This is a genomic window from Microbacterium sp. GXF6406 (assembly GCF_054798215.1).
In genome coordinates this window covers 1-42,909 of the sequence record NZ_JBSJZH010000010.1, presented here as the reverse complement: position 1 = coordinate 42,909, position 42,909 = coordinate 1, and the positions used below count along the sequence as shown (strand labels likewise).

The 42,909-nt window shown below is 68.1% G+C and carries 45 protein-coding genes and 1 pseudogene; 20 read left to right on the top strand and 26 right to left on the bottom strand.

Annotation, left to right across the window (positions count from 1 at the left end):
* The 7 genes and pseudogenes from ACWAUG_RS07655 to ACWAUG_RS07625 form a co-directional block, all read right to left on the bottom strand.
* Nucleotides 1–213, bottom strand: a pseudogene (locus tag ACWAUG_RS07655) (30S ribosomal protein S12); the annotation flags it as partial.
* Between the two features lie 204 nt (nt 214–417).
* Nucleotides 418–1,065, bottom strand: coding sequence for a spermidine/putrescine ABC transporter substrate-binding protein (locus ACWAUG_RS07650; RefSeq protein ID WP_298039660.1), 648 nt, complete (start codon nt 1,063–1,065; stop codon nt 418–420).
* A gap of 27 nt (nt 1,066–1,092) precedes the next feature.
* The gene (locus ACWAUG_RS07645; RefSeq protein WP_298039663.1) at nt 1,093–1,626 is read right to left on the bottom strand and encodes a hypothetical protein; all 534 of its coding nucleotides are present in this window, start codon (nt 1,624–1,626) and stop codon (nt 1,093–1,095) included.
* On the bottom strand, nt 1,623–2,747 hold the full coding sequence (locus ACWAUG_RS07640) for an ABC transporter (protein ID WP_298039665.1): 1,125 nt from the start codon (nt 2,745–2,747) through the stop codon (nt 1,623–1,625). Before ACWAUG_RS07640 ends, ACWAUG_RS07645 begins: the two co-directional genes overlap by 4 nt.
* 97 nt (nt 2,748–2,844) lie before the next feature.
* On the bottom strand, nt 2,845–3,009 hold the full coding sequence (locus ACWAUG_RS07635; protein WP_298039667.1) for a hypothetical protein: 165 nt from the start codon (nt 3,007–3,009) through the stop codon (nt 2,845–2,847).
* 62 nt (nt 3,010–3,071) lie between these two features.
* Nucleotides 3,072–3,710: a DUF1700 domain-containing protein gene (locus ACWAUG_RS07630; RefSeq protein WP_460802061.1), complete on the bottom strand. Its 639-nt coding sequence runs from the start codon at nt 3,708–3,710 to the stop codon at nt 3,072–3,074.
* A complete protein-coding gene (locus ACWAUG_RS07625; RefSeq protein ID WP_298039673.1) occupies nt 3,707–4,039 on the bottom strand; it encodes a PadR family transcriptional regulator in 333 nt (110 codons plus the stop codon). The genes ACWAUG_RS07630 and ACWAUG_RS07625 overlap by 4 nt, the downstream gene beginning before the upstream one ends.
* Nucleotides 4,040–4,141: 102 nt before the next feature.
* On the opposite strand from ACWAUG_RS07625, the gene ACWAUG_RS07620 reads away from it, so the two are divergent.
* The gene (locus ACWAUG_RS07620; RefSeq protein WP_298039674.1) at nt 4,142–4,630 is read left to right on the top strand and encodes a YajQ family cyclic di-GMP-binding protein; all 489 of its coding nucleotides are present in this window, start codon (nt 4,142–4,144) and stop codon (nt 4,628–4,630) included.
* A gap of 94 nt (nt 4,631–4,724) precedes the next feature.
* Here the strand turns inward: ACWAUG_RS07620 and ACWAUG_RS07615 are convergent, their stop codons facing one another.
* From ACWAUG_RS07615 to ubiE, 4 genes are all read right to left on the bottom strand, one after another.
* Entirely contained in the window at nt 4,725–5,795 is a 1,071-nt protein-coding gene (locus ACWAUG_RS07615) for an alpha/beta hydrolase (RefSeq protein WP_460802060.1), read from the bottom strand.
* Between the two features lie 97 nt (nt 5,796–5,892).
* Nucleotides 5,893–7,266, bottom strand: a complete 1,374-nt coding sequence (locus tag ACWAUG_RS07610; protein WP_460802059.1) for an FAD-dependent oxidoreductase — start codon at nt 7,264–7,266, stop codon at nt 5,893–5,895.
* A gap of 53 nt (nt 7,267–7,319) precedes the next feature.
* Nucleotides 7,320–8,381: a polyprenyl synthetase family protein gene (locus ACWAUG_RS07605; RefSeq protein ID WP_460802058.1), complete on the bottom strand. Its 1,062-nt coding sequence runs from the start codon at nt 8,379–8,381 to the stop codon at nt 7,320–7,322.
* Nucleotides 8,382–8,402: 21 nt separating this feature from the next.
* A complete protein-coding gene (gene ubiE / locus ACWAUG_RS07600; protein WP_298039685.1) occupies nt 8,403–9,149 on the bottom strand; it encodes a bifunctional demethylmenaquinone methyltransferase/2-methoxy-6-polyprenyl-1,4-benzoquinol methylase UbiE in 747 nt (248 codons plus the stop codon).
* Between the two features lie 76 nt (nt 9,150–9,225).
* On the opposite strand from ubiE, the gene ACWAUG_RS07595 reads away from it, so the two are divergent.
* Together ACWAUG_RS07595 and ACWAUG_RS07590 are read left to right on the top strand one after the other, a co-directional pair.
* Nucleotides 9,226–10,491, top strand: coding sequence for an isochorismate synthase (locus ACWAUG_RS07595; RefSeq protein WP_298039688.1), 1,266 nt, complete (start codon nt 9,226–9,228; stop codon nt 10,489–10,491).
* A gap of 53 nt (nt 10,492–10,544) precedes the next feature.
* Complete coding sequence (locus tag ACWAUG_RS07590) at nt 10,545–11,399, top strand: polyphosphate kinase 2 family protein (protein ID WP_298039691.1); 855 nt, start codon at nt 10,545–10,547, stop codon at nt 11,397–11,399.
* Between the two features lie 30 nt (nt 11,400–11,429).
* Here the strand turns inward: ACWAUG_RS07590 and menD are convergent, their stop codons facing one another.
* Complete coding sequence (menD, locus tag ACWAUG_RS07585) at nt 11,430–13,103, bottom strand: 2-succinyl-5-enolpyruvyl-6-hydroxy-3-cyclohexene-1-carboxylic-acid synthase (RefSeq protein ID WP_298039694.1); 1,674 nt, start codon at nt 13,101–13,103, stop codon at nt 11,430–11,432.
* Nucleotides 13,100–13,447: a PLD nuclease N-terminal domain-containing protein gene (locus ACWAUG_RS07580; protein WP_298039697.1), complete on the bottom strand. Its 348-nt coding sequence runs from the start codon at nt 13,445–13,447 to the stop codon at nt 13,100–13,102. The genes menD and ACWAUG_RS07580 overlap by 4 nt, the downstream gene beginning before the upstream one ends.
* 65 nt (nt 13,448–13,512) lie before the next feature.
* Here ACWAUG_RS07580 and ACWAUG_RS07575 point away from each other — a divergent pair, with 65 nt between their 5' ends.
* Nucleotides 13,513–13,818 (top strand): DUF4229 domain-containing protein, encoded by a 306-nt coding sequence (locus tag ACWAUG_RS07575; RefSeq protein WP_298039699.1) that lies wholly within the window; start codon nt 13,513–13,515, stop codon nt 13,816–13,818.
* A 22-nt stretch (nt 13,819–13,840) separates the two neighbouring features.
* On the top strand, nt 13,841–15,031 hold the full coding sequence (locus ACWAUG_RS07570; RefSeq protein WP_460802057.1) for a hypothetical protein: 1,191 nt from the start codon (nt 13,841–13,843) through the stop codon (nt 15,029–15,031).
* Between the two features lie 9 nt (nt 15,032–15,040).
* Here ACWAUG_RS07570 and ACWAUG_RS07565 read toward each other — a convergent pair whose 3' ends face one another.
* Together ACWAUG_RS07565 and ACWAUG_RS07560 are read right to left on the bottom strand one after the other, a co-directional pair.
* Nucleotides 15,041–16,009 carry a 1,4-dihydroxy-2-naphthoate polyprenyltransferase gene (locus tag ACWAUG_RS07565; RefSeq protein ID WP_298039708.1) on the bottom strand — a complete coding sequence of 323 codons (969 nt, stop codon included), beginning with the start codon at nt 16,007–16,009 and terminating at the stop codon, nt 15,041–15,043.
* A 60-nt stretch (nt 16,010–16,069) separates the two neighbouring features.
* Nucleotides 16,070–16,516, bottom strand: coding sequence for an Lrp/AsnC family transcriptional regulator (locus ACWAUG_RS07560; protein WP_298039710.1), 447 nt, complete (start codon nt 16,514–16,516; stop codon nt 16,070–16,072).
* A gap of 72 nt (nt 16,517–16,588) precedes the next feature.
* On the opposite strand from ACWAUG_RS07560, the gene ACWAUG_RS07555 reads away from it, so the two are divergent.
* The 4 genes from ACWAUG_RS07555 (at nt 16,589) to ACWAUG_RS07540 (ending at nt 20,606) form a co-directional block, all read left to right on the top strand.
* Complete coding sequence (locus ACWAUG_RS07555; RefSeq protein WP_460802056.1) at nt 16,589–18,010, top strand: DUF6421 family protein; 1,422 nt, start codon at nt 16,589–16,591, stop codon at nt 18,008–18,010.
* Nucleotides 18,003–18,671 (top strand): SDR family NAD(P)-dependent oxidoreductase, encoded by a 669-nt coding sequence (locus ACWAUG_RS07550; protein WP_298039714.1) that lies wholly within the window; start codon nt 18,003–18,005, stop codon nt 18,669–18,671. The genes ACWAUG_RS07555 and ACWAUG_RS07550 overlap by 8 nt, the downstream gene beginning before the upstream one ends.
* 5 nt (nt 18,672–18,676) lie before the next feature.
* Entirely contained in the window at nt 18,677–19,744 is a 1,068-nt protein-coding gene (locus ACWAUG_RS07545) for a threonine aldolase family protein (protein ID WP_460802055.1), read from the top strand.
* 124 nt (nt 19,745–19,868) lie between these two features.
* Entirely contained in the window at nt 19,869–20,606 is a 738-nt protein-coding gene (locus ACWAUG_RS07540) for an SDR family NAD(P)-dependent oxidoreductase (RefSeq protein WP_460802054.1), read from the top strand.
* A 156-nt stretch (nt 20,607–20,762) separates the two neighbouring features.
* Here the strand turns inward: ACWAUG_RS07540 and ACWAUG_RS07535 are convergent, their stop codons facing one another.
* A complete protein-coding gene (locus tag ACWAUG_RS07535) occupies nt 20,763–21,362 on the bottom strand; it encodes an NUDIX hydrolase family protein (RefSeq protein ID WP_460802053.1) in 600 nt (199 codons plus the stop codon).
* A 44-nt stretch (nt 21,363–21,406) separates the two neighbouring features.
* On the opposite strand from ACWAUG_RS07535, the gene ACWAUG_RS07530 reads away from it, so the two are divergent.
* The gene (locus tag ACWAUG_RS07530) at nt 21,407–22,060 is read left to right on the top strand and encodes an alpha/beta hydrolase (protein ID WP_460802052.1); all 654 of its coding nucleotides are present in this window, start codon (nt 21,407–21,409) and stop codon (nt 22,058–22,060) included.
* Nucleotides 22,061–22,068: 8 nt separating this feature from the next.
* On the opposite strand, the gene ACWAUG_RS07525 is transcribed toward ACWAUG_RS07530, so the two are convergent.
* Nucleotides 22,069–22,332, bottom strand: coding sequence for a hypothetical protein (locus ACWAUG_RS07525; protein WP_460802051.1), 264 nt, complete (start codon nt 22,330–22,332; stop codon nt 22,069–22,071).
* A 304-nt stretch (nt 22,333–22,636) separates the two neighbouring features.
* Between ACWAUG_RS07525 and ACWAUG_RS07520 the strand changes: the two genes are divergently transcribed.
* The 5 genes from ACWAUG_RS07520 to ACWAUG_RS07500 all read left to right on the top strand — a co-directional run bounded on the left by ACWAUG_RS07520 (nt 22,637) and on the right by ACWAUG_RS07500 (nt 30,901).
* On the top strand, nt 22,637–24,118 hold the full coding sequence (locus ACWAUG_RS07520) for a hypothetical protein (RefSeq protein ID WP_460802050.1): 1,482 nt from the start codon (nt 22,637–22,639) through the stop codon (nt 24,116–24,118).
* Nucleotides 24,119–24,314: 196 nt separating this feature from the next.
* Nucleotides 24,315–28,868, top strand: a complete 4,554-nt coding sequence (locus ACWAUG_RS07515) for an ATP-dependent helicase (protein WP_460802049.1) — start codon at nt 24,315–24,317, stop codon at nt 28,866–28,868.
* 29 nt (nt 28,869–28,897) lie between these two features.
* Nucleotides 28,898–29,647 (top strand): EI24 domain-containing protein, encoded by a 750-nt coding sequence (locus tag ACWAUG_RS07510; RefSeq protein WP_460802048.1) that lies wholly within the window; start codon nt 28,898–28,900, stop codon nt 29,645–29,647.
* A complete protein-coding gene (locus tag ACWAUG_RS07505; protein WP_460802047.1) occupies nt 29,640–30,413 on the top strand; it encodes a DNA-formamidopyrimidine glycosylase family protein in 774 nt (257 codons plus the stop codon). The genes ACWAUG_RS07510 and ACWAUG_RS07505 overlap by 8 nt, the downstream gene beginning before the upstream one ends.
* Before the next feature lie 80 nt (nt 30,414–30,493).
* Complete coding sequence (locus tag ACWAUG_RS07500; protein WP_460802046.1) at nt 30,494–30,901, top strand: transferase; 408 nt, start codon at nt 30,494–30,496, stop codon at nt 30,899–30,901.
* Nucleotides 30,902–31,042: 141 nt separating this feature from the next.
* Here ACWAUG_RS07500 and ACWAUG_RS07495 read toward each other — a convergent pair whose 3' ends face one another.
* Genes ACWAUG_RS07495 through ACWAUG_RS07485 form a run of 3 tightly spaced genes read right to left on the bottom strand, consistent with a single transcriptional unit; the run spans nt 31,043 to nt 34,776 of the window.
* Complete coding sequence (locus ACWAUG_RS07495) at nt 31,043–32,905, bottom strand: PhnE/PtxC family ABC transporter permease (protein WP_460802045.1); 1,863 nt, start codon at nt 32,903–32,905, stop codon at nt 31,043–31,045.
* Complete coding sequence (gene phnC, locus ACWAUG_RS07490; protein WP_460802044.1) at nt 32,902–33,798, bottom strand: phosphonate ABC transporter ATP-binding protein; 897 nt, start codon at nt 33,796–33,798, stop codon at nt 32,902–32,904. The genes ACWAUG_RS07495 and phnC overlap by 4 nt, the downstream gene beginning before the upstream one ends.
* A 39-nt stretch (nt 33,799–33,837) precedes the next feature.
* Complete coding sequence (locus ACWAUG_RS07485; RefSeq protein ID WP_460802043.1) at nt 33,838–34,776, bottom strand: PhnD/SsuA/transferrin family substrate-binding protein; 939 nt, start codon at nt 34,774–34,776, stop codon at nt 33,838–33,840.
* Between the two features lie 285 nt (nt 34,777–35,061).
* Here ACWAUG_RS07485 and ACWAUG_RS07480 point away from each other — a divergent pair, with 285 nt between their 5' ends.
* Together ACWAUG_RS07480 and ACWAUG_RS07475 are read left to right on the top strand one after the other, a co-directional pair.
* Nucleotides 35,062–35,814 carry a LysR substrate-binding domain-containing protein gene (locus ACWAUG_RS07480; protein ID WP_460802042.1) on the top strand — a complete coding sequence of 251 codons (753 nt, stop codon included), beginning with the start codon at nt 35,062–35,064 and terminating at the stop codon, nt 35,812–35,814.
* 1 nt (nt 35,815) lies between these two features.
* The gene (locus ACWAUG_RS07475; protein WP_460802041.1) at nt 35,816–36,526 is read left to right on the top strand and encodes a glutamine amidotransferase-related protein; all 711 of its coding nucleotides are present in this window, start codon (nt 35,816–35,818) and stop codon (nt 36,524–36,526) included.
* Nucleotides 36,527–36,530: 4 nt separating this feature from the next.
* Here ACWAUG_RS07475 and ACWAUG_RS07470 read toward each other — a convergent pair whose 3' ends face one another.
* Complete coding sequence (locus ACWAUG_RS07470; RefSeq protein WP_460802040.1) at nt 36,531–36,998, bottom strand: glutaminase; 468 nt, start codon at nt 36,996–36,998, stop codon at nt 36,531–36,533.
* A 72-nt stretch (nt 36,999–37,070) separates the two neighbouring features.
* Between ACWAUG_RS07470 and purU the strand changes: the two genes are divergently transcribed.
* Nucleotides 37,071–37,922: a formyltetrahydrofolate deformylase gene (gene purU, locus ACWAUG_RS07465; RefSeq protein ID WP_460802039.1), complete on the top strand. Its 852-nt coding sequence runs from the start codon at nt 37,071–37,073 to the stop codon at nt 37,920–37,922.
* Nucleotides 37,923–37,985: 63 nt separating this feature from the next.
* Here purU and ACWAUG_RS07460 read toward each other — a convergent pair whose 3' ends face one another.
* The 3 genes from ACWAUG_RS07460 to ACWAUG_RS07450 are packed head-to-tail and all read right to left on the bottom strand — an operon-like array spanning nt 37,986 to nt 39,235.
* Complete coding sequence (locus tag ACWAUG_RS07460; protein WP_298041640.1) at nt 37,986–38,714, bottom strand: amino acid ABC transporter ATP-binding protein; 729 nt, start codon at nt 38,712–38,714, stop codon at nt 37,986–37,988.
* On the bottom strand, nt 38,711–38,929 hold the full coding sequence (locus ACWAUG_RS07455; RefSeq protein WP_460802038.1) for a hypothetical protein: 219 nt from the start codon (nt 38,927–38,929) through the stop codon (nt 38,711–38,713). The genes ACWAUG_RS07460 and ACWAUG_RS07455 overlap by 4 nt, the downstream gene beginning before the upstream one ends.
* A gap of 12 nt (nt 38,930–38,941) precedes the next feature.
* The gene (locus tag ACWAUG_RS07450; RefSeq protein ID WP_460802099.1) at nt 38,942–39,235 is read right to left on the bottom strand and encodes an ABC transporter permease subunit; all 294 of its coding nucleotides are present in this window, start codon (nt 39,233–39,235) and stop codon (nt 38,942–38,944) included.
* A gap of 177 nt (nt 39,236–39,412) precedes the next feature.
* Between ACWAUG_RS07450 and ACWAUG_RS07445 the strand changes: the two genes are divergently transcribed.
* Both ACWAUG_RS07445 and ACWAUG_RS07440 read left to right on the top strand, forming a co-directional pair.
* Nucleotides 39,413–40,531 carry a tyrosine-type recombinase/integrase gene (locus ACWAUG_RS07445; protein ID WP_460802037.1) on the top strand — a complete coding sequence of 373 codons (1,119 nt, stop codon included), beginning with the start codon at nt 39,413–39,415 and terminating at the stop codon, nt 40,529–40,531.
* Nucleotides 40,532–40,536: 5 nt separating this feature from the next.
* Complete coding sequence (locus ACWAUG_RS07440; RefSeq protein WP_460802036.1) at nt 40,537–40,863, top strand: helix-turn-helix domain-containing protein; 327 nt, start codon at nt 40,537–40,539, stop codon at nt 40,861–40,863.
* A 1,103-nt stretch (nt 40,864–41,966) separates the two neighbouring features.
* Here the strand turns inward: ACWAUG_RS07440 and ACWAUG_RS07435 are convergent.
* Nucleotides 41,967–42,329 carry a hypothetical protein gene (locus ACWAUG_RS07435; protein WP_460802035.1) on the bottom strand — a complete coding sequence of 121 codons (363 nt, stop codon included), beginning with the start codon at nt 42,327–42,329 and terminating at the stop codon, nt 41,967–41,969.
* A 214-nt stretch (nt 42,330–42,543) separates the two neighbouring features.
* Nucleotides 42,544–42,909: integrase core domain-containing protein (locus ACWAUG_RS07430; RefSeq protein WP_460802034.1), on the bottom strand; the 366-nt coding region annotated here is incomplete at its 5' end.

Below are 42,909 nucleotides of genomic sequence, written 5' to 3'. Positions count from 1 at the left end.
GCCCTCGCCGGGGATGTAGGCGGTGACCTCGACGCCGTTGCGCAGCTTCACACGAGCGACCTTGCGCATCGCCGAGTTCGGCTTCTTCGGGGTGGTGGTGTACACACGGGTGCAGACACCGGCCTGCTGCGGGTTCGACTTCAGGGCGGGCGCCTTGGTCGTGGTGACCTTGGGCGAACGACCCTTGCGAACCAACTGCTGAATGGTTGGCACGTTCTCTCCTCTTAGTGCTGCACGGTGACAGCGTGATGGGTTTCACATCATGACCCACCGGATCAACGGACCGCTGATCTTTTGGTGTGATGGGTATGCCGTGGGGGCGAACCGGTATGGACCGGAGCCCAGTGCGCACGTCAAGACGTGCGCACACCTGATCAAGTGTAATGCCGCGTAACCAGGCCGGTCAAATGTTTCCCCTTACGGGGCTTCCGGGTCGAACGGCGAGTCCAGGGACTGCGTCAGCTCCGAGAGCATCGCCTCGATCTGCGGCTCGACGTACTGCGAGATCGCGGCCTGCACCGAGAGCCGATGGGTCAGCAGCAGAGCGCAGATCTCGCGACCGACGAGATTCGCGTACTCATCGGCCAGCCCGACCTCCTGGCGCAACGCGGCTTTGGCATCCTCGCTCAGCGGCGGCAGAGGCGGCAGCTCATCGCCCGCTTCGTCCGCCATGCCCGCGATCGTGAAAAGGAAGGGAGCGCCGGGGATCGGATCCGGGTCCAACGGCATCCCCTCGTACTCCGGGGCGAGATTCTCCGTCGGCCGATAGCTGCGCGCGCGATTGCGGGCCGCTTGCTGATCGAGCTCGTTCTGCAGCATCGGCAGGTTCTTCTCGGTGTAGACGGCCACCACCTGGTCGACGATCGCCTTGATGCGCGTGGAGAGTCCGTGCTGCACGCCGTGCGGCACATCGTTGCCGATGCCGACCGCGGACAGGATCGGCGACCCCAGACAGCGACGGCACGGGGCGACCCGCCCGCGGTGCGTCGCCGGCTCCCAGCGCGGCACCCAGCGCAACCAGGCCTCGACGGCCTGGTCGACCTGCGTCTCTAGCGACCGCTCCACGCCACCAGCGTACGGCGATTCATCGGATCAGCGGTGATTTCCGTCCGGAGTGCCATTCGGTTCGCCCTCATCGTCCTCCCAGGGCCATCGCGGGGCGCCCCCGCGCGTGCGGCGCATCGCCACTCCCCCGGCAGCGGCGACGAGTGCGGCCGCCGCAACCACGAGACTCGCCCCGTTGGTCACCAGATCCCCCATGACGGCGAGCGCCGTGATCAACTCGCCTGAGACGAGAAGGGCAGCGAACGCGACCGCCAGCAGATGCATCAACGAGACGAGCAGGGCGATCGCCACCAGAGGGCGGTATCGCGGGCGCGGCACCCGAACGGCGGACCAGATCAGCGCAGCGAAGCACGCGATCGCCGAGATCATGCCGAGCGCCGCCGGCACCGGGCCGAGGCCCGGCACGGAGATGATGTCGACGTCCGCGAAGAAGCTCAGCACCCCGAGGCCCAGGATGGCGAAGGCGAAGAATCCGACGGTGGTGAACAACGTCGCCAGGACGGCCGAGACCCCCGCGGGATCGGATCCGCGGGGGTCTGACGGGGTGTTATCCGTGGTCACCGGGGCAGGGTCGGACCGGCCTCGAGCGTGCGTTCGTACTCGAGCTGGTCTTCTGCGTTGAGGGCGCTCTTGCGAGCACCGATGCGAGCGACCCAGGCACCGAACCAGATGGTGAGCTCACGGCCGAACACGAAGGCGGCGATGGCCAGGGGCGCGAGCATCTCTGCGGAGACGAGCTCCGCGCCCTGACGCGGCGTGATGAACCAGAACGGCGCTTCGAAGAGCTGGCCGAGGATGTGCCCGGCGTAGGCGAAGACCCCGACGATGATGCCGAAGACGACCCACAGGCCCCAGCGTCCGCGGTTGATGATCGACCCGAGGAACCAGAAGCCGAGGAAGAAGACGACCACCGGCACCCACAGTCCCCAGGTCGTCAGTGCGCTCAGCGCGGCGTCGCCGATGTTCTCGAAGGTGACGTCTCCGGTGAGTGCGCCGAACCCGAGCATCGCGCCCAGGTAGAGGATCGCGAACGACACGGCGGCGAGCAGGCCGATGGCTCCGGCCGTGCCGCGGTTGCCGCGGTCGCGCGGCGGCTCGGGCGCCTGGACGAAGATCGGCTGCTGCGAGAGCGGGAGGGCCGAGAAGTCGGTCTCCTCGGGGACGACCACCGGGGTGGGCTCGACGGCCACCGGCTCCGAGGGGACCAGCGCGGTCGGCGCATCGGGGGTGACGGGCGGCAGGTACGCCGTGTCGGCGATGGATGCTTCGGGGGCGGATGCGATGCCCTCGGTCGGGGCGACGCTCGGCTCGTCGACCGGAGCCGGGACAGGCTCCGACGGCTGCTCGGGTGCCGCATCCGCGGGGGCGAAGGTTCCGGGGTGCAGACGTTCGGCCTCTTCGAACGCCGCGAGGTCGGGGTCGATCTCCGGAGCCTGAGTCTCGGCAGGAGACGGGGCTTCGACGGGAGACGGTTCCTCGACGACCGCCGCGATGCTCTCGGGCTCCTGCGCAGCCGCCTCCTCGGAGACCGGCTCGACGACGGTCTCCGCCTCGACGGATTCCTCCGGTGCGGGCACGTCGCCACGGGCTGCTTCGGCCTCGGCGAGACCGGCGTTGGCGCTGTCGACGACGTCGTTCACGTCGCCCGGCTGCTCGGGCTGGGGGACCTCGGGGTCACTCATGGGGGCGCCTCTCGTCGAATATCTGCAGTGCGAGGGTATCGCCGCGCGGGTTCGCGTCAGCGCAGGCGTGCCGACGTGTCGTCCGACCGGGCCCGTATCACGGCGTGTCGGGCGGCGCGATCGAGCGCAGCGCGTCTCCGAGGTAATCGATCAGCACGGGCCCCATCGGGATCGCCAGCCAGAGCAGAACGATCACGACGCCCGCGCAGAAGATTCCGGCGAGCCAGCTCAACACCGGACTCCGCCCGGCCACCCTTGCCATGTGTCAACGGTACGCCGCCTCGAGTGCGAGTCACCGCGCTGCCCATCGGCGTGTCCGCACCGTCAGGCCCGGGCTCTCCCCCGCAGACGCCAGAGCAGCCACAGTCCGGAGGCGGGAACCGCGAGGACGACGAGCAGGACAATGCTCGTCCAGGCGATGTCGTACGCCGTCGGCATCAGCGGGTTCGATGCGATCGCGTCGCCGCCGACCTCCACCGCCTCCACTTCCGAGGAGGTGCTGACAGCCCATGCCGGAAGACCCCCAAGCACGACCACCGCGATGACGAGGAAGTGCACGACGATCGCGACCGTCTTCTCCCATCCTCTCCACAGCGAGCTCAGGCCGACGAGAACGGCACCGACGATCCATCCGGCGATCGGAATGAGGAACCCTCCGAAGGCGAGGGTCAGCGCAGCACCGATCGCGAATCCTCGGGTCGATGTCGCCACTGGCTTCGGCGTGGGAGCATCGGCCGTCGCACGCACCGGGGGCGCGGTCTCGTCGCGAACGGCACGGGCGATCGCCGCGGGATCGCCGAGCTGTGCGATGCGATCGACCACCGTCGCGGCATCCAGCCCTGCCAATTCCTCCTCGATGCCGGCACGAACCTCGGCGGCGATGCCGTGAGGAACCTGCCCCATCGCGGCATCCAACCGGCCCAGATACTCATCGCGCAGCCGGTTCGCATCGGTGGCGGTCATTTCGTCTCCTCATTCACGAGGCCCGTGACGACACGGGCGAAGGGGGTCCACTGGGTGCGGAACTGCGCGAGTTGCGTGGTTCCGGCATCCGTCAACCGGTAGTACTTGCGCACAGGACCCGCCTCCGAGACCTGTTCGAATGCGAGGACCCAGCCGTTGTCGCGCAGCCGTGCGAGCAGCGGGTACAGCGTTCCGATGCCGCCGATCATGCCTGCGCTGATGAGGCGGTCGGCGAGTTGCCAGCCGTACATCGGCTCGCGGGCGAGCAGCCCGAGCACGCAGTACTCGACCACTCCCTTGCGCATCTGCGCCCCGACATCCACTGTCATGCATTACAAGCTAGCATGCGATGCATGATAGCGAGAATGGATGCCCCACCCGCCCAATCGGCGAAAAAGCCGCGGTCACGGGGAAATCGGTAGGATGGCGCCATGGCAGATTCATCGTTCGACATCGTCAGCAAGGTCGACAAGCAGGAGGCGGAGAACGCCGTCAACCAGGCCCGCAAGGAGGTCGAGCAGCGCTACGACTTCAAGGGCACCGGCGCTTCGGTCGAGTGGAGCGGCGAGTCGATCCTCATCAAGGCCTCCACCGAGGAGCGCGCCAACGCGGTTCTCGATGTGCTCCAGTCCAAGATGATCAAGCGCGGCATCTCGCTCAAGAGCCTCGACTCCGGTGAGCCCTTCGCCAGCGGCAAGGAGTTCCGCATCGTCACGACCCTCAAGGACGGCATCTCGTCCGAGAACGCGAAGAAGATCGGCAAGATCATCCGCGACGAGGGTCCCAAGGGCGTCAAGAGCCAGATCCAGGGCGACGAGCTGCGCGTGCAGTCCAAGAGCCGCGACGACCTGCAGTCGGTCATCTCGCTGCTCAAGGGCAGCGACCTCGACCTCGACCTGCAGTTCATCAACTACCGCTGACCCCGAGTTCTCTGACGGCGGGCGGGTGCTTCGGCATCCGCCCGCCGTCGTATTCTGCGCACACGAGTGGCCCCTGCCCTTCCCGACAAGATGCTCAGGCGCCCGGCGCCGCGTATCGAGGCAATGTCGCCACCCAGCCGGCGACCCACCGCTCCATCCGCGCATAGGACTCGTCCCGAGCATCCTGCCGCGAGAGGAAAACATCGTGCAGCGCGCCATCGATCCGTTCGACCGTGACCGACGGGCCCAGCCGAAGCGCGCTGCGCGCGATGTCATCCACCACAAGCACCGTGTCGGCGCGGGTGAGCTCCTCCGACCATCTCGTCGGCAGGGCCGAATGGGTTGAGAGCAGAACGCAGACCGGAGCCGGGATATCAAGACCTTCGCTGACCCGGCGGTGCCCGTCGAGGATCGCGTGCAGCCATCCCGCGTGCACCGACATCGACGGCACCGGCCGCCACAGCGGATTCGTCTCGATCGGGTCGTCCTCGACGGCGACCTCGGCCTGTGCGCGGGCATAGAACCCCAGGTCGATCTGCGGAGCGGAATCCAATGGACGCAAGCGCGCCTGCAGCCCGATGACCGGGGCGATCGCCGCGCGAAGCGGCGCGAGCTGGAACTCCAGCCACGGAGAGTTCAACACCAGGGCATCCGCGACATCGGGATGACGGGCCGCCCACAGGCTCAGCACCAGTCCGCCCGTCGAGTGCCCGAGCAGCACCAGACGACGCGGTCCCCGTGACGTATCGGCGTCCTCCGCCATCGCGGCCAGTGCCGCAGAGATGTCCTCGTCATAGGTCACGAGATCGGCGACGTAACCGGGCGTCTGCCCCTCGCGCAGGCTGCGGCCGTACTTGCGAAGGTCCAGCGCGAAGAAGCGCGCTCCGCGCGTCGTCCAGAATCGGGCCAAGCGCTTGTGGAAGAAGTAGTCCGACCAGCCGTGGACATAGAGCACATCGACTCCGTCGAGCATCGGCGGTTCGTCCTTCAGCGGCAGGCCCTTCAGCCGGCGCCGCAGCTTCGCCCATCCGGTCGGCGGATCCGGGACGGCATCCGGCAGAGCACGCACGATCGTGGCGACGACCTCCCCCTGATCGTCATCGCCGAGCTGCAGCGTCCGCTGCTCGAATTCATCGCCGAGAACATCTGTGCCCCACCCCGTCATGGCTACGAATCTAGCGGGGTCGACACCGCCGGCGTCTCAACGACAGATGGGCCGGGCGCTCGCGAAGCGAGAGCCCGGCCCACCGGACGTACGAGGATCACTCGCCGCGCGAGATCTTCACCATCTCATCGCGGTCGACCACCTTCACTCGGGCGCGCTCTTGCGGCGCGCCGAGGGCGATCTCGTGCTCGTCGAGGCGGTGCCAGCCGTCGAGGTCGGTCCAGGCCACGCCGCGCGATGCGAGCAGCGCTGGGATGGCTTCCTCGGACGGGTCCTCGGGCTGCCACCACGACGCCTGGTCGTTGACGAGGTGCTGGACGGTCTCCATGGCATCCGACTTCGTGTGGCCGATCAGACCCACGGGGCCTCGCTTGATCCAACCGGTGGCGTAGACGCCGGGGATGCGCTCGTTGGAGTCCTTCGCGAGGACCTGGCCCTCATGGTTGGGGATGACGCCGTGCTTCTTGTCGAACGGCACGCCTTCCAGGGGCGATCCGAAGTAACCGACGGCGCGGTAGAGCTGGCCGATCGCGATCTCGCGCAGTTCGCCGGTGCCGACCATCCCGCCCTCGCCATCCGGGCGGGTGCGCTCGTAGACGATCGCGGCGGTCCGACCCGACTCATCGGTCTTGATCTCGACGGGCTTGGCCCAGAAGTGCAGGTGCAGACGGCGCGATGCCGTCGGGGCGACGTTGTTCGTCTCGGGCTTGCCGCGCCACGACTGCAGGATGCGGTCGATGACCTTGACCTGCTTGTTCGTCGCGATGGCGTCCTTCGAGGCTTCGTCGTAATCGAAGTCCTCGTCGTAGACGATCACATCGACGTCGCGCTGCTCACCGAGCTCGCGCAGCTCGAGCGGGGTGAACTTCACCTGCGCGGGGCCGCGGCGGCCGAACACGTGCACATCCGTGATCTTCGAGGCCTGGAGTCCGGCGTGGACGTTCTCGGGAATCTCGGTCGGCAGCAGGTCCTCCGCGTGCTTGGCGAGCATGCGGGCGACGTCGAGGGCGACGTTGCCGTTTCCGAGGACCGCGACGGATTCGGCATCCAGCGTCCACTCGCGCGGCACGTCCGGGTGCCCGTCGAACCAGCTGACGAAGTCGGCGGCGCCGAACGACCCCTCGGCGTCGATCCCGGGGATATCCATCGTGGTGTCGCGGATCGCGCCGGTGGCGAAGATCACGGCGTTGTAGTGCTTCTTGAGGTCGTCGAGGGCGATGTCCTCGCCGAAGCGCACGTTGCCGAAGACGCGGATGTCGCCGCGGTCGAGCACGTCGCGCAGAGCCCCGATGACACCCTTGATGCGCGGGTGGTCGGGCGAGACGCCGTAGCGAACCAGGCCGTAGGGCGCCGGCAGCTGCTCGAAGAGATCGATCGACACGTCGAAGGCACGTTCGGTCTTCAGCAGGATGTCGGCGGCGTAGATGCCGGCGGGGCCGGCTCCGACGATGGCCAGGCGGAGCTTGGTCATGGGTGTCCTTTCGGATGCTGCGCCGCAGGCCTCCCGCGGCGTGATGCGTGCGTTCAGCTGTTGCGGTCGGCGAGCGACTCGGCGAAGCGAGTGAGGGCGTCGCGGACCGGGCCCTTGGGCAGCGGAGCCAGAGCGGCGATCGCCTCGTCGGTCCACGTGCGCGCGAGCTCGTGGGTGCGGCGGGTGACGGCGTGGTCGCGGAGCTCGTTCATCGCGTCATCGAGGATCGCCGGATCGGCGCCCGCCGCGATGCTCTCCACGCCCTCGTCGATGCGCGCCGCGAGTGCCACGGCATCCGTCTCGGTGCTCTGCTTCAGCAGGAGGTACGGCATCGTCGGCACACCGGCGCGCAGGTCGGTGCCCGGCACCTTGCCCGTCTTCGCGGGGTCGGCGGAGAGGTCGATCACGTCGTCCATGAGTTGGAACGCGACGCCGACCTTCTCGCCGTAGATGCGCAGCGGCTCGACGAACTCGTCGGGAGCATTCGAGAAGATGGCGCCGCCCTGCGTCGCCGCGGCGATGAGCGAGCCCGTCTTGTCTGCGAGCACCTGGATGTAGAAGTCGATCGGGTCGTCATCGGGCTGAGCGCCGACGGTCTCATGCAGCTGGCCGAGCACGAGCCGTTCGAATGTCGCCGTCTGCAGCTCGATCGCACGGTCGCCGTTGCGTCCCATGATCTTGCTCGCCCGGGAGAAGAGCAGGTCGCCGGTGAGGATGGCGACGTTGTTGCCCCAGACGGTCTGCGCAGAGGGGACGCCGCGTCGGCGGTCCGCGCCGTCCATGACGTCGTCGTGGTAGAGCGAGCCGAGGTGCGTGATCTCGAGGGCCATCGCGACATCGAGCACGCCCGCGGTGTTGCCGTCGCCGAGCTGCGCGGCCAGGAGCGTCAGAACGGGACGGATGCGCTTGCCGCCGGCCTCGTAGAGATAGCGCTCTGCGGAGTTCACGATCGAATTGGTGGAGTTGAGCTGTTCGCTCAACCCGGCCTCGACGAGATCGAGACCCCCCTCGATCTCGCGCGCGACGCGTCGCGCGGAAGGGCCGATGAAGACGCGGTCGCTGAAGCCGAGACGGCTCGCGAGTCGCGAACCCGGGGATGCGGGGCTCGAAGTCACGGGATCCACCCTACCCGGGGCTCAGGCCTGCTCCGTCGCGGACGACGAGGAGGTCGGAACCGGCTTGACGGCACGGTGCAGAGCGACGATGCCGAACGACAGGTTGCGGTGCGCGACGTCGGACCAGCCGGCCTCTCGCATCCACCGGGCGAGGCGCTTCTGGTCGGGCCAGTCGCGGATCGACTCGTTCAGGTATTCGTAGGCCTCGGCGTTCGTGCCGGCGATGCGCGCGACGCGCGGCAGCACCTGCGCGTTGTAGAAGTTGTAGAAGCCGCGGAACAGCGGGCTGGGCGGCGTCGAGAACTCGTTGATGACGATGCGTCCGCCGGGCTTGGTGACGCGCAGCAGTTCGGCGATGGCCTTCTTCGGTTGCTGCACGTTGCGCAGGCCGTACGACATGGTGACCGCGTCGAACTCGTCGTCCGCGAACGGGAGGTTCATGGCGTCCGCCTCGACGAACGAGAGGTTCGGCAGGTGGCCGTGTCGGCGCTTGCCCTCGGCGAGCATCCCGGGCGAGAAGTCCGCGGCGACGACGTCGGCTCCGGATGCCGCGAGCGAGGCCGACGAGGATGCCGTGCCCGCCGCGAGGTCGAGGATCCTCTCGCCCTTCTTCGGCGCGATGGCGCGCGTCGTGGCGGCCCTCCAGAGCGCATCGTTGCCGAACGTCATGACGGTGTTCGTGCGGTCGTATCCTTCGGCGACCTGGTCGAACATGCCGCTGACGCGCTGGGGGTCTTTGCCGAGATCGGCGCGGTTGGGCTGAGTCACCCGTCCAGTCTAGGCGGGGCAGGGCCGGTGGATGCTGGATGAGGAAGACCCCGGAGTACGGAACTATCCTGGAGGGGTGACCACCCGCTTGATCGTCGAGACCCGCGAGATCGACCCGGTCGACGATCTGCTGGCTTATGCCGACCCCGACCGCCCGCTCGCCTGGCTCCGCCGCGGCGACGGCATCGTCGCCGTCGGCGCCCCGGTGCAGATCTCGATCGCCGTGCCCGCGGGCCGGGGTCCGCTGCGCAGCGCGATCATCGCCGAGCAGTGGCGGGAGCTGGCCTCCGCGGCATCCGTCGATGACGCCGTGGGCCTGCCCGGTACGGGCCTCGTCGGCTTCGGCGCCCTGACGTTCGATGAGGGTTCGAACGCAGATAGCGTGCTGATCGTGCCGTCTATGATCCTCGGCAAGAGCGGTGGTCGCGGCTGGATCACCCGCATCGCCCCCGAGGGCGAGGAGCTCCCGGCCGACCGGCCCGACGCGACGATCGACCCGACCCCGTACGGTCCGCACTGGGCCGGCACCGTCGGCCCCGGCGCCCAGACCCCCGAGGGGCATCGGGACGCCGTGCGCGAGGCCATCCGCCGCATCGGCGCCGGCGAGGCGAGCAAGATCGTGCTCGCCCGCGATCTCGCCGGCACTGTTCCGGCAGCATCGGACCTCCGCCGGCTGGTACGCGAACTGTCCACCGGATACCCCGACACCTGGGCCTTCGCCGTCGACGGCCTCATCGGCGCGAGCCCCGAGACCCTCATCACCGTGCAGGACCGCACCGTCACCGCCCGCGTGCTCGCCGGCACCGTCGGACGAGGAGCGGATGCCGCGGACGATGCCGCCGCCCGCGCTCATCTCGGCAGCAGCCCCAAGGACCTCGACGAGCACGCGTATGCTGTGCGCAGCCTGCTCGACTCCCTCGCCCCGCACGTCAGCGCGGTCCGCTCGGATGAGACGCCGTTCCTGCTCGAACTGCCCAATCTCTTCCACCTCGCCACCGATGTGGCGGGCGAGCTCAGCGAGGGCGAGTCGTCTCTCGACCTCGTCGGCGCCGTGCATCCGACCGCGGCGGTCGCCGGCACCCCGACACCCGCAGCGATGGCAGCGATCCGCGAGATCGAGCCCTTCGACCGCGGCCGCTACGCCGGCCCCGTCGGGTGGATCGACGCCGACGGCAACGGCGAATGGGCCATCGCCCTGCGCTGCGCGCAGTTCGAACAGGGCGACGGCGACATCCGCGTCACGGCGTTCGCCGGCGGCGGCATCGTCGCAGCCAGCGACCCGGATGCCGAGCTGCTCGAGACCCGGGTGAAGTTCCGCCCGCTCGTCGACGCCCTCGCCTGAGCCACGCCGGGGGAATACGGCACCGGGTTCCTGGTTTACGCCAGGATGTCGGCATGACGAAGCGTGGATGGATCGATAACCCGAGTGCGGCTCTGAAGATCGGAGAGGGCTTCCGGCTCGCCGATGTCGATCCGGACTCGACCCCGGGATACCGCGGCGACAAGCACTCCGGCGCCAAGGACCTCGCCTCCGGCTTCGAAGAGCTCGACGAGCTGCAGGAGCGTCTGTTCGCCGACAGTCGCGCGGGCGTCGCGAAGGACTCCGTGCTGCTGGTGCTGCAGGCGATGGATTCCGCGGGCAAGGGCGGCATCATCCGTCACGTCGTCGGCGGCGTGGACCCGCAGGGCGTCACCCTCGCCGCGTTCGGCGCGCCGACCGCCGAGGAACTCTCGCACGACTTCCTCTGGCGCGTCGAGAAGCATCTCCCGAAGCCCGGTTTCATCGGCGTCTTCGACCGTTCGCACTACGAGGACGTCCTTGTCGCGAAGGTGCGCGATCTCGCGGAGCCGGCAGAGATCGAGCGCCGATACGGCGCCATCAACGACTTCGAGGCGCGCATCGCCGCATCAGGCACCCGCATCGTCAAGGTGATGCTGCACATCTCGCCCGAGGCGCAGAAGAAGCGTCTCATGGAGCGCCTGGACCGCCCCGACAAGCACTGGAAGTTCAACCCCGCCGACACCGACGACCGTCTGCTGTGGCCCGACTACATGGAGGCCTACCAGGCGATGTTCGAGCGCACGTCGACCGACTTCGCCCCCTGGCACGTCGTCCCCGCCGACAGCAAGTGGTACGCCCGGCTCGCGGTGCAGGAGCTGCTTCTCGAGGCCCTCGAGGACATCGACCCGCAGTGGCCGGCCGCGAACTTCGACATCGAGGCCGAGCGCGCTCGTCTCGAGGCGAGCTGACGGGCCGGACCGGATGCTGCTGGGGCGGGCCTACCGCTCCAGCGGCACCTCGATGATCTGCCGACCGCCGGCCGGAGAGGTGAGCACCTGATCGAGCGCGGCCTGCGTCGTCACCCGCTGGTACTCCCAGCCGTAGGCGAGCGCGAGATGCTCGAGACGTGTCGTGTGCGGCGTGTAGAAGGCGCGATCGAGATCATCGCGCGGCGCGGAGGAGGCGACCTCGAGCCCATCGAAGATCGTGCCGCCGCCGTCATTGCCGACGATGACTTGGATGCGGGGCTCGGCCTCATCGGGCGGCAGCAGCAGCGCGCCGACGTCGTGCAGGAACGTCAGGTCTCCCAGCACCAGACGGGTCACGCCCGCGCCAGCGTCGGCCTGCGATGCGAGCGCGATGCCCATCGCGGTGGCGATCGTGCCATCGATGCCCGCGAGTCCGCGGTTGGCGTGCACGGGCACCTTCTTGCCGCCGAGCAGCTCATCGGCGACGCGCACGATGCGCGACGATCCGAACACGAGCCGATCGTGCGGCCATGTCGCCCGCCACACGGCATCGACGAGCAGCGCACGATCCAGCGGACGGCGCACGGCGGCGAGTTCGGCCCGCACCGCCGCCCCCCGCGTCGCGGGGTCGGTCGAGTGCAGTCCGTCACGGTCGGGGGCAGGAGCGGTGAGGTCGACGACGGAGGCGGCGGATGCCCGCATCCATTCCCCCATCCAGGCGCGTTCCGCCTCCTGCGGGGCATCCGGGATGGCTCCGATGGATGCCACGGCGCGGGTGCGTCCGTCGAGGTTCAGCGTCTCACCACCAGAGTGCACGGCGATCACCTCGACATCGTCACGCCGAAGCAGCGCGGGGATCTCACGGCTGAGCGTCGGATGCCCGAAGACGATGACCCGTTGGATGCGACCGCCGAGGTCGGGGTCGCGCAGCAGCGCACGGTATCCGTGCACGATGCCGCGACCGTAGCGGGCACCGCTGACGATCTCGGCGATGAGCGGCCAGCCGCCCTCGTGAGCGATCCGTTCCGCTTCGGCTCCGGCATCCGCTCCGGCGATCACGACCGTGCGCGGGCCGCGAGCGGGCTCGAAGAGTTGCCCGGACGCCGGCTCGAGTGCTTCTCCGGGTACCGCGGAGAAATCTGCGGGAAGCGCTCCGGAAAGGGGTTCGCGGGTGGGCAGGTTCAGATGGACGGGCCCCGCGATGCCGGGCACTCCCTCGCCTGCGACACCCATCGCCGCGGCGACCGCGGGAGCGGCCAGGCCCTGCCAGTCGCCGTCACCGGGGACGGGGGCATCCGTCTCGAAGCGGACGAACGGCTGGAACAGACCCGGCTGGACGGTCGCCTGGTTCGCGCCGACCCCCCGCAGCTCGGGCGGGCGGTCTGCGGTGAGCAGCAGCAGCGGAACACCGGCGTGGAAGGCCTCCATCACGGCGGGCAGAAGATTCGCGACCGCTGTGCCGGAGGTGCAGATCACCGCGGTCGGCACCCGGGTCTCCCGAGACAGTCCGAGGGCCGTGAAACCGGCGACGCGCTCGTCGATGCGCACATGCACACGAAGCGCGCCCGTGCGGGCGAGGCTCGTGGCCGCCAGAGCCAGCGCCTGCGAGCGCGAACCCGGTGAGATCACGACATCGCGGACACCGTGTGCCACGAGGTCGGCGAGCAGAGCAGCCGCAGCATCCGCCGCCGGCGATGCCGTCATGCGCGAGGATCCGCCGCCGGGCCGTCCGTCTCGTCGTCGAGGCGCGCGAGCTCCTCTTCGAGTCGACGGATGCGTTCATCCTGCTCGTTCGTGCTGATGCTGCGCAGGAATTCCGCATCGTCGTCCGGCAGGGTCAGTCGCTCGGAACCGAGCTCTCCCGCGCGGCGACGGCCGAGCACGAACCAGAGAATGCCGCCGATGACCGGGATCAGGATGACGATGGCCACCCACGCGCCCTTGGGGACACCACGGTGCCGCGTCGACGGCTGCACAGCGCAGTCGACGATGCTGAAGATCCAGAAGATGAGGGCGAGGAAGCCGCCGACGATCAGTATTCGCGCCACGCATTCAGTCTAGGCCGGGAACCGTTCCCGGAGGTCGGACCGTGCACCGGACGTAGAATGGGGGCATGAAGAAGCTGCCTCCCCTGCTCGTGTACTCCGTACTGCGGCTGCTGGCCTTCCTCATCCCCCTTGCCATCATGTGGGTGTTCTTCCCGATCATGCGCGAGCTGTGGTGGCTCACCGCGATCTTCGCCGCCCTCATCGGCATGAGCATCTCGATCCTGTTCCTGCGCGAGCCGCTGAGCGGAGCGTCCTCGAAGATGTACGAGCGCCGCACCGAGCGCGAGGCCACCGGCCACCAGAGCGCGGCAGAGCAGGATGCCGACGCCGAGGACGCAGTGCTCGACGCCGAAGCCGACACCGACCGCTGACCCGACCGGAGAACCGGCGCCGATGAAGACCTGGCGGATCGACTACCCCTTCGTCGGGGATGAGCGCTACCGCCGCCCCGAGGTGGCCCCGACGCGGGCGATGCTGCTGACCGACAGCATCGTGCAGAAGCTCTGGGCCGCGGCGACGGGCGCCGGGCTAGTGCTCGCGTTCGTCTTCCTCGCCGTGTTCGCGCTTCCCGAGCGGTACTACTCGGGCGCCGACGATCTGCTCTCCCTCCTCGGCGGCCCGCTGGTCGCGAGCTTCACGGGTATCGCGCTGTTCAGCCTGGCCAGCGGTTTCGCCCTCACCTCACGTCGCCTGGCTCTCGCGGATATGCTCGCGCGTTCTTCCGCGAATCGGAATGCGATCCGCGCGAGTGTCATGATTCTCGGGGCGGTCAACGGTTCGCCCTATGCACCCGCTCTCGCGAGCATCATCATTATCGCGGCGGTAGTCCTCCTGGCGGCAGCCGTGTACGCTGCGGCCAGCATTCCCCTCGCGGTGACGCTGACGTTCCTGGTCATCGGTCTGATGCTCGCGGCTCTGATCTTCGTCCCCGTCCTGCGCTCCTGGCAGTGGAGGCGCACGGTCGCCGATACTGTTCCCGGCGAGGCCCGCGGGTTGCAAGGCCGCGAGCACTTTTACATAGCTAAGAAGAACCGTGAGCTGAAGGCGACGATCCGCGACCGCGACCGCAGAGAGATCACGACAGCAGGCCGGATCTCAGCGATCGCGAGGTGGGTGGTCCTCCTCGACATCGTCGTGCTCATCCTCACCCGAGTGTTCGCACCGGGCCTCCCCTGGCTGGTCGCGGCACTCGTCCTCATGGTCTGCGCCGTGATCTTTCTCGCAACATGGGTCGCGGATCTCATCGATCTGCGCCGAACAATCAAGCGCGTTCGCGGGAGGACCGCCTCCGCCCGCGATCATTCCGTGGCGCTGGATGCCGCTACCCGGCGCACCGACGCCGTCGACGCGGTCACGAGGTACTGGGCGACGATCGCCATCATCGTGCTCGGATTCCTCGCGTACGGCCCCTGGCAGGCTCTGGCATGGATGCCGGCCGCAGCGATCATCGGCCTGATCGGCCTCGCCGTGCTGGCGCTCGTGCGCACGCGGGTCGATGCGGCGTCACAGATGCTCCGCGAGGAGTTCGGCTACCGCCTTCCCCATGCCTACCCGTCCGGCAACACCAACGCCAGCGTTCTGTGAGAGCGCGATTCAGCCGGCGAACGCCCAGTACAGCGCGCCGGCGTATGCGAGCGCCGTCAGGGACGTGAGTCCGAGGGCGACGACGAGTTCACGGGCTCGCTGGTACGACCAGACGATCGCGATCGCTGGGAGCCCCGCGAGCAGGGCCAGCAGCGCCAGCCACGCGATCGGATAGAACAGCGCCAGGAACGCGCTGATCAGGAACGGCACGATGACGAACGCCGTGTAGACGATCTGTGTGGCGCGCTTGCCGATCTTCACCGTCAGGGTGCGCTTTCCGACGAGTCGGTCCTCGTCGATGTCGCGCAGGTTGTTCGCGAGGAGCACGGCGCAGCCGAAGAGTCCGGCGGCTACCGCCCCCAACCAGGCCTCGTCGGGAAGCACGAAGGCCTGCACCCAGGTCGTGCCGAGCACAGGCACGAGACCGAAGAAGACGAAGACGAAGACCTCGCCGAGACCCATGTACCCGTAGGGGCGCTTGCCTCCGGTGTAGAACCATGCCGCGACGATGCAGGCGGCGCCGACCGCCAGCATCCACCACTGGCCCGTGCGGATGATGATCGCCAGGCCCACGACTGCGGCGAGCGCGAAGAACACCAGTCCGATCCTCAGCACGGTCTTCGCGGGCACACGGCCGGAGGCGGTGAGGCGGGCGGGTCCGACACGATGGGCGTCGGTGCCGCGGATGCCGTCGCTGTAGTCGTTCGTGAAGTTCACGCCGATCTGCAGCAGCACGGCGACCGCGAGGCACGCGAGGGCGATGACCCAGTGGAACGCCGAGTCGACGATCTGCGCGGCGCCCGTGCCGATGATGACCGGGGCGACCGCGAGCGGCAGGGTGCGCAGACGTGCGGCGCCGATCCAGTCCTTCGCGGTGACCGGGGGCGCTTCGACGATGGGGCGTCGGGCGGGGTTCCCGCTCGTGCGGACCGGCTTGCGCTTCGCTGCCTGCTTCGTGCGTTTCGAGGATGCTGCCACGCTTCAGAATCCTAGTCGCGGCGCTGATGCATCTGCGCTCGGCGGGGCGTGCACTCGCACTCAGTCGGCGACGATCGGACGGTTCTCGTAGTAGGTCTGCAGCACGACCGTCGTGCGGGTGCTGACGTTCGCCGCGGCGCGGATATCGGCGACGAGTTTCTCGAGTGCGCGCGGCGATGCGACACGGACGAACAGCATGTAGCTGGCATCGCCGGCGATCGAGTGGCACGCCTCGATCTCGCTGAGGGGCGCGAGCAGATCGGGGGCGTTGTCGGGTTGGCCGGGGTCGAGCGGGGTGATCTCGATGAAGGCGGCGAGGGGTTTGCCGAGGGAATCGGGATCGAGGATCGGTCGGTACCCGGTGATGACGCCGCGGGATTCGAGCCGCCGCAGCCGCGACTGCACGGCGGAGCTCGACAGCCCCACGGCATCCGACAACTGGGCGAGCGTGGCCCGGGCGTCGCGGGAGATCGCGGCGAGGATCTGGCGGTCGACAGCATCTTCCATAAGTGGAAGAATATCTGCACTGAATCTTTTCTGCCGGAAATATTCCGACTTTTGTCGCGATCGGAGTCGATGATGCCCACTCAGACTCAGAACACCACTCTGACCTCTCCCGTGATCGGCGAGCCCGAGGTCGTCGAGGACGCCTCCGTCGCCGAGTCGTCTGCGGCGTGGCGGCAGCTGAAGGATGCAGCGATCGCGCTTCGCGCTCTGCAGACGAAGGACGGCTCGGTCACGGGCCCGGTCGCCGAAGCCGCGAACCATGTGGCGGCGATCATCGCCGGCATCCGCGCGCTCGCGCCCGCGTTCCCCCATGACGCCGCCTATCTCGCCGCCTCCGTCCGCGACTTCGAGAAATGGGCGGTGGAGGGGTTCGGTGTTCCGGATTTCCTCGACTCACTCGTGGCGTTCCAGCCGCAGCAGCACCGCGTCGACGGAATCCGTCGCCTCGTGGTGTTCCCGATGTACACGCAGAACGGTTCCCCCGATCGCTGCGTGGAAGCGCTGATCGTCGAGACCATCTGGCCCGAATTCATCGCGGCCCTCGAAGCCGGCGATTACGGCAACCGCCTGTTCGTCTCGCTGCGGCTCATCGACTTCACGCCGGGGTACGACACGAACTCCGCTGTCCTCTTCCCCGAGACCGTGGCGATGCGCGAGATCCCGGCGTTCACGTGGGGCGCGATCTTCCAGGACCGCGAAGCGGCACGATACCGGCGCGTGGTGCGCGCAGCATCCGGGATCACGAAGCTCGACATCCCCGAGCCCGCCGCCCGCCTTCTCGACAATCAAGACCTCGCCGAGAAGACCTTCGTCATGTGGGATCTCATCCACGACCGCACGCACATGCGCGGCGATCTGCCCTTCGACCCCTTCATGATCAAGCAGCGCATGCCCTACTTCCTCTACTCGCTCGAGGAGCTGCGGTGCGATCTGACGGCCTTCCGCGAATCGGTGGCGATCTCGCGGCGCCTCGGCATCGCCGATGACCTCTCCCCCCTCGAGCAGCAGATGCGCGAGCATGCGGAGCTCGTGCAGTACGCGGTGATCTTCGACCGGATCTTCCGCTTCGCGATCACCGGCTCCCGTGCGCGCAACTACGACGGACTGGGCGGACAACTGCTGTTCGCCTGGCTGCACCAGCGGGGCGTGCTGCACTGGACCGATACCGCGCTGTCGTTCGATTGGGACGAGGTGCCCGATGCCGTGATCGCCCTCGGCGAGGCGATCGATGATCTGTACTGGCGCTCGATCGACCGCCCCAAGACCGCGCACTGGCTCGCCGCCTACGACCTCGTGCGCGGCGTCGTCGCCCCGAACCCGGCATCGCTCTGGGCCCGGGGCCTGCCGGATGAGATCCTCGCCGGGGCACCCAAGGGATACACGGATGCCGTGCTCGACGACGAGTTCCCCCTGTCGATGTTCTTCGAAGCACTCGAGAAGAAGATGCGCGAGGTGATCGCCTCGACCGCGGGCATCCGGGCGGGCGATGACTGAGCCCACCGCCTCCGGACGCGTGATCGTGCTCGCCGGCGCGACGAGCGCGGCCGGCCTCGCCGTCTCCGGCGCGCTGCGCGAGGCGGGGGCCCGCGTCATCGCAACCGGGCGCACTGCTGAGAGGCTGGCCGCCCTCGATGCGACCGGTGCTGAGACGGTCGTGGCGGATGCCTCCTCCCTCGACGACATGACCGCCCTCGCCGCGCGGCTCGGTGCCGTCGACGGCGTCATCCCGCTCGTCGGCGGCTGGCGCGGTGGCGGAGGACTCGCCGGGCAGAGCGACGACGACCTCGCTGCCCTCCTCCCCGCATTCGGCGCAATCCGGGCGACTTCGCACGCCTTCGACCAGGCGCTGCGCGCATCAGATGCCGGGCGCTTCGCGACCGTGTCCTCCACCGCCGTCGCCCGCCCCCTCGCCGGAGGCGCGAATTATGCCGCGATGAAGGCCGCCGGCGAAGCGTGGACGCGCGCCGTCGCGCACGGATTCGCGAAGAGCGCCCGGGATTCGGGCGAACCGCTGCGCGCAGCATCCGTCGTCTTCCGCGCCCGCACCCTGCAGCCCGCCGACCTCGCAGCCGCGATCGCCGCACTCTGGAACCACGACCCCGCCGATCTCAACGATCGCACCATCGACCTGCCATGGGTCACCGACCTAGGCTGAACAGGATGAGCATGCTTCACGACCCCCAGGTGCGCGGATTCGCGTCCGACAACTACTCCGGCATCCACCCCGAGGTGCTCGCGGCGATCACCGCCGCGAACGGCGGACACCAGATCGCCTACGGGGAGGACGCCTACACCGAGCGCCTGCAGGAGGTCTTCGCCTCGCACTTCGGCGACGGCGTCCAGGCCTTCCCCGTCTTCAACGGAACCGGCGCGAACGTCGTCGGCCTGCAGTCGATGCTGCCGCGTTGGGGGGCCGTGATCACCGCATCCACCGCGCACATCAACGTCGACGAGGGCGGCGCCCCCGAACGCATGGGCGGCATGAAGCTGCTCACTGTACCCACCGAGGACGGCAAGCTCACCCCGGAACTCGTCGACCGCGAAGCCTGGGGCTGGGGTGACGAGCACCGCGCGCAGCCCCTGGTCGTCTCGATCACCCAGTCGACCGAACTCGGCACGCTCTACACGCCCGACGAGATCCGCGCGCTCGCCGAGCACGCACACCGGCACGGCATGCGCCTGCACATGGACGGCGCCCGCATCGCCAATGCCGCCGCCGCCCTCGACCTCCCGCTCGCCGCTTTCACCAGCGACGCCGGAGTCGACGTGCTCAGCTTCGGCGGCACGAAGAACGGCGCGATGCTCGGCGAGGCGATCGTCGTCCTCGACCCCGCAGCATCCGACGGCCTGATCTTCGGACGCAAGTTCTCGATGCAGCTCGCCTCCAAGATGCGCTTCGTCTCGGCGCAGCTCATCGCCCTGCTCGAGGGCGACCTCTGGCTGCGCAACGCCCGCCACGCCAACGCCATGGCCGCACGCCTGCGCACCGGGGTCGAGCAGGGCATTGCCGACGACACGATCCGTGGCGTCGAATTCACCCAGCCCACCCAGGTCAACGGCGTCTTCGCGACCCTGCCCGAGGGCGTGGCCGACCGCCTGCGCGAGAGGTTCCGCTTCTACGACTGGGATGCGACCCGGCGCGAAGTGCGCTGGATGTGCAGCTTCGACACCGCCGAATCCGACGTCGATGAGTTCATCGCCGAGATCAGCCGGCTCACGCGGGGCTGATCTCTTCGCGGGCGTTGGCGACAGCATCCGAAACATGCATGGGAATGTAAATCCCGGATTTCCTGTTGACTCGAGGACAGCCCTCAGCGGATGCTGGGGCGACCCACCGAGGAAAGAGGAGAACATGACTCGTTTCGAAGGCCGCACAGCACTCGTTACCGGCGGCGCCAGCGGAATCGGCAGGGCCACGGCTCTGCGCATCGCTTCCGAGGGCGGATCGGTCGTGATCGCCGACGTCCAGGACGACCTCGGCGCTCAGGTCGTCGGCGAGATCGAGAAGGCCGGAGGCACCGCGCTGTTCATCCACCTCGACGTCACGAGCGAAGCCGGATGGGACGCCGCCGTCGCGAAGACCATCGAGACCTTCGGCGGTCTGGACGTGCTCATCAACAACGCCGGCATCGGCGACAACGAACCGATCGAGGTCACCTCGCTCGCCACCTGGGACAAGGTCATCGCCGTCACCCAGACGAGCGTCTTCCTCGGCATGAAGGCCGCAGCCGAGGCCCTGAAGAAGAGCGGACACGGCTCGGTCGTCAACACCAGCTCGATGTACGGCATCGTCGGATCCGGGGTCAGCCCCGCCTACCACGCCGCCAAGGGCGCCGTGCGCCTGCTCACCAAGACGACCGCGCTCGGCTGGGCCAAGGAGGGCGTGCGGGTCAACTCGGTTCACCCGGGCTTCATCGACACCCCGATCCTCGGCGAGACCGACCGCGACATGCTCATCGCGGGCACCCCGATGGGACGCCTCGGACGCCCGGAGGAGATCGCGGCGCTCATCACCTTCGTCGCCAGTGACGACGCGAGCTTCGCGACCGGTGCGGAATTCGTCGCCGATGGTGGAGTCACCGCCGGCTGACCCCGGTCCTGACTTCTCGGGCGCGCACGTGTCCGACACCTGTCAGCCATTCCGACGGTTGTCTGCCGAAACGGCCCGTTTCGGCAGACAACCGCCTTTTCGACTGACAGGTATCAGCAGCCGAGAGCTTGATCCCCCTTCGAGCCGACCGGTGCGTCAGCGCAGCAGGCCGAGGCTCGCCAGAGCATGGCGGATGAGGGTACCGCGACCGCCCTCCATCTCCGCGGCGACATCATCGGATGCCGCGGCCTCGGGCGTGAACCAGGTGACCTCGAGCGCGTCCTGCCGCGGTTCGCAGGTGCCCGTGACAGGGACGACGAACGCGAGCGAGACGGCATGCTGCCGCTCATCGTGATAGGCGCTGACGCCCGGGAGCGGAAAGTATTCGGCCACCGTGAACGGCAGCGGCTGCGGCGGGAGCAGCGGGAAGGCCATGGGACCGAGATCGTTCTCGATGTGGCGGAACAGCGCATCGCGCACCGTCTCGCCGAAGCGCACGCGCCCCGACACGATCGTTCGGGTCATCTCCCCCACGGGGGTCGAGCGCAGCAGGATGCCGATCTCGGTCACCTGTCCGGCACCATCCGTGCGCACGGGGATCGCCTCGACGTAGAGCATGGGCATGCGCCGTCGGGCTTCGGCGAGCTCGAACTCGCTCAACCAGCCCGGGTTACTGGCATCGGCGGGCAGCTCGCCGAACTCGGGGAGCTCGTCGTCTCCGCCGTCGGGATCGGGATCAGGTGTGCGCACCGCCATGCCTCTTTTCTACCAGTGTCGGAGCCCGGTGGCAGGATGGGGCCGTGAGCGATTCCTTGATGATCGATGCGGCTGCCACGCGCTGGAGCGCCGGCGCACGAGACGGACTGCCCCTGCTCGTCATGCTCCACGGCTACGGAGCCGACGAGCACGACCTGTTCGGGCTCGTGCCCCATCTGCCCGGGGGCATCGCGGTCGCCTCGGTCGCCGCTCCCCTCACACCACCGTGGCCCGCGCCGGGGCGGTCCTGGTATGCGATCGAGGGGTTGAACGGCCGTGATCCCGAGAGTGTCACGCACGCTGGTCAAGCTTTTCTCGCCTGGTTGGATGCCGCAGCCGCCGATGCGTCTTCGGTCGCATTGCTCGGCTTCTCGCAGGGAGCGGCCGTCGCCCTGCAGGCGCTGCGCCTCGCACCCGAGCGGTTCGGCGCGGTGGTCGCCTTGAGCGGCTATGCCTCACCGGGAGAACTCCCCCATGATGCGGCGCTGCAGGAACTGCGCCCCTCGGTGTTCTGGGGCCGCGGCACCCATGACGATGTGATCCCGGCGCCGCTCGTCGATCACACCGCCCAGTGGTTGCCGGATCACTCCGACCTCGTCGGCCGCGTGTATCCGGGGCTGACGCACAGCATCTCCGAAGACGAACTCCTCGATGTGCGGGTCTTCCTCGAGAAGTGGAGGGATGCCGCGGGCGACTGAGCCTGCGGTCAGGGCCGTTCGTCGGGCCCGGCACCGCCGTCCGCGGAAGGCGCATCAGGAGCATCCTCTGGCGCACCGGGATGCCGCCGGCGACCGATCTGCATGATCCCGATCGCCACGACCAGTCCGACGGCGATACCGATCGCGATCCCCACCCCCATGTTGTCGAGCGCTGAGCCCATCGCGACGCCGACGACCATTCCGAGGGCGATGCCGATCCCCCACGTGGCGCGCTGACGCGCTTCACTGCTGCTCATGTCGTGATCGGCCATGCCTCCACGGTACGGCACCGGCGTGTCGCCGCGAGCGGATGAAATAGCGGATGAACTTCCATTCAACGGAAGCATGAATCCGCGTCTCGGAGGCTGGTCCCCTAAACTGGCGCCGACATTCCCGAGATTCACACAAAATTTGTGTTTCGCGTAATGAACGACTATGAGACGAGTCTCTTCCTCTGTGCGCTCTGTTGCACGACTTGCAAGGAGACCCGGCGCAACGGTGCGCAGTTCCCCGAACCCCATCCCCGATCGAAGGAGGAGACGCGTGTCCACGCGCTCAGAATCCCAATACCCGGCCATGCGCCGCGCCGGCGCCGTGCTGGCCGCGTTCGCGCTTGCTGCCAGTGCGCTCGTCGCCGGCATCATCACAGCCCCGGCGGCAGAGGCTGCTGCGCCCGTCGAGCCGGCGACCGCGTTCAGCGCTGAGCTGTGCGCGGGCGAGACGAACAACGCACCCAGTGCCGCCGCAGTCAACATCTCCGGCCCGCGTCTCGAGGCTTACAACAGTGGCGAGATCGTCCCGATGTACAACTCGCAGGGCACCATGATCGCCGATGCTGCGCCCCCGCTCTGTGCGGTCTACTACGACAGCACCACCGGCAGCCCCGTGAGCACGTGGATGTTCTGCAGCAACTTCGAACTCCACACGTGCGGCGGAACGAACGGAAACAATGAGCTCGTTCAGCAGCTGACCGCTGACGAGAGTCCCACAGGCGTGGCAGGTCCTGTCGTCATCCCGTTCCCCACCGACATTGAGCCGGATCACCTCGATGAGCGCCAGAAGAACGCGATCAAGGCGCTGACATCGGAAGGGCACGTAATCAACCACCCCTTCCTTGGCGAGAAGCTCATCCGCGCCGATGGAACCACAGCTGACCGCGCCAGCCTGCAGGAAATGGTCTGGTGCGTGAGCGAGCCGAATGATTACCACTGTTATGCCCCCTTCCTGACAGAAGAGGACATTGACGCACTTGCTGCCCGTGGCGTCGAGCTGACCGCCCAGGTTGCCGTTAACACGGATCTCGCGACGGTGCCCGCTGGCTCCACCATCCGCTGGGACGTAACGACGAACGCGATCGATGTCCCGATGTCCGTCATCGCCGACTCCGAGGTGACGGTGTGCGAGGACTCCGCCGATGCAGCTACAGTCGTGGACGGTTTGCTCACGGTCTCTGGCACGGTTGGCGAGAGTACGACCGTTTCTCTTTGCAGCACCGCATCTGACGAAGGCACCTACAACTTCGAAATCAACCGCGACGGTGTCGGCGCTCGATTCGTGCAGAGCCAGAACGACGGCATTCTCGACCGTGACTGCCAGGTTTTCGGCCTCTACGAGGCTGAGGGCTTCTCCGCCCAGATGACGGTCGGTGTCCTCGCAGATGACGAAACCGACGGCACCGATGCAGATGGCGCTAACAACGACACCGAAGCCGTGGACGCTGACGGAACCGACGCGACCGAAGGCACCGACGCGGCTGAAGGCACCGACGGAACCGACGGAACCGACGCAACCGAAGGCACCGACGGAACCGACGGGACCGACGCGACCGACGCGACCGAAGGCACCGACGCAGACGGCGCCAACAACGACGCCGAAGCCGTAGACGCTGACGCCGACGCGGCGGACGCTTCGAACGCGACCGACGGCGAGACCGGTGACGAGACGGGCCTCGCCACCACCGGTTCGGATCTGCCCGTTGCTGCTCTCGGCATCGCTCTGATCATGCTCCTCGGCGGCGCGGGCCTGGTGCTCGCGCGGAAGGCTCGCACGCAGAGCTGACGCCATTTAGCACGAACACCCGGCGCGGCCGGCCTCGACCTCGAGGCCGGCCGCGCTTCTTTTTCTGGCGGACGCCCGCCAGCGATGCTCCATCGTGGCGCACGGACGCCTGCGATTCCAACGGCGAGAACACGGCCATCGGTCATTGTTGTGCGCCGACGGGCCCGATGTCGACGGCAGGCGTGATGATGGAGGGGTGAGCGATGTTCTCGACCGATTCACCGCGGCGACCCGTGACTGGTTCCGCGGGGCGTTCGAGGCGCCGACGAACGCGCAGGCCGGCGCCTGGGAGGCGATCTCCGCCGGCAAGAACGCCCTCGTCGTCGCCCCGACCGGCTCCGGTAAGACGCTTTCGGCATTCCTCTGGGCGATCGACCGGGTCTTCCGCGAGAAGGCGGCTGTTCCCGAGAGCACCGGAACCCGCATCCTCTACATCTCGCCACTCAAGGCCCTCGGCGTCGACGTCGAGCGCAACCTGCGCTCGCCGCTGGTCGGCATCGGGCAGTCGGCCCGGCGCCTGGGCCTCGACGCCCCGGGCGTCACGGTCGGCGTGCGTTCGGGCGATACGACCTCGTCGGATCGCCGGAAACTGGTCGCCGCCCCGCCCGACATCCTCATCACGACCCCCGAGTCGCTGTATCTGATGCTGACGAGCCGTGCGGGTGACACCCTGCGCGATGTGCATACGGTGATCATCGATGAGATCCACGCGGTCGCCGCGACCAAGCGCGGCGCCCATCTGGCCGTGAGCCTCGAACGGCTCGACGCCCTGCGCCGCACCGCGAACCCCGAGGCTGCACCCGCGCAGCGCATCGGGCTGTCGGCGACTGTGCGCCCCATCGACGAGGTCGCCCGCTTCCTCGGCGGCGCCTCCCCCGTCGAGATCGTCGCGCCGCGCGCTTCAAAGACGTTCGAGCTCTCCGTCACTGTTCCGATCGACGATATGACGAATCCGCCGCCTCCTCCCGGTGCGCCCGCGCCCGATGACGAGCAGGCCGAGTACACCGAGGTGACCGGGTCCGTCTGGCCGCATGTCGAGGAGGCGATCGTCGACCGCGTCCTCGAGAACACCTCGACGATCGTCTTCGCCAATTCGCGGCGCCTCGCCGAACGTCTCACGGGGCGCTTGAACGAGATCCACACCGAGCGCGCGGGCGATGCCGAGATGGTGCTGGCGAAGGCGCACCACGGGTCCGTCTCCAAGGAGCAACGGGCACTCGTCGAGGAAGAGCTCAAGAGCGGCGTGCTGCGATGCGTCGTCGCGACGAGCAGCCTCGAGCTCGGCATCGATATGGGCGCCGTCGACCTCGTCATCCAGGTCGAGGCCCCCTCCTCCGCGGCATCCGGCCTGCAGCGCGTCGGCCGCGCCGGACACCAGGTCGGCGAGGTCAGCCGGGCGGCGCTCTTCCCGAAGCACCGCGGCGATGTGCTGCACACCGCGATCGTGACGGAGCGGATGCTGGCGGGCAAGATCGAGGCGATCGCCGTGCCGCGCAATCCGCTCGATATCCTCGCCCAGCAGACGGTCGCCGCCTGCGCCCTTGCGCCGATAACGGTTGAGGGCTGGTTCGAGACGGTGCGACGGTCGGCGCCGTTCCAGTCCCTTCCGCGCTCGGCATATGAGGCGACGCTCGACCTGCTGGCCGGCCGGTTCCCCTCGGACGAGTTCGCCGAGCTCCGCCCGCGTCTGGTCTGGGATCGCGATGCCGGCACGCTCACCGGGCGGCCGGGAGCGCAGCGGATCGCGGTGACCAGCGGCGGCACGATCCCCGACCGCGGACTCTTCGGGGTCTTCGTCGCGGGCGAGGGAGCGGGGCGCCGCGTGGGCGAGCTCGATGAGGAGATGGTCTACGAGTCGCGCGTGGGCGATGTCTTCACTCTCGGGACGACGAGCTGGCGCATCGCCGAAATCACGCACGACCGGGTCAATGTCCTTCCCGCCTACGGTCAGCCCGGCAAGCTCCCCTTCTGGCACGGCGACGGCCTCGGGCGCCCCTATGAGCTCGGCGAGGCCCTCGGCCGCTTCTCCCGCGAAGTCGCCGCGGCTACCCCCGAGAAGGCTGCGCAGAGACTGATCGACGCCGGGCTCGATGAGCAGGCGCGCGCGAACCTCCTCGCGCACCTGCGCGAACAGCGCGAAGCGACCGGCACCCTGCCCACCGACCGGACGCTCACGGTCGAGCGCGGCCGCGATGAGGTCGGCGACTGGCGGGTGATCCTGCATTCCCCCTACGGGATGAAGGTGCACGCGCCGTGGGCACTGGCGATCAATGCACGGGTGCGCGAACGGCTCGGCGTCGAGAGCTCCGCGGTCGCGAGCGATGACGGCATCATCGTGCGGGTGCCGGATGCCGATGCCGAACCTCCCGGCGCCGAGCTGTTCGTCTTCGACGTCGATGAGATGGAGAACCTCGTCACGACCGAGGTCGGCGGGTCCGCGCTCTTCGCCTCCCGATTCCGGGAGTGCGCGGCGCGCGCCCTGCTCATGCCGCGGATGAACCCGAACAAGCGCACGCCCCTGTGGCAGCAGCGTCAGCGTTCGGCCCAGCTGCTCGAAGTCGCCCGGCGCCACCCGACGTTCCCCGTGATCCTCGAGACCCTGCGGGAAGTGCTGCAGGATGTCTACGATCTCCCCTCGTTGCGACGCCTGACGACAGCAATCGCCGAGCGCACGGTGCGCCTGGTCGAGACCGAACCCGCGCAGCCCTCGCCCTATGCCCGCGATCTGCTCTTCGGCTATGTCGGCGCGTTCATGTACGAAGGCGATTCCCCGCTCGCCGAGCGTCGTGCCGCCGCGCTGTCGGTCGATCCCGCGTTACTCAGCGAACTGCTCGGCACGGTCGAGATGCGCGAACTGCTCGATCCCGGCGTGATCGCCCAGTTCGAGCGGGAGGCTCAGCGCCTCGACCCCGACCGCCGCGCCCGTGGCCTCGAGGGCGTCGCGGATCTCCTGCGCACGCTGGGCCCGCTGGATGCCGCGGAGGTCGCCTCCCGGCTCGCGGATAGCGACTCGGAACGGGCTTCGGCCTCGATCGCGACGGCGCACCTCGACGCGCTGATGTCTGCCCGACGGGCGATTCCGGTGACCATCGGCGGCGCACCCCGTGTGGCGGCGATCGAGGACGCCGGCCGTCTGCGCGATGCTCTCGGCGTGGCGCTGCCCACCGGTATCCCCGTCGCCTTCCTCGAGCCGCTCGCCGATCCCCTGGGCGACCTCGTCTCACGATTCGCACGCACGCACGGCCCGTTCACGACGGATGCCGTGGCCACCCGCTTCGGAATCGGAGCGGCCGTCGCCCGGCACGCGCTGCAGAGGCTCGAGCAGGCGGGCCGTGTCACGAGCGGGTACTTCCTCGCCGAGGGGTCGGCGACGAGCGGAACCGACCCGGAGTGGTGCGATACCGAGGTTCTGCGTCGCCTGCGCATGCGCTCGCTCGCAGCGATCCGCGGCAGCGTCGAGCCCGTCTCCCCCGAGGCGTTCGCCCGGTTCCTGCCCGATTGGCAGCACATGACCCGTCCTCTGGAGGGCGTCGATGGCGTACTGGAGGTCGTCGAGCAACTCGCCGGAATGCCGATCCCGGCGAGTGCCTGGGAGTCCCTCGTCCTGCCTTCACGCGTGCACGACTACGCGCCGGCGATGCTGGATGACCTCACCGCGAACGGTGAAGTCGTGTGGACGGGCCACGGCACGCTCCCCGGCCGCGATGGCTGGATCTCGCTGCATCCGGTCGACATCGCGCCGTTCACCCTTCCTGAGCCGGAGGGCGACATCGCCGACGACTCGTTGGAGGGACGACTCCTGGCTGCGCTGTCGCACGGCGGCGCCTCGTTCGCCGGGCAACTCCGCGAACGTGCGGGAGCCGAGAACGAGCAGTCCGTGCTCGACGCCCTGTGGACGCTGACCTGGGCCGGGCGTGTGACGAATGACACCTTCTCCCCCGTGCGCCAGCTTCTGGCCGGCGGGTCTCAGGCCCATAAGTCGGTTCGACGCGCGCCGCGCGCGCGGACGTTCCGCGGAGTCTCCTTCGCCGGAGCACCCGCTGCGCGCCCGACCCTCACCGGCGGGCGCTGGTCGGCGCTGCCCGCGCTGGACGGTGCGGGCGCGGATGCTGTGTCGCGGATGGCGGATGCCGGCAAGCGGGCGACGGTGGCAGCCGGACTCCTCCTCGACCGGTACGGCGTCGTCACCCGCGGCGCTGTGCAATCCGAGGGCGTTCCCGGTGGTTTCGCCCAGATGTACCGGATCCTCGCCGGGTTCGAAGAGGCCGGGCACTGCCGCCGTGGTTATGTGATCGAGAGGCTCGGCGCCGCCCAGTTCGCGGCATCCGCGACCGTCGACCGGTTGCGCACGTTCGCGAACCTTCCCGATCCCGCCCCTCTGACCGCCATCACGCTCGCGGCGACCGATCCGGCGAATCCCTACGGTGCTGCCCTCGCCTGGCCCCGCCGCGATGGCGTCAGCCACCGACCCGGTCGCAAAGCAGGCGGGCTCGTCGTGCTCGTCGACGGCTCCCTCGTGCTCTACATCGAACGCGGCGGACGCACCGTGCTCGCCTTCGATGATGATCCCGAGGTGCTGCGGGCCGCGGCATCCGATCTGGTCACCACCGCGCGCACGCGCCGGCTCGACACGCTCACGGTCGAGAAGGTCAACGGCGACCCCGTCTACGGCACCAATTTCGCCCTCGCCCTGCAGACCGCGGGCTTCTCACCCACGCCTCGCGGGTACACCCTGCGCAAGGCCATCTGAGCGCGATGGCGGCGAGCTACTCTGAGGGCATGGTTCGGGAGTTCGGTCTCGGCGTCTCGACGCTGCTGCGCGGTTTCAGCATGTGGAAGAGCCACCCGCGACTCCTGGCGCTCGGCATCATCCCGGCGCTCATCGCCGGAGCCGTCCTGCTCGCCGCACTCATCCCCCTCGGCCTCTCCCTCGGCGCAATCGCCGATTGGATGACCCCGTTCGCCGACGGCTGGAGCGCACCGTGGCAGGGCATGCTCCGCTTCGGCGTGGGCGCCGTCGTCTTCATCGCGGCCCTCGCCCTGTCTGCCGCCGTGTTCACGGCGCTGACCCTCATGATCGGCGATCCCTTCTACCAGCGGATCTGGCGCGGCGTAGAACGCTCCCTCGGCGAGGAGCCGACGGGAGACACGTCCTTCGCCACGAGCATCGGCGAGGGCCTGCGCCTCATCGTGCTCGGCGTCCTCGTCGCCCTCGTCACCCTGGTGATCGGCCTCATCCCCCTCCTCGGCGGCCCGCTCGCGACCGTCACGAACCTGCTGCTGTCCGGGCGGCTCCTCGCCCGCGAGCTCACCGGTCGCGCCTTCGACGCCCGTGGCCTCACCACCTACTCGCGCTCCGAGATCCTCGCGTCCGGCCGCGCCCGCGTGATCGGTTTCGGCGTCGCGACGCAGCTGTGCTTCCTCGTGCCCCTCGGCGCGATCATCGCCATGCCCGCCGCCGTCGCCGGTTCCACGATGCTCGCCCGCGACCTCGCCGCACGATCCGCAGTGACGGAGCACCGTGCCTGAGGGCGACACCGTCTTCCGCACGGCGCAGCGGCTGAACGCGGCCCTCGCCGGCCACGAGATCACGCGCTTCGACCTGCGCGTGCCGGCGCTTGCGACCGCCGACCTCACCGGTCAGACGGTGCACGGGTGCATTCCCCGCGGCAAGCACCTCCTGCTGCGCATCGGCGAGAGCAGCCTGCATTCCCATCTGCGCATGGACGGCGCCTGGCTGCTCTACCGCCCGGGTGAGCGGTGGCGGCATCCGGCGTTCCGTGTGCGCGCGATCGTCGGCACGGACGCACAGGATGCCGTCGGCGTCGACATCGCCGACATCGCACTGATCCCCACCCGGGACGAGACGCAGCTCCTCGGACATCTCGGCCCCGATCCGCTCGCCGATGATTGGGATGCCGCCGCAGCAGTCCGACGCATCGCAGCGGATCCCCGCAGCATCCATATCGCCCTCCTCGAGCAGCGCAACGTCGCGGGCTTCGGCAACGAATACGCCGCCGAACTGCTCTTTCTCCGCGGCATCCTGCCGACAACCCCGGCCGCCGACGTCGATGCGGCAGCCCTTCTCGACCTCGGCGCGCGCACGATCCGCGCCAACCGCGACCGACGCCACCGCACCTTCACCGGCGTCGACCGCCCGGGCCAGGGCACATGGGTCTACGGCCGCGCCGGACGTCCCTGCCGGCGGTGCTCGACGCCCATCCGCACGGGTGAGCAGGGCGACGACCCCACCCGGGAACGCGTGACGTTCTGGTGCCCGACCTGCCAGCGCTGAACACGGATTCACCGGCGGGAATGAATTTCGGGGAACGCCTGTTGACCCTGTTGTCCGGAATCGTCCGGACGGGAGGAATCTTGGGTAAGAACTACATCGATATCGAAGACGACCAGGGAACGATGCTGCGCTACCGCAAGCACATCAATGGCCGGGGCCTCGTCGCGCACGGCGCGAAGGTGCACCCGCGAGCCATCGTCGAGGTCGGGGCCTATATCGAACCGGGTGCGCGCGTCGGCGCCGGCGCCCATGTCATCCGCGGCGCATGGATCGAACCGGATGCCGTGATCGGCGAGAACGCCTACATCGACGCCCACGCGCACATCGGTCCCGGAGCCGCCGTCGGTGACGGCGCGCACATCGGCGTCCGCACCGACATCGGCGCCGGAGCGCTCATCGCCCGCGGCGCGCGCATCGGCGACGACGAGACGGTCGCTGCCGGCCTGCGCATCGCGACCGACCGCCGGGGGCTCTGGCTCGCCGCCTGAACTCGACGTTGACACGTCCGCCCGCTGCTTCGTCCTGTTGCAGCCGGCGGACGTTGTTGCATCCAGCGGACCTCTCGTGGAGAAAGGTCCGCTATGCGCAACAACGTCCGCGACGCGCAACGCCGGCCCGCGGCCGGACCGCTACTTCAGCGCCCGCCGGATCAGCATGGATGCCCCCTCCACGATGACGACCATCCCGATGATGACGAGCACATAGGCGAGCACCTCATCGAAGTGCCGCCCCTGCAGGGCGTTCAGCAGCAGGAATCCGATGCCACCGGCCCCGACGATTCCCAGAAGCGTCGCGGAGCGGATGTTCTGCTCGAGCAGATACAGGAGGTGTCCGACCATGGCGGGCACCGACAGGGGCACGGTCGAGGAGAAGAACACCTGTGTGCGGGTGCTTCCGCCCGAGGTCAGCGCACGCTCGGGACCCGCGGGAACCTCTTCCATCGAGTCGCCGATGAGCTTGGCGAGGAGACCGACGCCGCCGATGCCGAGCGCGAGGGCTCCGGCCTGCGGGCCGATGCCGGCGGCGATGATGAACAGGATCGCGACGACGAGGTCGGGGATCGCGCGGATGAACAGGGCGATGCCTCGGAAAGCGTTGCGCACCCAGCTGTTCGGGGCGACGTTGCGCGCCGATAGCGGGCCGACCACTGCCGAGATGATCGCGGCCATCAGCGTCGCGGCGAACGCGATCTGGATGGTCGTCAGCACGGCCGCGCCCACGTCGGCGACGCTGCGGCTGCCGAAGTGCGGGGGCCAGATGGCGCGATCGCGCGCCGGGTCGACGAGTTCGTTCCACGACGGGTTCAGCATCTTCGACACGTCGGGCGCGGCGTAGAGGAAGGCGCCGATCACGAGGACGATGCCGGCCCAGATCCACAGCGTGTTGCCGATGCGGGCACGATCCCAGGGGCGATGCATCGCCGCCTCGATCCGCTGATTGCGCGCCTGCGCGACCGACACGGTGCCGGATGCCGCGGCATCCGCACCTGGCACCGAGCGGGATGCCCCGGCACGGCGTCGCACGGAGCGGGCCACCGTGTCGCCCAGGCCCTTGCCGGTGGGCTGCACGTTCAGCAGGCGGGTGCGCAGCAGCGAGGAGACGATCTCGAACAGCACGCACAGCACGATGATGATGACGACGATCGGGATGACGCGGCGCATGCCGGCGGGTCCGCCGTGCAGGGCGCCGTCGAGCTCGTATCCGATGCCGACGACGCCGACGACACCGAGGATGACGGTGCCGCGCAGGTTGATGTCGGCGCGGTGCAGGGCGATCGCGATCCAGGCGGGCAGCACCTGCGGCAGGACGCCCGACCAGAACTCCTGCGACCTCGACCCTCCGGCCGCGCGGATCGCGAGACGCGGGCCCTCGTCGATCTGCTCGATCGCGTCGGCGAACATCTTCGAGATCATGCCGACCGAGTGCAGGCCGATCGCGACGATCGCCGGCAGAGTTCCGGAGTTGAACCAGAGGAAGGCGAGGATCACGACGAAGACCACGTCGGGGATGGCACGCGCGACGACCCCGATCGTACGGCACAGCACCATGACTGCGCCGTTCGGGGTCGTGTTGCGGGCGGCCCCATAGGCGACGGGGACGGAGAGTGCAGCGGCGAGCGCGGTGCCGGCGATCACGAGCGCGAGGGTGATGACGATCGTCAGTCCCATCTGCCAGATCGGCTCCATGCCGACCCAGGTGGTGACGTACGTGGTGGTGCCGTCGGCCTGGCGTTCACCGGCGACCTCCCAGCCGGGCCACTGCAGGGGCGTGGCCATGGCGAGGAAGCGGTTGATGTTCTTGACCGTGGTGTCGAGGCTCTTCAGGCTGTAGTCCAGGCCGATGAACGACCAGACTCCGAGAGCCAGGATGACGATGATCGCACCGTAGGAGATCACGTTCGACAGGCGCGGCGCCGGGCGGGGCACGCGGGCGAGCCGCTCCGCGAGGGCCTCGGGCGCCGCGGGTGCGGGAGCTGGGGCGGTGATGGTCACGCGGGTTCCTCGTTCGCGAAGTCTTCCGCGAGGTGCTCGCGGGCGGCGGAACGGCGCAGCTGTCGTGCAAGGACCTGCTCACGGGCCTCGGCGAGTTCATCCTCGAGGGCGGTGATCTCGCTCGTGGATGTGGCCACGCGTCCGTAGATCTCCATGACCTCTTCGCGGGTGAGGTCATCGGTGCGGGTGTCCAGCACGACCCGTCCTGCGCGCAGTCCGAGGATGCGATCGCCCCAGCTGAGGGCGAGGTCGACCTGGTGCAGCGAGCAGATGACGGTGAGGTGGCGTTCGGCGGCTATCTCGCGGATGAGCGACATGACCTGGCTGCTCGACTCGGGGTCGAGCGAGGCGACGGGTTCGTCGGCGAGGAGGATCTCGGGGTCCTGCATGAGGGCGCGGGCGATCGCGACGCGCTGCTGCTGTCCGCCGGAGAGGTTGTCTGCGCGCTGGTATGCGGCGTCGAGCAGTCCGACACGGTCGAGCTGACCGAGGGCCTTCTCGCGGAGGGCGCGCGGGTAGGAGCGGATGCCGATGCGAGGGCCGCGCAGTCCGTGCAGTCCGCCCGTGAGGACGTTCTCGAGCGCGGTGAGCGCACCGACGAGCTCGAACTGCTGGAAGATGAATCCGATGCGGCCCCGGAGGGCTCGCAGGTCGCCGCCGCGCAGGGCCGAGACGTTTTCCTGCAGGACGACGACGCCCCCGGTGCTCGGCGTCTCGAGCCCGTTGACGTGGCGCAGGAGCGTCGATTTACCCGAGCCGGACAGGCCCAGCAGGACGACGATCTCGCCCGGTTCGACGGACAGCGACACCCCCTCGAGTGCCGGCTTGGCGGCTCCGGAATAGGTCTTGCCCAGATCGGTGATCCGGACGGCGGGGGTGTCGCTGCTCGTCATCTCAATGCTCCTGGCTGTGTGCGGTTCGGGCGTTCGGGGTCAGGCCCGGCAGGCCTCGACCTCGTCCGCGATCTCGTCGCAGAGGGTACGGATCAGGTCGTAGTACGCGTCGTCGACGGCGCCGTATCCGAACCAGCCGTCCGTGAGGAACTCGTTGAGCTCGATGCCGGCGTCGGTCAGGTCGGACTGGGTGCTGTCGGCGAGAGCCTCGAACAGCTGGTCCTTGACCTCCTGGGGCAGGGCCGCCTGCAGCACGATGGGCGCTGCGGGGACCTGCACGCGCTGCACCTCCACGAGCTCACCCGACTCGATGAACGGGTCGGCGTCGATGTCCTGGACGAAGCCGACCTGGCAGTCGACGCCCTCGGCGACCTTCTTGGCGTTGAGGTCGTGCTCCTCGCCGAAGACGCGGTCGCCCTCGGGAACCGTCACGCCGACTTCGAGCAGTCCGCCCATGGGAACGGCGAAGCCCGAGGTCGAGGTGGGGTTGACGAAGCAGACCGCCTGGTCGGCGAAGTCCGCGAGGGTTTCGACGTCGGACGCCGGGTTCTTCACGGCGACCGAGAAGTAGCCGGGCTCGGCGCCCTCCTGGGTGATCTGCGCGCCGATCGGTTCGATGTCGGCACCGGCGTTCTGCGACTGGTAGTAGGTGAAGGCCGAGATCTGAGCGATGTCGATCTGGTCGGCGGCGAGTCCCTGCACGACGGCGGTGTAGTCGGTCGCCTGGAACATCTCGACGTTCTTGCCGGTGATCTCCGCGATCCAGTCGGCGATCGGCTGCGCGTCCTGATCGGCGCCCTCGTGATCGGGGAGGACGGCGAAGACCAGGGTGTCCGCGTTGCCCGAGGCGAAGGCGCCCTCGCCGACGCCGTCGGCGCCGATGGTCGAGCCGGCGGAGTCCGCCGAACATGCCGCGAGGCCGAGTGCGAGGGTGAGGCCGGCCGCGATCGCGAGGCCGCGCTTGAGGGGTGACTGCATGAGGAAGGAACCTTTCACAGGTGCGGGTGCAGGTTGTGGTCTCGGCAGGAGCGCCGACCTGACGATCACACCGCTGCCGGGCGACATCCGCGGATCGCGGCGCTGACCCGCGCGTGAACGGGTCGTGAATTCCGGATGCCGTGGACTGCCCTGTTGCGGACGGCGGACTCCGTCGCCGCCGGAAGAGGTTCTGTCGGGGAAAGCCCCCCGGTGTGCAACAACCTCCGCTGTGCGCAACGCGCCGGGACACCGGGTTCGAGCACGTCATCCGGGTAGCCTGAGAACATGGCGAAATCCGGCAGGCCCTCCCGCGCGTCCGGCGGCGCATCCGGCCGGGGCGCGCGCCGTCCCGCAGCGTCCGCGAAGGGGGCCAAGGGCACCCGGCCCGCTCCGAAGAAGAAGCCGGCGCAGAAGGTCGTCTTCGACGCTCCTGCTCCCCCGCCCGAGGAGCCGCGCTCTTTCCGCCTCGGCGCGGTGCCCGGGGCGACACCGGGCAAGTGGATCGACATCTGGAAGCGTCGGATGCCGCACGTCGAGCTCGAGCTCGTCCCGGTCTCCGCGGCGGATCAGCGAAACGCCCTCGAGGAGCTCGACGCGGTGCTCGTGCGCCTGCCGCTCGTCGACGACACGCTGCACATCATCCCGCTGTACGACGAGCTGCCGGTGGTCGTGGCATCCGCCGAATCCCGCCTGCTCTCCGCCGACGAACTGACCTACGCCGATCTTGAGGGCGAGGTGCTCATCACCCCGCTCGACGACGTGCTCGGCCCGCTCGAGATCCCCGGCACGACCGCGCCGCGGTTCGCCCCGCTCGCCACCACGGGCGACGCGATCGCCACGGTCGCGACCGGCGTGGGCATCATCGTCACGCCCATGTCGCTCGCCCGCGCGCACCGCCGCAAGGACGTCGATTACCGCCTCCTGGAGGGCGGGCCCACCTCGTCCGTCGCCCTCGCCTGGCCGCGCGATCGCACCACCGATGACGTCGACGCGTTCATCGGCATCGTTCGCGGGCGGACCGCGAACTCCTCGCGCTGATATGGCCGAGATCCTCTACGTCTGCGTGCGCCCCGAGCGGGGCGCCGCCGATGCCGAGCATGCGTCGTTCCGGCGCGGCCTGGGTGTCGAGGAGCTCGATCGTCTGGACCTCGTCACGACCCCTCTGACCGAGGACGTGCTCGATCGTCACACCGGTTTCGTGATCGGCGGGTCGCCGTTCAACGTGACGGATACCGTGACGACGCCGCTGCAGCAACGGGTCGAGGCCGACCTCGAGCGCATCGCGGAGCGCGCGGCATCCGATGTCGCATCCGCGTTCTTCACCTGCTTCGGCATCGGCGTCGTGACGCGCATGCTCGGCGGCGAGTTGACCCTCGCGCATGCCGAGTCGACGCGGGCCGCGGAGATCCGGACGACGGATGCTGCGGCATCCGACCCGATCTTCGGGCCTTCGGCCCCCGCGCTGCGCGTCTTCACCGCCCATAAGGAGAGCGCGCGGCGCACCCCGCCGGGGGCGACGCTGCTCGCCACGAACGATGACTGCCCGGTGCAGGCGTACCGGGTCGGCGATCGCCTGTATGCGGCGCAATTCCACCCCGAGCCCTCGCCCCGGGACTTCGCGGACCGCATGACGTTCTACCGCAACAACGGCTACTTCGCCGCTGACGAGTTCGACCGCGTCTCCGGCGAGGTTCTCGCCGCCCGCGTCGACGGCGCGACGCTGCTGCGGCGCTTCGCCGGTCTCGTCTGAGCGCTCAGTCGACGATGCCGCGCATGAGCGCGATGCGCTCGTCGAGATAGGCCGCCAGCGGCATCCACGAGCTGCCCGACCAGCGCACCATCGCGACGCCGTCCCGCATCGCCAGCGGCCCGGACTCGCCGCCGGCGTCCACGGCATCCATGTCGATCACCGACCAGCCGATGTGCGCGACCTCCCCCTCCGCGAAGCCTCCCTTCAACGCCAGCTCGCGCCGTGCGGCCCGTGCCCGCGCCGATTCGGCCGTGTATCCGCGCCGTCCCGCGTCGGCGGCTCGCAGCACCTCGGCCGTTGCGAGCACGTGCTCATCGGTCAGCAGCAGAACCCCGATGTGCCAGACCTCGCCGATCTTGACGATGCGGTGCCCCCGCCAGCGCGAGGTGCGCTCCTCACCGAGTCCTTCTTTCGGAACGTCCACCAGAGAACGACGGGCGGCGGACAGCAGATCGGATGCGACGGATGACACCCGTTCAGGCTACCGATTCGCCACCTCCCCCGTGCTCGGGGCAGAATTGCACCGACCCTGCAAGGAGCTTCCATGTCTCAGACCGATACCGCACGCCTGCTCATCGCCTGCGATGACCAGCCCGGAATCGTCGCCGCCGTCGCCAACGTCCTGGCCGAGCACGACGCGAACATCATCTCGCTCGATCAGCATTCGACGGATGCCGAGGGCGGACGCTTCTTCCAGCGCACCGTACTGCACCTCGACGGGCTCGCCGCCGCGCGTCCCGCCCTCGAAGCGTCGATCGGCGCGGTCGCCGAGAAATTCGGCATGGAGTGGTCGCTGCACGACACCTCGCGCCGCAAGCGCGTCGCGATCTTCGTGTCGAAGTACGACCACTGCCTCATGGAGCTGCTCTGGCGCCAGCAGCGCGGCCAGCTCGACGTCGACATCACGATGGTCGTCTCCAACCACCCCGACCTCGCGGATGCCGTGCGTGGTTTCGGCGTGCCGTTCGTGCACATCCCCTCGGCCGATAAGTCCGCGATGGAACAGCGCCAGCTCGAGCTGCTGCAGGGCAATGTCGATCTCGTCGTGCTCGCCCGTTACATGCAGATCCTCACCGATGACTTCATCGAGAAGGTCGGCGCGCCGGTCATCAACATCCACCACTCGTTCCTGCCGGCGTTCATCGGCGCGAACCCGTACGCCCGGGCCAAGGAGCGCGGTGTGAAGCTCATCGGTGCGACCGCGCACTACGCCACGGCCGACCTCGACGAGGGGCCGATCATCGAGCAGGACGTCACGCGCGTCACGCACGCCGAATCGGCTGCCGAGCTGCAGAGCCGCGGCGCCGATGTCGAGCGCCTCGTGCTCGCCCGCGCCGTGCAGTGGCACGCAGAGGACCGCGTGATCGTGCACGGCCGCTCGACCGTCATCCTCTGACGACTCGTCGGAGAACAGGAATGGCCCGGGCGATCGCCCGGGCCATTCCTGTTCTCCGACGTCTCAGAGGACCTTCGCGAGAAAGTCCTGGAGTCGGTCGCTCTTCGGCGACTCGAACAGCTCGGCGGGAGCACCCGCTTCGACGACGACACCGCCGTCCATGAATACCGTGCGGTCGGAGACCTCGCGGGCGAAGCCCATCTCGTGGGTGACGAGCACCATGGTCATACCGCCCTCGGCGAGGTCGCGGATGACCTGCAGCACCTCGCCGACCATCTCGGGGTCGAGCGCGCTGGTCGCCTCGTCGAAGAGCATGATCTCGGGATCCATCGCGAGAGCGCGGGCGATTGCGACGCGCTGCTTCTGGCCGCCCGAGAGCGATGCCGGCTTGGCGTTCGCCTTGTCGGACAGCCCGACGCGCTCGAGCAGCTTCATGGCGCGCTCGCGGGCCTCCGCCTTCGTCATGCGGCTGAGCTCGATCGGGGCCAGCGTGATGTTCTCGAGCACGGTCATGTGCGGGAACAGGTTGAAGTGCTGGAACACCATGCCGATGCGCTGGCGCACCTCATCGAGCTTGACGCTCTTGTCCATCAGATCGACGCCGTCGATCACGACACAGCCCGAGGTGGGCTCCTCGAGCTTGTTCAGGCAGCGCAGCAGCGTCGACTTGCCCGAGCCCGACGGGCCGATGATCGCGACGACCTCGCCGTCGGCGACCTGCAGGTCGATGCCCTTGAGCACCTGGTTGCTGCCGAAGGCCTTGTGCAGATCCTGCACATCGATCTTGCTCATGCGTTGAACTTCCTCTCCAGGCGGTTCGCGAGCAGCGTCAGCAGCGTGATCACGACGAAGTAGATGATGGCGACGATGGTCAGCACCTGCGCGGACAGGTAAGTGGATGCGATGATCTGGCGCGACTGGAAGGTGAGCTCGGCCAGACCGATGACGCTGAGCAGCGACGTGTCCTTCAGCGTGATGATGCCCTGGTTCACGAACGAGGGGATCATGATGCGGAACGCCTACGGCAGCACGACCTTCTGCATGGTCTTCCACGACCCGAGACCGAGCGAGCGAGAGGCCTCGTTCTGGCCGGGGTCGACGGCCTGGATGCCGCCGCGGATGATCTCGGTCATGTACGCGCCCGTGTTCAGCGACAGGGTGATCGCACCGGCGACGAACGGGTTGAAGGTCACACCCGGGATCAGCTGCGGGATGGCGAAGAACACGAAGAACGCCTGCACGAGGATCGGGGTTCCTCGGAACACGTAGACGTAAGCGGTGGCGAGCCAGCGGAACGGCAGGAACTTCGAGATGCGGCCGAAGCCAAACGAGCAGTATTGTCATCGGATGCAACGACATTGAGGGGTGATGACTCGCTCAAGAGCGCTATCGGAGGCGAAGTCTCCGTGCATTCCTGACCGGTTGGGGCCCACAGGTTCCAGCCTTGGCTCTAGTTGCATCATTGTTGCATGTAATGCATCATTGGGACTGTGCTTCAACCTGTCGCTCCACACTCACGCCTGCTGGCTGCGCGCAATGTTGTGCATCTTGATCCGGAGAGCGTGGTCTTCGAGGCGATGCTGGAGGGGTGGCGGGCCCAACAGTCGGCTCGCTTTCTGAAGGAGTCGACGATGAAGGCTCGAGAGCGTCTTGTGCGCCGTTTCGTGGACTTCACCGGTCAGTATCCGTGGCAGTGGACGGCGGCGGAAGCAGAGGCGTGGATCGCCGAGTTGAGGTCGGGTCCTCAGCCGCTGCGGTTGTCGTCTTTGCGTGGGTATGAGATTGACCTGAAGATGTTCTGTCAGTATGCGGCGGATCAGCGATATCCGTGGGTGCGGGAGTGCGAGGAGCGTTTCGGTGAGGTGCCGACACAGATCTTCCACGAGGACAACTCGATCGCTCATGTCAATGAGTTCGAGGGAGACCCTTCCCGGCGGCCGCTGACGTATGACGAGGTGCAGGCGTTGTTTGATGCTGCCGATTCCCTCAGCGTTCAGGCGCGTTCGCGAAAGCGGAAGGGCGCGATTCCGGCGTTGCGTGATGCTGCACTGCTGAAGTGCTTCTACGCATTCGGCCTGCGACGTCAAGAGTGCGTCATGCTCGATCTGGTTGACCTGCGTCGAAATGCCCGGCTCCCGCAGCTGGGTGGCTTCGGCTCGTTGTCTGTGCGTTTCGGAAAGGCGGGACGCGGCGGCCCTGCCCAACGGCGAACGGTCTTGACAGTTCCGGAGATGGGATGGATCGCTGGAGTTTTGGAGCAGTACCTCGATGAGGTGCGTCCTGCGCTCTCCTCAAAGGCATCCCCTGCGCTGTGGGTGACAGAGCGGGGGACGCGTTTGAGCAGGCGAGCAGCGAACGAAGCGTTCTGCACGGCGCGCGATATGGCTGATCTTGACCCGGCACTTGATCTGCACTCCCTTCGACACTCCTATGTGACCCACCTCATTGAGTTCGACTACCCGGAGCGCTTCGTTCAGGAGCAGGTGGGGCACTCGTTCTCTTCGACGACCGCGATCTATGTGGGAGTCTCCAACGAGTATCGAAATCGGCTGCTGTCGCAGGCTTTGCACACGCGTTACGGCCTGACGTATGAGGAGGACGATCGATGAGAGACATGGACTACGCCTGGCACCTGCGTGCGAAGATGGCCGAACATAGCATGTTCGCCACGACGGACCTGCAACCCCTTTTGGCTGAGAGAGGGATTTCGCTGTCGCGAGAGCAAACGTACCGGCTCGTGACAGGTAAGCCCCAGCGGCTGAGCCTCACGATACTGGTCGCGTTATGCGACATTCTCGAGTGCACACCCAACGATCTCATCGAGCCTCGGATCATCGAGGTCTCCTCCCGGAAGGTTGCGGGAGAGGCTGATGCCGCCGCGGAGCCACGTCCGATTACGGGCCGCCGCACGACGATCAATCGCCCTGGCCACGCCCGTTGACGGGCCTACCTGAGCATCCCTGCTCGAACTGCGGGCGGATTGCTCAGCGAATCAAACGCCTGCCCGACGGGGGAGGACTATGCCGGGGGTGTTACAACGGCAGCCGGAAGGAATCGTGTGGACGATGCGGAAGACTCCGGACCCCGGTGAAGCGCACAACCGAGGGTCTTCCGCTCTGCAGCCATTGTGCCAGGCCGAAGCGTGAGTGCACCTCGTGCGGCCGTGTTTCCCAGGTCGCACAGCTCGTCGACGGGAACTCGATATGCCGGCATTGCTATCAGGCGCCCAGGAAACTGTGCGGTGGATGCGGGGAACTCCGGGAGGTCGCGGCCCGTGCGCAAGACGGTGTCACCGATCTGTGCCGCCGCTGCTACCGCACTCCTGATAGACGATGCGGAGTCTGCCAACTCGTCCGCCCGGTGCACGCCACTTGGCCGCTCGGGCCCATCTGTGACAGTTGCTACCGGAGTGTGCTCCGCGATCCCCAACCGTGCAATCGGTGCCGACAAGCCAGGGCTCTGATCGGGCGCTCGGACGAGGATGAGCTGATATGCGGCACATGTGCTGGCAGCCCACGAGATTACCTTTGCATCAGCTGCGGCGCCGCCGGCGAACAACACTTCATGAACCTGTGCAAGAGATGCTCGATCGTCGTCGCAGCCGAACAGATCCTTGCCTCAGGGACAGGGACGGTGCCCGCAGAACTCGCCGGGTTACCCGCCGCCCTGGCTAATCACGGCAGGCCTGACTCGACCATGCGATGGATCGACCGCCCGATCCCTAAAGCCCTGCTGAAGTCACTTGGCGCCGGGGAGACGGTCACCCATTTGAGCCTGGATCGCTGCCCACCTGGGCAGGCTCGGGAACATCTCCGTTCTCTCCTTGTCGCCGCTCGAGTTCTCCCGTCCCGCGACGAGCACGCTGATCACCTGGCGACATGGATCGACGAGTACATCGCAGCACTTCCTCGGCATCACGCCACTCTCATCAGGCCCTATGCGCACTGGATGGTGCTTCGACTCGTACGGCGTCGTGCACGAAAACGTCGAACATCCGTTGGCGTCGCCTACACCGCAGGCGAGCGAGCGCGAGCCGCAGCACGCCTACTGCGTCACCTTGACCACCAAGGCGAGACCATCGCAGATCTCAGCCAAGCCACCCTTGATGAATGGATCGCAGGTAACAGAAGCCGGGCAACCACTACCTCCCCCTTCATCCGATGGCTCAACGCCCGTGGTATCACCAATCAACTCCTCGTCGTCACTCCGAAAGGATCGAAGCCGACCCTTGTGAACCCGGAGGACGTGCAGCATGCCCAGATTCACGAGCTGCTGGCCGCCCACAGCCCCGAAACCGAGCTGCCCGAACGAGTCGCAGGCCTGCTCGTTCTTCTGTACGGAGCACGTCTGGAACGCATCCACCGCCTCACCACCACAAATATCACCCGAACGGACGGCCGCCTCCACCTCGCGCTATCCGACCTTCCAACCGAGCTCCCCGCAGAACTCGCCGTACTCGTCGAACAACTTGCGGCAGCTGCGGTGACCACGCCACGGGCTCTCACACTTGCCGGCAATGCGCACTACCTCTTCCCTTCGACGCGTCGACCTCACGCCCCGCTGCACCTAGGCACACTCGGAAGAAGACGGGACTGCTGCACGAATAGGTGACAGGTTGTAGTCACGCCGCCAGTGCGACGGTCGTGTTCATGATGGTCTCGAACTCGATGGGGGTCAAACGGCCCAGGCGGGCCTGGCGTCGGCGGCGGTGGTAGGTCCGTTCGATCCAGGTGACGATGGCGATGCGCAACTGATCACGGGTGGTCCAGGAGCGGCGGTCGAGGACGTTCTTCTGCAGCAGCGCGAAGAAGCTTTCCATGGCGGCGTTGTCTCCGCTCGAGCCGACTCTGCCCATGCTTCCGACCACGCGATGACGGGTGAGCGCGCGCCGGAACTTCCGACTGCGAAATTGGCCGTATTCAACCGGTCGTCGCAACGATTGTTTGTTGGGTCGATCGTAGTAGCTCTTCGAAGGCCTCGGCGGGGG

Excerpts from the sequence above, each read along its gene's own strand:
- ACWAUG_RS07640 (WP_298039665.1), bottom strand. The coding sequence starts at position 2,747 with ATGAGTGACCCCGAGGTCCCCCAGCCCGAGCAGCCGGGCGACGTGAAC.
- ACWAUG_RS07635 (WP_298039667.1), bottom strand. The coding sequence starts at position 3,009 with ATGGCAAGGGTGGCCGGGCGGAGTCCGGTGTTGAGCTGGCTCGCCGGA.
- ACWAUG_RS07630 (WP_460802061.1), bottom strand. The coding sequence starts at position 3,710 with ATGACCGCCACCGATGCGAACCGGCTGCGCGATGAGTATCTGGGCCGG.
- ACWAUG_RS07625 (WP_298039673.1), bottom strand. The coding sequence starts at position 4,039 with ATGACAGTGGATGTCGGGGCGCAGATGCGCAAGGGAGTGGTCGAGTAC.
- ACWAUG_RS07620 (WP_298039674.1), top strand. The coding sequence starts at position 4,142 with ATGGCAGATTCATCGTTCGACATCGTCAGCAAGGTCGACAAGCAGGAG.
- ACWAUG_RS07615 (WP_460802060.1), bottom strand. The coding sequence starts at position 5,795 with ATGACGGGGTGGGGCACAGATGTTCTCGGCGATGAATTCGAGCAGCGG.
- ACWAUG_RS07610 (WP_460802059.1), bottom strand. The coding sequence starts at position 7,266 with ATGACCAAGCTCCGCCTGGCCATCGTCGGAGCCGGCCCCGCCGGCATC.
- ACWAUG_RS07590 (WP_298039691.1), top strand. The coding sequence starts at position 10,545 with ATGACGAAGCGTGGATGGATCGATAACCCGAGTGCGGCTCTGAAGATC.
- menD (WP_298039694.1), bottom strand. The coding sequence starts at position 13,103 with ATGACGGCATCGCCGGCGGCGGATGCTGCGGCTGCTCTGCTCGCCGAC.
- ACWAUG_RS07575 (WP_298039699.1), top strand. The coding sequence starts at position 13,513 with ATGAAGAAGCTGCCTCCCCTGCTCGTGTACTCCGTACTGCGGCTGCTG.
- ACWAUG_RS07570 (WP_460802057.1), top strand. The coding sequence starts at position 13,841 with ATGAAGACCTGGCGGATCGACTACCCCTTCGTCGGGGATGAGCGCTAC.
- ACWAUG_RS07560 (WP_298039710.1), bottom strand. The coding sequence starts at position 16,516 with ATGGAAGATGCTGTCGACCGCCAGATCCTCGCCGCGATCTCCCGCGAC.
- ACWAUG_RS07555 (WP_460802056.1), top strand. The coding sequence starts at position 16,589 with ATGCCCACTCAGACTCAGAACACCACTCTGACCTCTCCCGTGATCGGC.
- ACWAUG_RS07550 (WP_298039714.1), top strand. The coding sequence starts at position 18,003 with ATGACTGAGCCCACCGCCTCCGGACGCGTGATCGTGCTCGCCGGCGCG.
- ACWAUG_RS07545 (WP_460802055.1), top strand. The coding sequence starts at position 18,677 with ATGAGCATGCTTCACGACCCCCAGGTGCGCGGATTCGCGTCCGACAAC.
- ACWAUG_RS07540 (WP_460802054.1), top strand. The coding sequence starts at position 19,869 with ATGACTCGTTTCGAAGGCCGCACAGCACTCGTTACCGGCGGCGCCAGC.
- ACWAUG_RS07535 (WP_460802053.1), bottom strand. The coding sequence starts at position 21,362 with ATGGCGGTGCGCACACCTGATCCCGATCCCGACGGCGGAGACGACGAG.
- ACWAUG_RS07525 (WP_460802051.1), bottom strand. The coding sequence starts at position 22,332 with ATGGCCGATCACGACATGAGCAGCAGTGAAGCGCGTCAGCGCGCCACG.
- ACWAUG_RS07520 (WP_460802050.1), top strand. The coding sequence starts at position 22,637 with ATGCGCCGCGCCGGCGCCGTGCTGGCCGCGTTCGCGCTTGCTGCCAGT.
- ACWAUG_RS07510 (WP_460802048.1), top strand. The coding sequence starts at position 28,898 with ATGGTTCGGGAGTTCGGTCTCGGCGTCTCGACGCTGCTGCGCGGTTTC.
- phnC (WP_460802044.1), bottom strand. The coding sequence starts at position 33,798 with ATGACGAGCAGCGACACCCCCGCCGTCCGGATCACCGATCTGGGCAAG.
- ACWAUG_RS07485 (WP_460802043.1), bottom strand. The coding sequence starts at position 34,776 with ATGCAGTCACCCCTCAAGCGCGGCCTCGCGATCGCGGCCGGCCTCACC.
- ACWAUG_RS07480 (WP_460802042.1), top strand. The coding sequence starts at position 35,062 with ATGGCGAAATCCGGCAGGCCCTCCCGCGCGTCCGGCGGCGCATCCGGC.
- ACWAUG_RS07475 (WP_460802041.1), top strand. The coding sequence starts at position 35,816 with ATGGCCGAGATCCTCTACGTCTGCGTGCGCCCCGAGCGGGGCGCCGCC.
- purU (WP_460802039.1), top strand. The coding sequence starts at position 37,071 with ATGTCTCAGACCGATACCGCACGCCTGCTCATCGCCTGCGATGACCAG.
- ACWAUG_RS07460 (WP_298041640.1), bottom strand. The coding sequence starts at position 38,714 with ATGAGCAAGATCGATGTGCAGGATCTGCACAAGGCCTTCGGCAGCAAC.
- ACWAUG_RS07455 (WP_460802038.1), bottom strand. The coding sequence starts at position 38,929 with ATGATCCCCTCGTTCGTGAACCAGGGCATCATCACGCTGAAGGACACG.
- ACWAUG_RS07440 (WP_460802036.1), top strand. The coding sequence starts at position 40,537 with ATGGACTACGCCTGGCACCTGCGTGCGAAGATGGCCGAACATAGCATG.